The following is a 56942-nucleotide window of genomic DNA, read 5'->3' as shown; positions in this document are numbered from 1 at the left end:
CGCAAAGCCGACCGTAACGGGAAGCCCGAACAACAAGCTGTCAGGAATCACCATCGACGGATATTCCCTGACACCAACCTTCAATAAAGATACGGAGAAGTATGATCTCGTTGTGGACTCTTCTGTTTCCTCTGTAAATATCCGTGCAACGGCAATCGACTCCAAGGCAGCAGTCAGTGGAGCAGGATCGATCAGTCTCGGAAGCGGAACGACGATCGTGAAGATTCAGGTGAAGGCGGAGAACGGTGATGTCCGCACATACCAGGTTTCCATTGCGAAAGGAAACGGAAACGGCAGCACCACCGTAGTTTCCCCGTCGACAGGAAGCTCCACAGGTTCTTCGACCTCGGGCTCTACGACGACCGGATCTACAGTAGGACCTGGCGGATCGACCGGAACATCGAACAGCGGAAGCAGTTCCGGAACCACCGGCCCTGGAAGCACAAATTCCGGATCACAGAGCTCTTATCCGGAAGGCGCATCCGGGTCTGGAAAGCTAGTGACGTCATCGACGGGAACGAGTGGTTCTTATCCGGAGGGCGCGACCGGCAGCGGAAAACTTGTGATCGGCAACTGATATGGGAATATCTGGTCATAAGAAGATCCATTTCTGGAAAGACTATGCTTAGAAGTACAGGCGGAAATTATGGAAACAAGATAATGCCCATCCTGGAAAAAGCTGGAATAGGAGATAAAGAAATATGAATAAATACATGAAAAAACTGGCGGCGGGGCTGTTGGCGTTCGCGCTGATGGTCATGCTGCTGCCGGCTGGTGTGGTGGTTTCATTTGCGGCCAGCGGAAAACTTTCATTTTCCGACCCGACCGCTTCGGTGGGAGACCAGATATCCGTCACGATGAAGATTGCCGCGGATGCAGCACTCGGTTCCTCCGATGTGATGCTTCAGTATGATGCGGATGCCCTTGAATTTGTCAGCGGCACGAACTCCAATGGCGGAGCAGGATCTGTCCGCGTCATCGGTTCTGCGGAGGCTGCGGACCAGAAGACGTTCAGCTTTACATTAAAATTTAATGCCTTAAAGGCTGGAACTTCCTCTATCACGGTGAAATCCCAGGAAGTTTACGATGCCGACTCCAAAGCAGTGACTCTCGACCATATTGGAAGTTCTTCCGTAAAGATCAATGCGGCGGATACTTCTTCCAAGGACGCGTCCTTAGCGTCCCTCACGATCTCACCGGGTACTTTAAAACCTGCGTTCGCCGCGGATGTGACCGAGTATACCGCTGCAGTTCCCAGTGATGTGACATCCATCACGGTCAGTGCGCCGGCAAAGGACGGCGGCGCGAAGGTGGCTGTCAGCGGAAATGATGATCTCCAGGACGGAGAGAACACTATCACCTGTACCGTAACAGCGGAGGATGGGGAGACAACAAAGACCTACACCATCATGGTCACAAAGTCTGACGATGCAGCGGCTTCCAACGGTGAGACAGATGCGGGTTCCGCAGAGACAAACGCAGGGGTCATCGGTGAGGACGGCAGCTGGACTGTTGCGGATACCTTTGATGATTCTGAACTTCCGTCAGGATTTACAGCGACGGAGATCGAGTATGAGGGCAGAAGCGTAAAGGCAGCTACAGATGACTCTGGAATGACCTTACTTTATATGACAGATGATTCCGGCAACGGGGACTTCTTTGTATACAACAGCGAGACCGGTGCTTTATCCGCTTATGTAGTCGTGAAGATGGCAGAGAAGACAGTCGTAGTGCTTCCGCCTGAGTGCATCCCGGAGGGAACAGCGCTCCCGGACGGTTTTGCTGAGTGCACCATCGATATTGGAGATCACACAGTCCACGGCTGGATCTGGAAAGACAGCGGAGATTCTGCACCAGAGTACTGTGTCGTTTACGGACGCAACGAGAATGGTGAGGAAGGTTTCTACCGATACGATCAGAAAGAGATGACACTTCAGCGTTATTTCCAGGATCCGGACGCAGCGGATGCCCGAAGCAAGTACTTAAAGGTTGCTGAGGATTACAACAGTCTGCTTAAGGATTACGAGATCCGCGGAATGTTCGTGATCGGACTTTTTGCACTCAGTATTCTCTTAGTGATCATCATTATCGTTCTCTTACTCAGAAAGCCGAAGGCACCGAAGAATCCGGACCGTGACGGATATGATGACGATTACGGTGACTACGAGGGTGGACGGAAAAACAGAAAGTCTGAGCCGAAAAAGGCTCAGAAGACTGGAAAGTCCGCGAAAGCGCCGGAGAGAAGAACTGCGTCCAGACCGGCTGCCCGCCGGGAAGAACTTTTCGATGAGGAAGAGGAAGAAATCCAGATCCCGCGAAGAAGACCGGAGGCAGCCGAGACACGCCGTCCGGCAGCGAAGAGACGGGAAGCTGTGAGGACAGAGAATGTTCCAGAGAGAACAGACACTCCGGAGAGACCGGTGAGAAAGAATGTGGCGGATATGGAAAAAGATCTGTCAAAGAACCTCGCGAAGGAGGCCGCGAAGGCAGCGCCGAAAGCGGCACCGGCTGAGAAGAGGAACGAGGATGATGATGATTTCGAGTTTATCGATCTGGATCTGTAAAAGAGTATAATAAAAATGCCGTGAGAGGTAAAAGCAACCTTCTCACGGCATTTTTCGGTTGTCGCGTACTCGAAACAAACTATTGGCAACAATTTTTCGGCGGCATCAGAACGGTATATCAGATCGATTTAAAAAGAAAAATTTGGAAGAAAAAGGTCTGATTTCTGCTGAAACTCAGACCTTTTCTCTCATACGGAGCAAATTTGTAATTACCGGTTCATCTCACTGACAGGTCCTGTGGAATGATGCTCATGGATGATCCGGTCGATTTCCTTGAAGTCAGAGGACGGGAGGTCGCCCGGAACGGTGTTCTTGACGCTGGATGTGGCGTTTCCGAACTGCATGGCCTTTTCCGGATCTCCATATTTTAAGAGACCGAAGAGAACACCAGCGACATAGGCATCACCGGAACCGATGCGGTCGATCACGTCGATATCGTTGTACGGCGCTTCCGTGTAAAATTTATCGGAGCGGGCATCGTAGACGATGGAGGTGAAGTTGTGTTTTCTCGGGCTGATGACCGTGCGCTGGGTGGTGGCAACGATCTTTACGCCGTAATCAGTGGCATAGCTCTTCATGATATCCTTCAGGTCACCGGTCTTCTTGAACATGCGGCGGCTTGTCTCCTCAGATACGAAGAGGACATCGACTAACGGAAGGATCTCCTCGATGGTTTTTCTCGCTTCCTCCTCACCCCATAAGTTCGCACGGTAGTTTACGTCGAAGGAGATCGTAGCCCCGGCAGATTTGAATCTGCGGATCAGCTCCACAGCGACATTCTGCATGTTCTGGCAGAGCGCTAGGGAGATTCCGCTTGTGTGGAACATTCTCGCGGAGTGGTAGATGTCCTCCGGGATCTCGCTCATCTTGATCCTTGTGACGGAAGCCTGGTGGCGGTCATACACGATCGTAGGCTTTCTCGGAGCGGCGCCCATCTCGTAGTAGTAGAGACCGAGTCTTGCGTCCGGCGAATCATCGTAGACCAGATAGTCATCGGATACTCCGACAAAACGGATCCTGTTCTTGATAAAAGTTCCGAGCTCATTCTGCGGAAGCTTGGAAACGATACCGGTACGAAGTCCCAAAAGGGCAACGCCGGAAGCAACGTTGAGTTCTGCTCCGCCGGCACGTTTTTCAAAAATATCGCCATCGACGATGCGGGCATGGCGCGGCGGGGAGAGACGCAGCATAATCTCGCCAAATGTGATCAGATCGAAAGAATTCTTATCCATATCATTTCCTCCGGGTTCTATATGTTTTGTGAAATTTTTAGCATACTATATTCACAGTATAATCCCAGAAACGGAATTCGTCAAAGGATTTTCAGTGTTTTTTGCCTATAATTTTCAAGAAAACTGAAAGAACCGACCGGAATGCAGATGCAGGAATCAATTTGATGGAAACATGAGAAAAACATGTGAAATTCCCCCTTTAATTCTTCGGAAAAATGTGATAGTATTAAATATTATATATAACAGTTCGATATCTGGTCCTGCTGGAAAATGGCGGGAGTTAAAATAATAGAAGAAAGATGTACGGGCATGTTATTGAAAAAACGAAATGGAGGAATTGATATGGCTGAGAATATGACACCGGCTGAGGAAACAAAAGAAGTAGTTTCCAAAAACTTTATCGAGCAGGAAATCGATAAAGATCTTGCGGAAGGAGTATATGACCATGTCCAGACCCGGTTCCCACCGGAGCCAAACGGCTACCTTCATATCGGACATGCAAAATCGATCATCTTAAACTCCGGTCTCGCAAAAGAGTACGGCGGAAAGTTCAATCTTCGTTTTGATGATACGAACCCGACGAAGGAGAAGACGGAGTTCGTGCACTCCATCACGGAGGATGTAAAGTGGCTCGGGGCTGACTTTGAGGACAGACTGTTCTTTGCTTCCGACTACTTCGATACGATGTACGAGTGCGCTGTAAAGTTAATTAAAAAGGGAAAAGCTTTCGTCTGTGATCTCTCTGCTGATCAGATCAAGGAATACCGTGGTGACTTCACAACACCTGGTAAGAACAGCCCGTACCGTGACCGTTCTGTCGAGGAAAACCTCCAGTTATTTGAGAACATGAAGAACGGCATGTACAAGGACGGAGAGAAGGTTCTCCGCGCAAAGATCGATATGGCATCGCCGAATATCAACATGCGTGATCCGGTCATCTACCGTGTCGCTCACATGACACACCACAACACCGGTGACAAGTGGTGCATCTACCCGATGTACGACTTCGCTCATCCGATCGAGGACGCGGTTGAGCACATCACACACTCTATCTGTACTCTTGAGTTCGAGGATCACAGACCGCTCTACGACTGGGTCGTAAGAGAGTGCGAGTTCGAGAACCCGCCGCGCCAGATCGAGTTTGCGAAGATGTACCTGACAAACGTGGTAACGGGTAAGCGTTATATTAAGAAGCTCGTTGAGGATGGAATCGTAGACGGCTGGGATGACCCGCGTCTTGTAACGATCGCAGCCCTCAGAAGAAGAGGATACACACCGGAAGCTCTGAGAATGTTCGTAGAACTCGTGGGCGTTTCCAAGGCAAACAGCTCCGTAGACTACGCGATGCTGGAGTATTGTATCCGTGAGGATCTGAAGTTAAAACGTCCGAGAATGATGGCTGTCCTTGATCCGGTAAAGCTGATCATTGACAACTATCCGGAAGGACAGACAGAGATGTTGAGCATCCCGAATAACCTTGAGAATCCGGAGATGGGCGAGCGTGAGGTTCCGTTCTCCAGAGAACTCTATATCGAGCGTGAGGACTTCATGGAGAATCCGCCGAAGAAGTATTTCCGCCTCTTCCCGGGCAACGAAGTACGTCTCATGGGCGCATACTTCGTGACATGTACAGGCTTCGAGAAGGACGAGAACGGAAATGTGACAGAGATCCACTGCACATACGATCCGGAGACAAAGAGCGGTTCCGGCTTTACCGGCAGAAAGGTAAAAGGAACGATCCACTGGGTATCCGCTCCGACAGCCGGAAAAGTAGAGTGCCGTCTCTACGAGAATATCGTTGATGAGGAAAAAGGCAAGCTGAACGCTGACGGAACCTTGAACTTAAATCCGAACTCCAAGACAATCACAACTGCCTATGTAGAGCCAAAACTCATGGCAGCTAAGCCATACGACAGCTTCCAGTTCATGAGAAACGGTTACTACTGCGTAGACTGCAAGGACAGCAAGGAAGGACAGCCGGTATACAACCGTATCGTTTCCTTAAAGAGCTCCTTCAAGCTTCCGAAATAAAGATTTATGGAATTGATCGTACCGTTAAACGTACAGGGGGGGAGACCCTTGTACGAACAGATCTATCAGTATATCAAAGATGAGATCCGAAAGGGCAATATCAGGCCGGAAAAGCAGCTCCCTTCATCCAGGGAGCTTGCGAAGAGCCTGAAGGTCAGCCGGAGCACAACGCAGCTCGCCTACGAGCAGCTGGTGTCCGAGGGCTACCTTGAGGCGGTTCCGAGAAAAGGCTATTTTGCGGCGTCACTGGACGGAATCTTTCCGCCGGTGGCGCAGTCTGTTGCTGCCCGGCCGGATCAGAAAAAAGAGCTGTCTTTGGGCATGGAAAAGGAAAGTGTCCGGGGGCAGCTTTTTCGTGAAAAATTTGAAGTCGATTTTTCTCCCAGAGGCATCGATCTGGAAGGATTTCCCTATGCGACCTGGAGAAAGATCAGCCGCTCGGTCTTAAAAGAAGAGGACCGGGAGCTGTTTTTGAAGGGAGAGCCCCAGGGAGATCTGATCCTCAGGGAGGCGATCCGGGAGTATCTCCATGCAGCCCGCGGCGTAAACTGCGATGTTTCCCAGATCATCATTGGCGCGGGAAACGAATATCTTCTGATGCTGCTTTCCCAGATCATCGGAAGGGACGCGGTGATCGCCATGGAGAATCCCACCTACCGCCAGGCATACCGGGTGCTATCCGGTGTGGGACATAAGGTACTGCCGGTGGGGATCGATAAGAATGGATTCTGCGTGAAGGAACTTGAGGGGCAGGATGTACAGGCAGCCTATGTGATGCCGTCCCACCAGTTCCCGACAGGAACCGTAATGCCGGTGAGAAGAAGACAGGAGCTCCTTTTCTGGGCGGGAGAGCAGCCCGGAAGATACCTGATCGAGGATGACTATGACAGTGAATTCCGTTACAAGGGAAAACCGATCCCGGCACTTCAGGGGATGGACCAGAACGGATGTGTCATTTACATGGGAACATTCTCGAAGGCCATTGCTCCGGCAATCCGTGTGGGATATATGGTGCTGCCGGAGGCGCTGCTGTCGGTATACCTGGCGAAAGGAAGATTTTATTCCTCCACCGTGTCCAGGGTCGACCAGAGGATCCTGGCGAAATTTATTTCCGGCGGATATTTTGAGCGCCATCTGAACAGGATGCGCGAGATCTATAAGGGAAAACATGACGTGCTTTTAGGGGAATTAAAGCCGCTGGAAAAGCGGTTTGAGATCACAGGAGAATTCGCGGGACTTCATGTGCTCTTAAAAGACAGGAAGAAGGAGCCGGAACAGCAGCTTTTAGAAAAAGCAGCAGAAAAAAAGGTCCGCGTCTACGGACTTTCCGGGTTCTATATGGAGAGAGCGCAGGCGAAGGAGATGAGTACGATCGTTCTCGGATATGCAGGACTCACGGAGGAGGAAATCCGAAAAGGAGTAGACCTTTTACGGAAAGCTCTTGAGTAAAGAATAAGCGGATTGGATAGAAGAAAGCTGGTATGCAAAGACGCGCGCCAGCTTTTTTCGGACTTAAGTCAAGATTAGGTTTTACAGACAGCTGCACTGGGGAGAGATTGGGACAGGGCATATGCTTGTGACCAGGCGTGCATGGGAACAAAGCGCAAAAAAACGGGATACGCATCCGAAAATGCGTATCCCAAGGATTGATTCCGTTTACTGGAACACATCATGCTTCTCATATCCGAGATCAGCGGAGAGGGATGATGCGTAGAACTGTACGAGATCTTTCTGGGTGTCAAGAAACTCCGGAGTATCGACCCGGATCTCCGGGGCGATGATTCCAATGGAACCGGCGAGTTCACCGTCGGAGTTGAAGACCGGTGCCCCGATTCCAAGGGCGTCGGTGACATACTCTCCGTGAGTGATGGCGTAGCCATCCTGGCGGATCTTTTTTAATTCCTCGCGCAGGTCATCCGGGCGGACATGAGGGAAAGCCTGATCGTGGAGAATAATGTTTTTGAAGTATTCGTCGATGAAGGCCGGTGTCTGCCATGCGAGGAGGACCTTGCGGATCGCGCCGCAGTGCATATACATCTCATATCCGAACTCTTCAACAACTTTTAAGTGGCTCGGACCATCTACCTTTTCAATCACAAGTCCCTTATTTCCCACTGGAATTACGAGGTATGCGTCTTCTTTTGTCTGTTTTGCCAGCTGTGCCAGGATACCGTGGGCGGCATCCTGGAGACGGATCCCTCTTGCAGCGGCTTTTCCCAGAGGAATCAGCGCCGGGCCAAGACGGTAGGTGTGGGATCTGTCGTCGCGGATCACATATTTCTTCTCACAGAATGTCTGCAGAATCCGGTGAACCGTGCTCGGGGGCAGATCCATCGCCTCCGCCAGTTCCGCGATTGAGAAATTGCGGTTTTTTTCTTTCAGGACTTCCAATAGCTCCATGGAGCGGAGAAGACTTTGTATCATTCGGTTTTTCCTTCCTCCGTATCGTCCTCAACTACAACGGAGGATGTTTTTTCTTCCGGTACGTTTTCCTCTTTTGCAGAGTCTTTTTCGTCTGTGGGTTCCGGACATGCCGTCTCTTCGGAATCTTTAGTCTCTTCTTTTTTTACGGAATCATCCGCAGCGTTTGTGTCTTTTCCGGAATTGATTGTAATATAAGTTCTCTCTGGAGCAGGTTCCGTCTTTTCTTCTGTTTCCTCAGAAGGGGTCTCCTCTTCCTCGTATTCATGAAAATCCTGGTCCAGCTCATCGTTGAAGGATTTTAATTTCAGATAGTAGGAGATACCGGCCGCAACTGCGCCGCCGAGCATCGCGCCAAATGCGATAAGAAGGCCTGATTTCTTTTTTGACATGGTTTATTCTCCTTTCCGCTGCATTACGCGGTTCCGAAAATCTGAGGATTCCGCCTGCAGCCGCCAGTCTGCTATTTATAATCATAATCGAATTCCAGGGAAAATGAAAGACATAATTATGAAAAAAGTTAAAAAAATGTATAAATTATTCAAGTAAATTGCCGGATTTCACCAGAAAACGGGAACTAGACAGCACAGCGGCATGCAGACCCGCAGAGAGGTTCACAAATTTTTTATAAAATAATTAGCACTCGTGACTTGACAGTGCTAACAACATGTGCTATAACATGACTTGTGACGAGGGGTCAGGGAAAAGACCTGAGTCAGACTGAAGAAGATAAAAATGAAAAAGAATTGTGACTGAAATTACAGGATAGTCGCAAGAGCTTGTAAAATGACAAGGAGGAGTCAGTAATGAAATTAGTACCATTATTTGACAGAGTTGTTTTAAAACAGTTAGTTGCAGAAGAGACCACAAAATCCGGTATCGTTCTTCCGGGTCAGGCAAAGGAAAAACCGCAGCAGGCAGAAGTGATCGCTGTTGGTCCTGGTGGAGTTGTTGACGGCAAAGAGATCAAGATGCAGGTAAAACCGGGCGATAAGGTAATCTACTCCAAGTACTCCGGAACAGAAGTAAAGGTAGAGGAAGAGGATTATATCATCGTTAAGCAGAATGATATCCTTGCAGTGATCGAATAATCGGAGAAATTATATCCGGGACCGCGTGTGCGAAGCGCTCAGGGCGGTCTGAAATTCAGAATTCAGAACGAAGTAACCGGAAAATGGTTACAGGAAATCTTGATTGGAGGAATTTTAACATGGCTAAGGAAATTAAATATGGCGTTGAAGCCAGAAAAGCTCTTGAAGCTGGTGTAAATAAACTTGCTGATACTGTCCGCGTAACGATCGGACCGAAAGGAAGAAACGTTGTTCTCGATAAATCCTTCGGCGCTCCGCTGATCACAAACGATGGTGTTACCATCGCGAAAGAGATCGAGTTAGAAGACCCGTTTGAGAACATGGGCGCACAGCTCTTAAAAGAGGTTGCCACAAAGACAAACGATGTTGCCGGTGATGGTACAACAACAGCTACCGTTCTCGCACAGGCGATGGTAAACGAAGGTATGAAGAACCTGGCTGCAGGCGCTAACCCGATCGTATTAAGAAAGGGTATGAAGAAAGCCACAGACGAGGCTGTCAAAGCAATCGCAGAGATGAGCGAGCCGATCAGCAGCAAAGACCAGATCGCAAGAGTTGCAGCAATCTCTGCAGCAAGCGATGAGGTCGGTGAGATGGTTGCAGACGCAATGGAGAAGGTTACAAACGACGGCGTTATCACCATCGAAGAGTCCAAGACAATGAAGACAGAGCTTGACCTTGTAGAAGGTATGCAGTTCGACCGTGGATACATTTCCGCATATATGTGCACAGATATGGAGAAGATGGAGGCAACTCTTGACGATCCGTATATCCTGATCACAGACAAGAAGATCGCTAACATCAACGATATCCTTCCGCTCCTTGAGCAGATCGTAAAGACAGGCGCAAAGCTTCTTATCATCGCTGAAGATATCGAGGGTGAGGCTCTCACAACTCTTATCGTCAACAAGTTAAGAGGTACATTCAGCGTTGTAGGTGTTAAGGCACCGGGCTACGGCGACAGAAGAAAAGAGATGTTAAAGGATATCGCGATCTTAACAGGCGGTACTGTGATCTCCGATGAGCTTGGTCTTGACCTCAAGGATGCTACAATGGAGCAGCTTGGCCGTGCAAAATCCGTTAAGGTTCAGAAAGAGAACACCATCATCGTTGACGGTCTCGGCGACAAGAAAGAGATCGCTGACAGAGTTGCCCAGATCAAGGGCCAGATCGAAGAGACAAAGTCCGATTTCGACAGAGAGAAACTTCAGGAGAGACTTGCGAAACTCGCTGGCGGCGTTGCAGTTATCCGCGTAGGTGCTGCTACTGAAACAGAGATGAAGGAAGCAAAGCTCCGTATGGAAGATGCTCTTGCAGCTACGAAGGCAGCTGTCGAGGAAGGTATCATCGCAGGCGGCGGTTCTGCTTATGTTCACGCAGCAGAGAAGGTTGCAGCCGTTGTAAATGAGATGGAAGGCGACGAGAAGACAGGCGGAAAGATCATCTTAAAGGCTCTTGAAGCTCCGTTATTCCATATCGTATCCAACGCAGGCCTTGAGGGCGCTGTGATCGTTAACAAAGTTAAAGAGCTCTCGGTTGGCCAGGGCTTCGATGCTTACAATGAGATTTTTGTTGATATGATCAAAGCGGGTATCCTTGATCCGGCTAAGGTTACAAGAAGTGCATTACAGAACGCAACAAGCGTTGCTTCCACACTTCTTACAACAGAGTCTGTTGTTGCAAACATCAAAGAAGAGACTCCGGCAATGCCGGCAGGTGCAGGCGGAATGGGCGGAATGATGTAATCCATCTCCGAAACTGCAAAATTTTAGGAAAATTAATAAAGCCATCGGCGGTTCTGTGAGCCGTCGGTGGCCTTTTTCATGTAACAGGAAATTCCCTGTCATATAAAAATACGAACAGTTCAGGGCATTTTTGAGAGCCTGCTGTTCTGGTATTCCCCGGACCAGGTTACATCCCGGTCGAACCAGGAGAGAGGCGGGAATTCTCTGGCATCCTCCTCGCAGGTAAACTCGATCTCCGCAAGCATGAGACCGGCGAATTTTCCCTCGAAGACATCGAATTCCACAGTGAGATCCTCACGACCCGGAACCGGGATCAGGTAGCGCTTTTTTGTGAGAATATTTCCGTCAGCTTTTGTGAGAAGATGGGTGTAGGCTTCTTTTGTCAGTGGGAGATTATATTCCTCTCTGGCGAGAAGTCCTTTGGATTTGTAGGTGAGGTAGCAGGTATCATCCTCCTTACGTACCCGGATTACCGGCTCTGTGCAGAGGTAGGCCTGTTCGATTTCATGACAGGGGAAAGACTCATAGTTTTCAGGCGGGGTCATGACAAGAAATTTGCGTTCGATTTCCATAATTATGTCCTTTCTGGATTTTCGGCTGCTGCCTGCGCAAGGCGGGAACAGTAACATATTGTAATAAATCATACCATATTGCAAGGAAAAAGTAAGGTCTTTTATTTGCAAATATGGTACAATCATTGTAAGAAAAGTTGCTGTTTATGAATGAAAAATCCCCGAACAGCAACAGGAAAAAGAAAAATATCTGGCAACTGGTCATACTTTGATGATGAAAACAGAAGGAGGAACAGCGTATGTGGACAAGGGCAGAATTAAAAGACAGAGCGAAAATGTGTCTGAGCCGTTATTACTGGGCGGCGTTTCTTGTGAGCCTGATCTTTGCGATCCTCAGTGGATTTGGCGGATCGAACGCGAATACCCAGAGGATTACAAGTTATCTGGAGCAGAATGAATCAGGAAACAGTCAGACCGATCAGAGTAGTCTCATCCCTGGCGAACTGGGAGGAGATGGAAGTCTTAGCGGAAATACTGGGAGTGGTCTTGCCAGCGGGATCGAGCTTGTCCCGGGACTTGGTGATGCCTACGGACCGGGAGCCGGAAATGCCGGATCTATGGTTGCGAGCAACCTGTTTTACCGGCTTTTTGCGGGGGCTGTGATCGTTATTGTGATCATTTCCGTCGTGATCGGAATTTTTGTACAGCCATTGTTTGAGATCGGACGAAACAGATTTTATATGGAGAGCCGCGTGACGGGACAGTCGGCGGGCATTGGAAAACTTTTCTGGGGATTTTCCAACGGATATTTAAAGCTTGTGGGGACCCAGTTCCTTCGGGGACTGATCACAGAGAGTGTTGTGATCCTGGCCAGTCTGTTGGGATTTCTTGTGATCTTGTTTAATGGTGTTGAATGGATCGGTAGTGTATTTTGGGCAGTAATGATATGCGCTACGATAGGAGCTTTTGTTTCTGTTTATTTCCAGTACTGCTATCTGATGGTTCCATATATTCTTGCTGAAAACCCGGATATGAAGACGATGGAAGTTTTAAGACTCTCGAAAGAGATGATGGATGGACAGAAATGGAACGCCTTTGTACTCGGCCTTTCCTTCCTGGGATGGCAGCTTTTAGGAACCCTGCTCTGCGGTATCGGAACCTTCTTCGTTCAGCCATATGTGGATGCAACCTTTGCGGAGCTTTACGCAGTGCTTCGCGGACCATATTCGGGACGCCTGAATGGATTCGGAGGGGAACCGTTTGTACAGAATAACGCGCGTTACGGTGGTCAGTATGTGGAGCCGGACAGTGTGAGAGATGTCGGTGAAAGTGGAAATTACGGTGGTTATGGTTTCTATGGAAATGGAAATGGACAGAACCAGAACAGCGCTCCGGACAGCTGGAGTGATGTGCCGAAGGAGACATATAAGTACAACGGACCGGAGCAGACCATCAATCCGTCTGTTTCAGGGCAGGCCGCTGCAAATGACCGCGGAACGGATGTGAAAAAATCGGAAGGTGGACCGGGACGCGGATATTATCTGAATGGAAAATTTTATTCGTATACGGATGATGAGAAAAGCGAGCAGTAACCTCTGGAAAACTTCCGGAGGCAGATTGGCAAAGAAAGGTGAGAAGTTTTAAATGGCAAAAGTATACGCGTTTGTGGCAGACGGCATGGAAGAGGTAGAGTGCCTGGCTGTGTGTGATTGCTTGAGAAGAGCAAAGGTGGATGTGAAGCTTGTATCCATCATGGGAAGAAAGATGGTGACAGGTTCCCATGGATTTAAGATCGAGGCGGACAGCCTGTTCGAGGAAATCACGGACGATGCTGACGTATTGTTCCTTCCGGGCGGACTTGCCGGAACGAACAATCTGAAGGCGCATGAGGGACTTGCAGAGATGTTAAAAGCCCATGCGACAGCAGGAAAACGCCTGGCTGCGATCTGCGCGGCACCGAGTATCTTAGGGGAGCTTGGCCTCGTGAAAGGCCACCGCGCCACATGCTATCCGGGCTTTGAGACGAAGATGGAGGGCGCGGACTGCAGAGGTGACGGCATCATCACAGACCGCCTGATCAGCACCGGGCGCGGTATGGGCTGGGCAATCGACCTTGGTTTAGAGCTTATCAAACTCCTGGTCAGCGAAGAAGAGGCTGAAAGGATCAAGGCAGCGATCCAATACATAAAATAGCCGTATGTTTGTGTAAATACAGGTATTCATCAGAAAGTTTTGGAATGCCCGGTGCACCAGGGCATTCCTTTTTGGCGCGGCAGGCCGCTGAAAGAATGTCAGGAACAGCAGATACGGCAGTCTGCGCCTGGAAAAAATTAAGGAAAACCGTAAAACCCCTGTGTTTTTCTGGAATTTTTACAATTTAGGTCTGGTCTTTTCAAACGTCTTATGTTATAATTCCAAGCGGTGCTATGTGCGCGTGACGGAGAAGTGATGCCTGCGGGCGGATTTTTCGCTGAGCGGCGGTCATAATGCCGGAAAACGTGTAACGCCAAAAAGCGGCAGTTACGAGATTATACGGGCGGGAAATTTCTATTCCCCGCTATCGATATATTTAAGGAGGAACTCATAAAATGAGCGTACAGGTGGAGAATTTAGAGAAGAATACGGCAAAACTTACAATTGAAGTGCCGGCAGAAAAGTTTGAGGAGGCTGTACAGCACTCCTATAATAAGAATAAGGGTAAATTCAATATCCCGGGCTTCAGAAAAGGAAAAGCTCCGTTCAACATGATCAAAAAAATGTACGGCGTTGGCGTATTCTACGAGGATGCTGTTGATGAAGTGATCGACGCAAGCTATCCGGACGCTGCAAAAGAGAGCGGTCTTGAGATCGTTTCCCGTCCGTCTATTTCCATTGAGGAGATCGAGGAAGGCAAAGCTTTCGTTTACACAGCAGTTGTAGCTGTTAAGCCGGAAGTTACTCTTGGCGAGTACAAGGGCGTAGAAGTCCAGAAGACAAAATCTGAGGTTACAGAGGAAGATATCGAGACAGAGATCAAGCGCGCAAGAGAGAAAAACTCCCGCCTTATCACTGTTGAGGACAGAGGTATCGAGGATGGAGATCAGGTAACGATCGATTTCGACGGTTCCGTAGACGGAAAGAGATTTGAGGGTGGCAAGGCTGAGGACTATCCGCTTACGATCGGTTCCCACACATTTATCGATAACTTCGAGGAGCAGTTAATTGGTAAGACAACTGGCGAAGAGTGCGAAGTAAACGTAACATTCCCAGCTGAGTACCATGTAGAAGAGTTAAAGAACAAACCGGCTGTATTCAAAGTAAAAGTAAAAGAGATCCAGAGAAAAGAGCTTCCGGAAGCTAACGATGATTTCGCAAGCGAGGTATCTGATTTCGATACAATGGAAGAGTACAAGAAGGACCTTACAGAGAAGTTACAGGCTGAGAAGATTGAAGCAGCTAAGACAGCGGACGAGGACAAGGTCGTTGCTAAGGTGATTGAGAACGCAACAATGGAGATTCCGGATCAGATGGTTGAGGAGCAGGTAAACGGCATGGTGAACGACTATGCGCGCAGACTTGAGAGCCAGGGAATTTCCTTCAAGCAGTACGTTGAGATCACAGGCATGACAGCTGAGAAGATCGGCGAGCAGATGAAGCCGCAGGCGATCAAGAGAATCCAGACAAGACTCGTTCTTGAGGCAGTTGTAAAGGCTGAGAACATCCAGGCTGACGACGCAGCGGTTGAAGAGCAGTTCGACAAGATGGCTGAGGACTTCAAGATGGATAAAGAACAGATCAAGGGTATGTTCGGCGAAGAGCAGATGGCACAGTTAAAGGAAGACCTTGCAGTTCAGAAAGCAATCGACTTCCTTGTAGCTGAGGCTAAGTTCGTTGACTAAGTAAAGCAACATACTTTACGACTAATCTGCACGGAAAACATGGTGGGGAATGGTCCGACAGAGGGCCAAAAACCACATACAGAGGGGGTTGCTGCGGAGAGTTTTTCTGCGGCAATCCCTCATCGGTTATACAGGGATAGTTCCAAAATATGTGAAAAAAGGTGGATTTCTGCCGGGCCGGTCCCAGACACAGGCGACAGATTCACCGGAAAAGTTACTGTTCACGCCTTGCGCAAACAGTAACTGATTTTGCCGATGCTTCGCATTCCGAATCGGCAAAATCCACTACCGCCACTGTATTGTACGGAATTTTCAGTTCAGAAAATTCCTACCCGTGTACAGTAACCCGGAAAATGCATAAAAAGGAATACTTTGGTAACAGATATAAAAGAAAAGATGGAGGAAAAAATATGAGCTTAGTACCTTACGTGCTTGAATCTACAAGCAGAGGAGAGCGTTCCTACGATATCTATTCCAGATTATTAAAAGACCGTATCATTTTCCTCGGGGAGGAAGTAAACGACGTGACAGCAAGCCTTGTTGTTGCACAGCTTCTTTTCCTGGAGTCCGAGGATCCGAATAAGGACATCAACCTTTACATCAACAGCCCGGGTGGTTCTGTAACGGCCGGTATGGCGATCTATGATACGATGAATTACATTAAATGTGACGTGTGCACCACCTGTATCGGTATGGCTGCAAGTATGGGCGCGTTCCTTCTCTCCAGCGGCGCGAAGGGCAAACGCTTCGCACTTCCGAATGCTGAGGTCATGATCCATCAGCCGTCCGGTGGAGCCCAGGGACAGGCGACCGAGATCAAGATCGTTGCAGAGCAGATCTTAAAGACAAAAGAGAAGCTCAACAAGATCCTGGCTGCAAACACCGGACAGCCGCTCGACGTGATTGCCCGCGACACAGAGAGAGACAACTACATGACAGCCGAGGAAGCTGCCGCATACGGTCTGATCGACCGCGTGATCTCCGGCCACTAGGACCGGACGGCGCGAAGGCGGAAAACAGTGCCGGAGCGCAGCGAGACATAAAGAATTTAGAATTGAGGTGCGAACATGCCAGTAAGACCAGAGGAAAAGATCAGATGTTCCTTCTGCGGAAAGAATCAGGATCAGGTCAGAAAAATGATCGCCGGTACCAACGGCGTCTATATCTGTGATGAGTGTATCGAACTCTGCAGTGAGATCCTTGAGGAAGAACTCGGAAACGAGGAGGAGGAGAGACCGGATTTCTCCGGAATCAACCTCTTAAAACCGAAGGAGATCAAAGAATTTCTGGACGACTATGTGATCGGACAGGATGAGGCGAAGAAAGTTCTTTCCGTGGCTGTTTACAATCATTATAAGAGAATCACATCGAAGATGGAAAGTGATGTTGATCTTCAGAAGAGCAACATCCTGATGCTCGGTCCGACCGGCTCCGGCAAGACTTATCTTGCGCAGACACTTGCGAAGCTTTTAGGTGTTCCGTTTGCGATCGCAGATGCAACGACGCTGACTGAGGCCGGTTATGTCGGCGAGGACGTGGAGAACATCCTCTTAAAATTGATCCAGGCAGCAGATAATGATGTGAGCCGTGCGGAGTACGGTATTATTTACATCGATGAGATCGATAAGATCACAAAAAAATCCGAGAATGTGTCCATTACCCGTGATGTTTCCGGCGAGGGCGTCCAGCAGGCGCTGTTAAAGATTCTGGAAGGTACTGTTGCAAGCGTTCCGCCTCAGGGCGGCAGAAAGCATCCGCAGCAGGAGCTGATCCAGATCGATACGACAAACATCCTGTTCATCTGCGGAGGTGCTTTCGACGGTCTGGAGCGGATCATCGAATCCAGACTGGAGACAAGTTCCATCGGTTTCGGCGCGAAGATCGTGGATAAGAAAAATACGGATATCAGCAAGCTGTTAAAGCAGGCGATGCCGCAGGATCTCACGAAATTCGGCCTGATCCCGGAGTTTGTGGGAAGAGTTCCGGTTATGGTATCCTTAGACCTTCTGGATGAGGATGCCCTTGTGCGGATCCTCACAGAGCCGAAGAATGCCCTCGTAAAGCAGTACCAGAAGTTATTCGAGCTGGATGATGTGAAGCTGGAGTTCACTCCGGATGCCGTCCACGAGATTGCCCATATGGCAGTAGAGAGAAAGACAGGCGCCAGAGGACTCCGCGCGATCATGGAATCCGTCATGATGGATACGATGTACGAGGTTCCGTCTGATTCCAATGTGGGAATCTGCACCGTGACGAAGGACGCGGTGGACGGAAAGGAAAAGCCGGAAGTCGTTTACCGCGACGTGACGGTGCCGAAAAAAGCATTGGCCGGAAGATCCAGAAAAGAGAGTAACGGGGAGATCGCGTAACGGACGGCGTTCCCGTATGAGAAAAATTGTACCTGCAGGACCCGTATCCCGCAGATAAGAGGGGCTGCTGCGCACAGAAATGTCACGGCAGCCTTTTTACACAACAGAAATTTGCCCGTAACTGCTGACAGGCATCGGAAAGAAGCCGGGCAGTTGCGTTCATAGGAGAAATAATGGAAGATAAGAAAATTACGATGCCGGCGGTGGCACTCCGCGGACTCACGATCCTTCCGGGAATGGTACAGCATTTCGACATCAGCCGGGAAAAATCGATCCGCGCCATTGAGACAGCCATGATGGGAAACCAGAAGGTATATCTCGTGACCCAGCGTCATCCGGAGCAGGAAACACCTGCGGTCGCGGATCTGTACCAGATGGGAACGATCTCCCAGATCAAACAGCTCGTGAAAATGCCGGGCGGTATCATCCGTGTGATGGTGGAAGGCGAAAAGAGAGCGGCGCTTCTCACTCTGTTTGAGGAGGGACCGTATCTGGAAGCTGAGGTCGAGGAAGCGCCGATGCAGGAAGAACAGCTTACCGACACTGTGAAGGAAGCCATGAGCCGGATCGTTAAGGAAAAATTAGAGGAATTCGGAAACGCGAATCCGAAGGCTGTGAAAGATTTTATCGGAAGTCTTCTTGTGATCACGGATCTGGAGCAGCTTCTGACCCAGACAGCAAATGAATTTCCGTGGGATTTTGCTGTGAAGCAGGAGATGCTGGAGTGTGATTACTGGAGCCATCTGTATGACCGGATCGTGTACTACCTGATGCGGGAACTCGAGATCCTTATGATCAAGCGGGATTATCAGGGAAAAGTGAAGGAGCACATCGATAAGAACCAGAGGGATTATATTTTAAGGGAAGAATTAAAAGTGATCCGTGAGGAACTGGGAGATGACAGCGGGACGGAAGATGCCGACGGATATATGGAACAGCTGGAAAAGCTGAACGCGGACAAGGAAACGAAGGAAAAGATCAAAAAAGAGATCCAGCGTTTCAAGGGTATGCCGGGAGGAAGTCAGGAGGCGAATGTTCTCCGTACCTATATCGAGACGGTGCTTGAGATGCCGTGGAAGAAGGTCTCAAGGGATAATCAGGATATCATTCACGCGAAAGAGATTCTGGAGGAGGATCATTATGGTCTGGAGAAGGTTAAGGACCGTGTACTGGAATTCCTTGCGGTCCGTGCCCTCACAAAGAAAGGCACAAGCCCGATCCTCTGCCTTGTGGGACCGCCCGGAACAGGTAAGACCTCCATCGCGAGATCGGTTGCCCGCGCCCTCGGAAAGAAGTATGTCCGGATCAGCCTTGGCGGCATTCACGACGAGGCGGAGATACGCGGACACAGAAAGACATACGTGGGAGCGATGCCGGGCCGTATCGCCGATGCAATGCGTCAGGCAGGCGTGTCAAACCCGTTAATGCTTTTAGATGAGATCGATAAGGTCTCTGCCGACTATCGGGGAGATGTCTCCTCAGCACTTTTGGAGGTCCTTGATGGGGAGCAGAACGTGAAGTTCCGCGACCACTATCTGGAGATCCCGCTGGATCTCTCAGGCGTTCTCTTTATCGCGACGGCAAATGATGCGTCGACAATCCCGAGACCGCTCCTTGATCGTATGGAGGTTATCGAGGTATCCAGCTATACAGAGAACGAGAAGTTCCATATCGCAAAGAAGTATCTCATTCCGAAACAGTTAGAGAGAAACGGCCTTACGGAGGAGATGCTTTCCTTCAGCGATAAGGCATTGGAGAAGATCATCCACAACTATACGAGAGAGGCCGGTGTGAGAAATCTGGAGCGCCGGATCGGTGAGATCTGCAGAAAAGCGGCGAGGGAGTTTCTGGAAAAGAAGAAAAAAACTGTGCATATCACAGAGGGAAATCTTCAGAAGTATCTCGGAAAAGAGAAGATCACCTTCGAAAATGCCAATGAGGAGGACGAGGTCGGAATCGTAAGAGGTCTTGCGTGGACAAGCGTCGGCGGCGACACACTTCAGATCGAAGTGAATGTAATGCCGGGTGATGGAAAGCTTCAGATGACAGGACAGATGGGTGATGTCATGAAGGAATCCGCGCAGATCGCGCTGACTTACGTTCGTTCCGTGGCAGACCGGTACGGTGTGGAGAGCAGGTATTTTAAGGAACATGACCTGCATTTACATATCCCGGAGGGTGCCGTGCCGAAAGATGGTCCGTCTGCGGGCATTACGATGGCAACAGCCATGCTCTCCGCGGTGACCGGAAAGAAGGTTTGCGCAAGCGTTGCCATGACCGGTGAGATCACATTGAGAGGCCGGGTACTGCCGATCGGCGGTTTAAAGGAAAAGACATTGGCAGCAAGAATGGCACATATGAAGAAGGTTCTCGTACCGGATAAGAACCGTCCGGATATGGCAGAGATCTCGAAGGAGATCACGAAAGGCATGGAGATCGTATTTGTGAAGACTATGGATGACGTAGTACGCGAGGCGTTCGTGTAATGCGAGGCTACAAAGGTTGGCGGCTTTCTGACAGGCCTTGCCTGTTAGAGGGCTGTTGACTCTGGTATGTAAAAACAATGGTAACGGTTCTGAGGGTCTGCGCATGTGCTGCGCCGACTGTAAGAAAGCATAGTTTGACAGGCAGAAATCCCAGCGACAAAGTCATTCTGAAATGGATTTTTGCGTGTGACAAGGAAAGTGCTGAAGTGTTACATACAAGGAGAAATATATGGTAATCAGAAATGTGGAACTTGAGACCGTCTGCGGTGTGACGAGCACACTGCCGGAGAACACGCTGCCGGAGTTCGCCTTCGCGGGAAAATCAAACGTGGGAAAATCTTCCCTGATCAACGCGCTCATGAACCGGAAAGCGTTGGCGAGAACGTCCTCCCAGCCGGGAAAGACCCAGACGATCAACTTTTATAATATCAACGGAGCTCTCTACTACGTGGATCTCCCCGGCTACGGTTACGCGAAGGTCCCGCAGTCTGAGAAGGTAAAATGGGGCAGGATGATCGAGAATTATCTCCACAAATCCCAGATGTTAAAGTGCGTTTTCCTTCTTGTGGACATCCGCCACGAGCCGTCCGCCAACGACAAGACCATGTACGACTGGGTCGTTTACAACGGATTCCGTCCGGTCATCATTGCCACAAAGCTTGACAAGATCAAGCGCAGCCAGATCCAGAAGCAGGTAAAACTCATCCGCACCGGTCTCGGCATGGAAAAACAGGATATCCTGATCCCGTTCTCCGCCGAGACAAAACAGGGAAGAGAGGACGTCTGGAACCTCATCGACAAGATGGCAGCAGGAGAAGATCTTCTGACTGCCGAGGAGGAGATCCAGGCGGAGAAAGCTGCGGAATGGGCGGCGAAGAAGGCGGCGAAAGAGGCGCAGCAGAACCTTTAAATTTTGGAAGTACTGAAAAACGGCATCTGCCGCAGAATTTTACTGCAGCAGGTGCCGTTTTGACGTACGTTCAGAAATTTGCCGACGGCAGACTTCAAAACGCATATTTTAACCTTTCATCAAGGTCTTCATCACATAAGCGTAGATATCCTGACTCCGCTCCTTCCAGTGGCTGGCCATAGTCTCAGCCTGATCCTTGTCGGGGACGGAGAGGTCGAAGCCGATGAGGACAGATTTGCCTTCCCGGACTTCACAGTGGACGATATAGTCCTGATTTGTGGATTTATAGAAATCGGAGATGACGCCGACCTCGTTTCTTAAGCGGAATTTGTTCTTCTTTAAGTAGCTGTCGATATCCTCGATGATTGCCGGGGAGATGTTGTTTCCGAAGAAGGAGAGAGTGTCATCGCCCTCTTTGGTGATCTCATAGCGGGAGGAGTTGTGGGTGGATTCCATCCGGATCAGCCCCGCTTCTTTCAGTTCGTTTAACGCCTGCTGGAGCGTAAAGTATGTCGTATATTCGTGATCCAGAAAGAAATCCGTGAGCTGGGAGTTTGTCAGCGGAAAATTGACGTGGTCCAGCATGTAGAGGATCATTAATTTGTAGAGCGTGATCGGATCAGATAACATACACGTAGGCTCCTTTGGCAAAAAATCGTTGGTAACGGTGAAAAACACAGTTACACGGAATGCGGTGATCAGGCGGAACCGGTCTTACAGGCAGAACACGGGAAGTTCCTTATAATCACTGCGAATACATCTATTTTACAGGTTTCCACAGCGGTATTCAAGCCCTTTTTCTTCCATCATATGAAAAAGGTCGAAATTTGTAGTGAATTTGATCAGGAAATGTGCTATGATGATACCACGTAATAAATCAGCAGGTCTGAGCATGTGTCTGCGATGACCATAAGAAAGTACAGGCCGGCAGCTGGTTCTGACGATGCGGAATCGGAAGTGTTGGCGGAACCTGCAGCCTTCGTACGTAATCGGATTATAAATATAAGGTGAAAACATATGAGAGAACGGATCATGCGCCTTTCCAGAGGAATCGTGGACGCGGAGATGCCGAAGCTGTTTCTGGATCCTGTGAAGATCGAGGAGACTCTGGGGAGCGATACGGTTTATAAAAGAGAGCTATACTTAGCAAGTGAGAACAATTTATATATCAAAGGCCTTGCCTACTCAAGCCACAGCCGCGTGAAGATCTTAAAGAACGCATTCGGGGGCTTAAGAAACCATATTGTCTACGAAGTCGACACCTCCTGGTGCGAGAACGGAGACCTGATCAAGGGAAACTTCACGCTTGTCACAAACAGCGGAGAACTGGAGGTTCCTTTTCTTTTTCGCGTGGAAATGATCGAGTCTGTCCGTGTCCTGTCCACATTAAAATCTATGGATGATTTTGTGGAGCTGGCGAAAAAGGATATGGAACTGGCGCTGCGCCTCATGGAGTACCGGGATTTTACGGAAGCGCCGCTGTTTAAGGATCTGCGGATCCGCACGATCTATGAAGGCTTAAGGGGACACGGAAACCGCCAGAATGCCCTGGAGGAATTCTTTCTGGCGACGGGAGTGAAGGAACCCATCGAGCTGACCTTATCTACGGCAAAGAAGGTCTATGACAAGCCGAAGGATATCGTGAATGACAAGGTCGTCCTGCGGAAAAATACCTGGGGCTATCTCTATATGGAAGTCCGTGCTGACGGCGATTTCATTGAGATCCCGAAGAAGGTCATCACTCAGGCGGATTTTGAAGAGGACCGTCTGGATCTGCGATTCAGGATCCACCCGGAGAGAATGCACAAGGGAAAGAACCTCGGCGCGATCCGCCTTCTTACCGTCCACGGTGACACCGTGATCCGGATCGAGGCTATGGGAGAGGAGCCGGATAGAAAGCGCGCTGAGGGCGAGATCAGCAAAGCCGGTGTCTGCCGGTACATGAAACTCCGTGAGGCCTACGAGAGCGGTCTCTACGAGAAAAAAGCTGTCCTCGGAAAGATCCAGAACGAGCTGGATGCCATCCGCGGCGCAAACGGCGGTTCTGTGATCCTGTCCCTCCTGCAGGCGGAGACTTATCTGGACGCGGAGAGACCGGATCAGGCGGCTTTATGTCTGGACGATGCGTGGGATACCGTTTCTGCCCTCAGAGACCGGATCGGAACACTCTACTGTTATTACCAGTACCTGCAGTACCGCCTGGAACCGGACGAGGAGAAGAAGGACGCTGTGGTCCGCCTGTTCAGGAAAAAGCTGGAGGACGTCAACGGCCGGTTCTACCTGCAGCTTTTGCAGTTAAAGATGCTGCCGGAGATGTACGAGGAGGAGGAAGCCCTCGCGGAGAGCTTTAAGATGCAGTATAAGAATGGCTGCCGCAGCCCGTTCCTCTATATTGAGACGGTGCGTCTCTTCGGGAAGAATCCGGAACTCTTAAAGACGATGGATGCCTTTGAGATCCATGCCCTCTACTACGGAGTCATGAATGGCCTCGTGGGGCAGGAGATGGCGGAGCGGATCTGCGCGCTGGCGCCGGGAGCGAAGTTCTTCCACCGCCTGTATTACCGCCTGCTTGCAAAGCTCTACGAGAAATACCCGACGAAGGACATGCTGACGGCGGTGTGCTGTCTGTTAATTAAGGGAAATGCCCGCGGAAAAGAGAGCTTTTCCTGGTATGAGAAGGGAATCAATGAGGAGATCAGCCTCACGAGGATCTACGAATATTTCCTCTACGCTCTGCCGGATGATTATGAGAAGATGATGCCGCGTCAGGTACTGCTGTATTTCTCCTATGAGTGCGCCCATCTGGACCAGAAGAGCCGTGCAGCCCTCTATGCCAATGTGGCGGCCTATATTCCGCAGGACGATCCGCTCTATAAAAAGTACGAGCGGGAGATGGAAAAGTTTGCCATGGAGCAGCTTTTCGAGTCCCGGATCAACAGGAGACTTGCGGTGATCTACAAACATATCATTTACCGCGATATGATCGATAATCAGGTGGCCCGGGTGCTGCCCGGTATCTTAAAGGCAAACCGGATCCAGGTGAAGGATGCGGCGATGAAGTATGTGATCGTTTCCAACGAGATCCTGACCGGTGAGGATGCCTACCCGCTGCAGAATCAGACTGCCTATGTGCCGTTGTTCTTTGAAGACAGCGTGATCATGTTCCAGGATACCTTCGGAAACAGGTACATGGACGTGGAATATACGAAGGAACCGGTTCTCGATGAGAAGGAACTGGAAGAAAAATGCTTTGAGATGTACCCGGACCACCCGATGTTAAAGATGAAGGCGTGTCTGGAGATCATGGAGAAAAAGGACCTTGAGAAGGAAGATGTGACCGGGATCGAGACTGTTCTGGATACACTCCCGGTGAAGCCGGCCTACCAGCAGAAAATGCTGACGAGGATCATTTCCTACTACCGTGCGGCGCTTTTCGGCGACGATGAGGCCATGGATGCGGAGGGTGGAGCGTACCTCTTAAAACTTGACAAGAGGACACTCTCCAGACCGGAACGTGTGGATGTCTGCGAGACACTGATCGTCCAGAATTACATGGTTCAGGCATACGAGATGATAAAGGAGTTCGGCGAGGAGCAGATCCGTGTGAAACGTCTCGCGGCTCTGGTATCCCAGCTGATCTTAGACCGGATGTTCGAGGAGGATGACCTGCTCCTCCACCTTGCGGGGCGTGTATTTTCGGACGGACACGGGGACAGCGTGATCCTGGATTATCTCTGCGAGCATTATAACGGCAGCGGGGAATCTATGTTCAGGATCCTTGCGGAAGCAGTGAAGACCCATGTGGAGACATATGACCTTGAGGAGCGCCTGCTGGCCCAGTGCCTTTTCTCCGGCTGTGAGAAGCATATGGACACGGTATTTGACCTTTACGCGTCGAGAAAAGAGACCAGTGATGTGATCGTGAAGGCGTACTTTACAGTGAAGTGTACGGAATACTTCCTGCGTGACACAGTCCCGGGGGATAAGGTATTCGCGTATCTGGAAGGCGCGATCCACGGTATGGAGCTTCGGAAGGTGCCGGAGATCTATCTTCTGGCGCTGGCGAAATTTTATTCGACTCTGGCACAGATTACTGAGGAGCAGAAGGCCCTGCTATCCCGGATGATGGATATCCTTTCCGCCAGAGGTATGGTATTTGCGTGGTACAAGGATCTTGCAAAATATGTGGATATGCCGGGCGAGGTCATGGATAAGGAGATCATCGAGTACCATGGACGGCCGGACGGAAGACCGATCTTAAAGATCCGGATCCTGCCGGACGAAGAAGAGTTCCATGAGGAAGAGATGAACATGGTCTATAAAGGGATCTATGTGCGCCAGAAACTCCTGTTTGACGGTGAGATCATGGAGTACGAGATCTGGGAGAATGAGGACGGAAGACTGGTGAAAAAGGCGGAGGGCGAAGTGACCTGCAGCGAACCGGCAACGGGGGATAAAGGAAACCGCTTCACGGCTTTAAATGCCATGAACCTCTATCTCGGAATGAAGGATGACCGGAAATTAAAAGAAAGCATGACAGAATACGTGATGGACAGTCAGATCGCGAAAAAGCTGTTCCGTCTGGCATAATGAGGGCAAATAAATGGAGAAACTGATCGTTGGCATCGACCTCTGTGATACCTACACTCAGGCGGCTGTTCTGGGCCGTGAGGAGGCGTGGATGCTCCCGACCGTCATCTGCAGAAAAAAATCCGCGGAAGAGTGGTATGTGGGGGAAGATGCATATAAATATACGCTGGTGGGCGAGGGCGTCATCGTTGATAAGCTCCTAAGCCTGGCAGCAAAAGAAGGAACATCCACCATTGGAGGCGTAAAGTACGGTGGAATGGAACTGCTGCAGAGATTTTTAGGCAGCATCCTCGCCATGGTGCGTGCGGAGTATGCCGGACAGAGGATCGATGAGCTGGTCATCAGCCTCAAAAATTTGGAGATGAAGCTTTTGGAGGGACTTACGGCCAGCGTAGAAGCTCTTGGGATCCCGAGAGGAAATGTCCATATCGCAAGCCACACGGAATGCTTCGTCTACTATGTGCTGAACCAGAGAAGAGATGTCTGGGGCGGTCAGGTTGGCATGTTTTCCTTATCCGATGAGGACCTGCGTTACTATGAACTGAAGGTCACGAGAGGACCGCGCCGGATGACAGCCATCGCGGAGCATGAGGAGCTGGAAGAGGGTTTCAGCCTCAGCGTTCTCGATACAGGCTCCGGGGCAAAGATGGCAGACAAGATCCTGTGTGCCTGTGGAGAACGGTTTTTACAGAAAAAGATCTTTTCCTCGATCTTCCTGACGGGAAAAGGTTTCGCGAGAACCGACTGGGCGCCGGAATTTATGAGGCAGATCTGCAACCGGAGAAGAGTCTTCGTGGAGACAGCCATCTTCGCAAAAGGTGCGGCCATGAAGGCTGAGGATTACTTAAACGAGAGCGGTTCCGGATCCTTTGTATGTCTCTGCGAGGGAAAATTAAAGTCCACAGTCTCTCTGGAGGTTATGAAGCGGGATACAAAGACGGAGATCAGTCTGGCATCCGCCGGTGAGAGCTGGTACGAGGCGAGAAGTGTGGTGGAAGTGATCCCGGACGGGGAGAAAGAGATCTGCTTTACGATCACACCGCAGCAGGAGCCAAAGAAAAAAAGGACCGTGAAGATCCCTCTTGAGGGATTTCCGGAGCGCCCGAATAAGACGACGAAGATCCGGGTGGCTGTGGGATTCTTAGATGAGAAGACCATGGTGGTCAAGCTCACGGACCAGGGATTTGGGGAACTGTTCCCGAAAACGGACGCGGTGGTCCGTCAGGAGGTGACATTATGAGCCTGATTCTCTGCAGACAGGAACCGGTAACGGTTCCGCTTTATATCGAGGATCTTGGGATCCATCTCTACTCCTCCCAGGAGCTCTGCTATGTGATCTACAACAATCCGCTGCTGGTGCTGGAGGGATTTATTGATAAACGCCTGACTGAGTTTTTAAGAAGTGAGCTTCGGATGCCGTTTCTCGCGGAACGGGTGGAAAAATGGTTGGACAGCCACGGGGCGACGGAGGAGATTCTGTACCTGATCCTCAAGGAATGTAATTACTATACCCCAAAGGAGCAGGCGGCTTACCGACAGACCGTGAACGGACTGAAAAAACTCTCAGAGGAAGAGTACGAGAAGCGCCGCGCAGATTATTTCTATGGTCTGGATCTTTTCGGAAAAGCGGTCACGATCTACGAGCAGACCTTAGATGGGGCCGGACGCCATCTCTCCGGGGATTTCCGGGGAAAAGTCTGGAACAATATCGCGGCCTGCTACGCGAAACTCTTCTGTTACCAGAAAGCTATGCATGCCTACGAGAATGCCTGGAATGCGAAGCCGGAGGCGGAGTATGTGAAACGCATGTACTTCCTCACGATACTGAATCCGGAGCTTTCGCTTAAGGATAAATTCCGGGAGATGATCGGGGAGGACGATAAGGAAGTCTGGAATAAAGAAGTGGAAGAGGCGAGAGAAGAGTCAGAGAAGGCGCCGGAGACGCTGAAGCTTGCCGCCGTATTCGAGAAAGACCCGGCTGGCCGGATCGCAGCGGCGGGGGATATCCTGAATCAGTGGAAGATGGAATACAGGAGAATGCTGTAGTTTCCCTTGACATTTTATCAGGATTCTACTATATTATGTAAGAGCGGCCGGAAAAATCAGATGACCGTGATATGGAACAGGCGGCTGATAAAGAGACCTGCTCCATGGAATATAAGAAAGGCTGGGAAGAAGAGGAGTACATTTTCTGCACCTTCAGAGAGGACTGATCACAGGCTGGAAGTCGGTCCGGGAATGCAAAAATGGAAGGTAGCTTCGGAGCCGGAATGGTGAAATAAAAAGTAGCTGTTCCCGGGGAGAGACCTCGTTAAGAACGAAGAGATGCTGTTTGGAGGATCGTTCTGGATCCGGACAGTAAATAAAGGTGGTAACGCGGTGATTCGCCCTTTGCATGAGAGTGCAGAGGGCTTTTCTTATATGAGTAAGCAGGGCGATAGCCCGGATTACGAATGTTGGCAGCAGCTGAGGGAGTGCCCGGCAGGCGCACAGCAGCAGCCTTTCGAGAGGAGTACATGATGGTAAAAAAAGATGCAAAACAGAAAAAAGTACGGATCACGAACTGCGAGACCTGCGCCTTTTACACATATGATGACGAGTATGGATATTATGTCTGTGAGGCAGATCTCGACGAGGACGAGATGTCCGCGTTCCTCCGCGGAAGTGACTTTTCCTGCGGTTTTTACCAGGCAGATGATGAGTACGCTGTTGTAAGAAAACAGATGTAAACGAGATGATTTTGTGAGTCTGCGCATTTTGCGCTGATAATAAAAAAGTAAATTGAAAAGCAGTAACTGCTCCACATTTTTGCAGTTACAAAAAAGAAACATGTTGATAAAGTTTTAAGGAGAAGACCATGAAAGAACTGGAAAAGACCTACAATCCGGCGGACATTGAGGACCGTCTGTACCAGAAATGGCTGGACAACAAATATTTCCACGCTGACGCGGAGAGAGGAAGACGCGAGGGCAAAAAGCCGTTTACGATCGTAATGCCGCCGCCGAATATTACAGGACAGCTCCATATGGGACATGCCCTCGACAATACGATGCAGGATATCCTGATCCGTTACAAGAGAATGCAGGGTTATGAGGCACTCTGGCAGCCGGGAACAGACCATGCGGCGATCGCTACCGAGGTCAAGGTCATCGACAAGTTAAAAAAAGAGGGCATCAACAAGAATGACCTTGGACGTGAGGGATTTTTAAAAGAGGCCTGGAAATGGAAAGATGAGTACGGCACAAGGATCATCAAACAGCTCCACAAGCTCGGCTCCTCCGCTGACTGGGACAGAGAGCGTTTCACCATGGACGCAGGCTGTTCTGAGGCTGTTTTAGAAGTATTTACACGCCTTTATGAAAAAGGATATATCTACAAGGGATCCAGGATCATCAACTGGTGTCCGGTCTGCAAGACATCCATCTCCGATGCTGAGGTAGAGCACAAGGAGCAGGACGGCTTCTTCTGGCACATCAACTACCCGATCGTGGGCGAAGAGGGAAGATTTGTCGAGATCGCCACAACGAGACCGGAGACACTGCTCGGCGATACAGCCGTTGCTGTAAACCCGGAGGACGAGCGTTACAAAGACATCATCGGAAAGATGTTAAAGCTTCCACTCACAGACCGCGAGATCCCGGTGATCGCCGACGAGTATGTTGACAAGGAATTCGGAACCGGCTGCGTAAAGATCACACCGGCCCACGACCCGAACGACTTCGAGGTCGGAAAACGCCACAATCTGGAAGAGATCTGCATCATGAACGATGACGCGACCATCAATGTTCCGGGCAAGTACTTCGGCATGGACCGCTACGAGGCGAGAAAAGCCATGGTCGAGGACTTAAAGGAAATGGGCCTTCTCGTGAAAATCGTTCCGCACAGCCACAACGTTGGTACCCATGACCGCTGCGGCACAACCGTAGAGCCGATGGTAAAACCGCAGTGGTTCGTAAAGATGGATGAGATGGCAAAACCGGCCATCGAGGCATTAAAGAGCGGCAAATTAAGATTCGTTCCGGAGAGCTTCGGTAAGACATATCTCCACTGGCTTGAGGGGATCCGCGACTGGTGTATCTCCAGACAGCTCTGGTGGGGACACAGGATCCCGGCTTACTACTGTGAAGAGTGCGGTGAGATGACGGTTGCGAAGATGATGCCGGAGAAGTGCCCGAAGTGCGGCTGCACACATTTAAAGCAGGATGAGGACACCCTTGATACCTGGTTCTCCTCCGCGTTATGGCCGTTCTCTACACTGGGCTGGCCGAAGGAAACCGATGAGATGAAGTACTTCTATCCGACCGACGTTCTCGTTACCGGATACGATATCATCTTCTTCTGGGTTATCCGTATGGTATTCTCGGGACTTGAGCAGACAGGCGAGTGCCCGTTCAACACTGTCCTGATCCATGGTCTTGTCCGCGATTCTCAGGGACGCAAGATGAGTAAGTCCTTAGGAAACGGTATTGATCCGTTAGAGGTGATCGACAAGTACGGCGCGGATGCTCTCCGTATGACACTTATGACAGGAAATGCACCGGGCAACGATATGCGTTTCTACTGGGAGAGAGTCGAGGCCAGCAGAAACTTCGCAAACAAGGTATGGAACGCGAGCCGTTTCATCATGATGAATATCGAGAAAGCGCCGGCAGGCGAGGCAAAGCTTACAGACCTCACGGCAGCAGATAAATGGATCCTCTCCAAGGTCAATGACCTCGCGAAGGAAGTAACGGAAAACATGGACAAGTACGAGCTTGGAATCGCTCTCCAGAAGGTCTACGACTTCGTATGGGAGGAATTCTGTGACTGGTATATCGAGATGGTAAAACCGCGTCTCTGGAACGATGAGGACCGGACGAAGGCGGCTGCGATCTGGACCTTAAAGACGGTTCTGATCAATTCCTTAAAGCTCTTACATCCGTTCATGCCGTTTATCACAGAAGAGATCTTCTGCAATTTACAGGATGAGGAGCCGTCCATCATGATCTCCTCCTGGCCGGTATATAAGGAAGAGTGGAACTTCGCGGCAGACGAGCACGCGGTAGAGGTCATCAAAGAGGCTGTCCGCGCGATCCGTAATGTGCGCACATCCATGAACGTTCCGCCGAGCAGAAAGGCAAAAGTATTTGTTGTGACTGAGGATGCCGATCTCACGGATATCTTCGAGAACAGCCGTGTATTCTTCAGTACCCTTGCTTCCGCCAGTGAGGTAGTGATCCAGAAGGATAAGACAGGAATCGGTGAGGACGCTGTATCCGCAGTGATCCCGAAGGCAGCGATCTATATGCCGTTCGCTGAGCTTGTCGACATCGAGAAGGAGACCGAGCGCTTAAAGAAGGAAGAAGAGCGCCTCACAAAAGAGCTTGCCCGCGTAAACGGAATGCTTGCAAACGAAAAGTTCGTAAGCAAGGCACCGCAGGCGAAGATCGATGAGGAGAAGGCAAAACTCCAGAAGTACACCGAGATGATGGAGCAGGTAAAGACTCGTCTGGCTCAGCTTGGTAAGTAATCGATGAAAATATGACCATGGCATGAAAGTGCTGAATGGTTTCAGCAGGAAAGGACAGCGGGTGGAACATGACCTGCTGTCAGGGCAGCCGCAGGTTTTATGGCCTGTGGCTGTTCATTTTATGGGAGGAGCAGACTGCTGCCGCCACTGTATCATACAGCATTTTTTCGTTCACAAAATACCGTAGGATACAGCAATCCTGTCGAATCTTTCCGACATGTTCTGGTTGCAAAAAATACCATAAACAGGTATCATAAGTGAAAGAAACGCTGCCGTTTACGGCATATATTTTCTGTACCGAGAATAACGCCAGACAGCGTTCCGATTGCAGGTCACAACAGGAGGCGATTTCTTGGAGTACATAACGATGCAGGAAGTCTGGGATCAGATCGAGGCGATCCCGGGATATGCGAGAAAAAAGAGCAGTCTTTTAAAAGTACGGGAATTTCTTGGTATTCTTGGAGAACCGGACCGGAAATTTCAAGTGATCCATGTGGCGGGAACCAACGGAAAAGGTTCCGTCTGCGCATTCCTTACTTCCATGATCCGGGAAGCAAAAATTCCCTGTGGGTCATTCTTGTCCCCCCATCTTGTGGATATCCGGGAGCGGTTCCTTATAAATGGGGAGATGGTCCCGGAGCCGGAATTTATCAGGGCATTCCTGGAGGTACAGCATGCCTGCAGGATATGGGAAAGGAGAGGAGAGCCCCATCCCACCTATTTTGAATTTTTATTTTACATGGGACTCTGCATATTCCGGAACGCGGGTGTGAGGGTGCTCGTGTTAGAGACAGGAATGGGCGGAACTTACGATGTGACGAATGTTGTGGAAAATCCGCTTGTCTCCGTCATCACGTCCATCAGCATCGATCATACAGCGTTTTTAGGATCCACGATCCCGGAGATCGCGGCACATAAAGCGGGGATCATAAAGTCCCGGCGTCCTGTGGTGTATGATGACAGTTCATCGGAAGCAGCGGCGGTGATCTTTGCGAAAGCAAAGGAGATGAAATCTGAAGGATTTCCAGTGACGCCGGATGAAGTCTGTCGCGGGATCCGGCCTTGTCTCGTAAAATCTCCGGATCCGGGCGTGGCAGGACATCAGGAAATGAGCTTTTCCTATCGTGGTGAAGAGATTTTGTTTGAGATCCCATTTGCAGCTCCCTACCAGCTCATGAACGCAGCTCTGGCGATCCGGGCATTGGAGGTTTCCGGACTTCCGGTGGCGCCTGGACAGGCGGCAGAGGGAGTAAAAAAGGCAAAATGGCCTGCAAGAATGGAGGAGATCAGCACTGGTGTCTACCTCGACGGGGCCCACAATGCGGATGGGATCCGGGCATTTCTCGACGCGGCCTGCAGATTAAAGGAACTTCGGAAGCCGGATCATGTGCGGATCCTGTTTGCGGTCTCCGCGGACAAGGATCATCAACGGATGCTGCGTGAGATTGCAGAGCGGCTGAAACCGGATCTGTGGATCTTATCGAAAATGGAGTCACACCGGACCCTCTCCGTGGAGGATTTGGAAGCGGCGGCAGAAAAGTTGCGGGCGGAATATGGAGAAGAGACGGAGTACCGGGTGAGCCGGGATGTGAAACATGCCGTGAAGGAATTGCTTGGCCTGCATGGGGAACGGGATCTTTCGCTTATCGCGGGGTCACTGTATCTTGCGGGGGAAGTAAAGGAACAGATCAGCAAAAGCACAAGTTAACCGGACCGTTCCGGTATGCGGCAAATAAAGCAGAACAGGGAACCGCAGAACTGATCAACAGAGCATTTTCAGGTGCAGATTGACATGCGGTGAGTTCCGGTGACAGTATGCTGCTGCCGGGACACCAAAGGAGGAAGAAAAATGATCAACTTTGAGGAAGAGATCGAGCGCTTCAAGCCGAGTCTTGAGGTGGAGGCGGTCAGCGACGCCATCGTAAAAAGCGATCTCACAGATATGGCAGATATTATGATGGACATCATGAAGGATATCAAAAAGGAAAAGTAATATATGGATGAGATGCAGAAGATCCAGTACGCGGCCAACAGCTACTACAACCGCGGTCTGGAAATGGCAAAGGAGAGAAACCTTTCCGGGGCGGCGAGATTCTTAAAACGCGCCCTGCAGTTTAATAAATACCACACAGATGCCAGAAACCTTCTTGGACTGATCTTTTACGAGATGGGTGAGACGTCAGATGCGCTGATCCAGTGGGTCATCAGCATCAATCTCCAGCCGGACGGAAACCGGGCAGACTATTACCTCGATGAGGTCCAGAGAAAGCCGGGACAGCTTGAGATCGCAAGCCAGATGGTAAAGAAGTTCAATCAGGCATTATTCTATGCCCAGAATGACAGTGATGATCTGGCGGTCCTGCAGCTTAAGAGGATTGTCGACGAGAAGCCGAATTTCGTGAAAGCGCATCTGCTTCTGGCGCTTCTCTACATGGAGCACGGGGACTACACGAAAGCCGGAAAATCCCTGTTCAAGGTACTTCAGATCGATAACAATAACGAGAAAGCCACCCGGTACATGGAATACGTAAAGAGCCGGACCGGCAAGGCGGAGGTCGAGAAACGGAAGATGAAGAACGCGTTTTCCCACAGGGAGATGCAGGACGATGACGTTATTCTGCCTCCGACCTACAAGGAGAACACGGGCTGGCAGTCCATCATCAACATCGGTATTGGTCTTGTCCTGGGTGCGGTCATGGTCGTGTTCCTCATCATGCCGGCGAGGGAGCGAACGTTAAACTATGAACATAATCAGGAGATGCAGTCCTACACGGATAAGTTAAATATCGCGAACCAGGAGACGGACAAGTTGAAGCTCCAGGTTGAGGATTACCAGAAGCAGAAGGAGGACGCGGAAGGCCAGTTAAATGACTTAAAGGGCGATTCCGGAAGCACGGTGAACCAGTACGCGGCGCTCGCAAAGATCCTGGACGCGTACCGCAAAGGGGATACGAACACGGCGGTTCTGACTTATGTGGATATGGATCAGTCGAAGATCACGGATGACAGCTCTGTGGCGATCTTAAATGAAATCAAGGCGGACATGGATGCCAACGCCCCGACAGTCCTTATGGCGGCAGCAGCCCAGTCAAACTCTGTCGGGGACTACGACTCAGCGCTCCGCTATTATGAGAGATATATGGAATTCAACGATAAGAACCCGGAAGTCATCTACAACATGGGAATGGTATACAAGGCAAAGGGCGATACCGACAACGCGAACCAGATGTTCGGACAGGTCATCATGAACTTTGCGGATTCGGAGTTTGCGGAGAAGGCGAAGGAAGAGAGAGGATACTAAGGAGCAATTCTGGTTTCTGTTTCACAGAGAGTGTATAGAGGTTCGTTGATAAAACTTACTTCAAAAAAACTTAAAAGAGACTTTACAGAAGAAAATACTGTGAGGTCTCTTTTTTGTTGTTTCAGACTAGAAAACTACAGGAGAATGGATTTAGAAAGCTGTTTTGAGGTAAGAAAAATTTGTGAAAATCAGCCTCGCATTGGGATACAGGCTGTGGGCTGAATTTGGCTGCAAAATTTTGAAATGGGAGGAAAAATTTATGGAAGATTCATTCGTATACGAGGCAAAAGGCCCCACACTCATCATTCACCTGCCGAAGGAGTTCGACCATCACAACTGCCGGAATCTGAGATATGAGACGGACCTTCTGATGGCGGAAAATTATGTCTCCAGAATCATTTTCGATTTTACGCGTACCCGGTTCATGGACAGCTCCGGCATCGGCGTCCTCTTAAACCGCTACAAGCAGATGAAAGCAGGCCATACCGGTTTTTACGGTGCCTGCCCGCAGGTGATGCGGGTTTTAAAGGTTGCGGGAATTCTGGGGCTGATGCATCAGTATGAGTCAAAAGAAGAAGCAATCTACAGCAGGGAGGTATAGGGATGGAAGAGACAGGACAGACCGTACAGGAAACGCAGAAAGTACAGGCAGAGCAGACTGGAGAGAACGGGAAAAATGTAGGAATGCCGGAGTGTGAGACTATGGAACTTATTATGGAGAGCCGGTCAGAGAACGAGGAGTTCGCGAGAGTCGTGGCAGCCGTTTTCGCGAGCCGTCTGGACCCGACGCTGGAGGAACTGGACGATATCAAGACCGCCGTGTCGGAGGCAGTGACGAACGCGGTGATCCACGGATACCGGGGACAGGAAGGAAAGATCTATCTTTCGGCGACGGCATGGGAAAAGGAACAGCTGCTTTCTGTGACGGTGCGGGATGAGGGCGTCGGGATCCGCGACGTGGAGCAGGCCATGGAACCCATGTTCACCACATGTCCGGAGGACGGGAGGTCCGGCATGGGATTCTCCTTCATGGAGGCCTTCATGGACCGGGTGGAGGTGGTCTCCGCACCGGGAAAGGGAACCTCCGTCACCATGAAAAAGAAGATCGGCAGGTGACGGGATGGCGGACACTGCGGAACTCTTAAAACGTTCACACGCAGGGGATAAAGAGGCGAGGGACCGCCTCGTCATGGAGAACGCGGGCCTTGTCTGGAGTATCGTCCGGAGATTTATCGGGAGAGGACCGGAACCGGATGACCTGTTCCAGATCGGGAACATCGGTCTTATAAAGGCCATCGACCATTTCGACACAGAATTGGGCGTCCGGTTTTCCACCTATGCCGTTCCCATGATCACCGGGGAGATCAGGAGATTTCTCCGGGATGACGGGATGATCAAGGTCAGCAGGCCACTAAAGGAACTGGCGGGAAAAGTCGGGGCGGCGAGAGAAAAGCTGGAAGCGGACCTCGGGCGGGAGCCGACAGTGGAGGAGCTTGCAAGGTCGGTGGGAGCCAGCCGTGAGGAGGTTGCGGCATCCATGGAAGCTGGGGCGAGAGTCGGATCCATCTACGAGCCCTTCGATGCCGGGGATGAATCCGGAGGCTGCCTGGCGGATAAGATCGCGGAAAAGACATCGGAGAATGACAGGGTCCTGGACCGGATCGTGCTGGCGGAGCTTTTATCCGGTCTCGGGGAGAAGGAACAGCAGATCATAAAAATGCGGTATTTTGAAAATATGACCCAGACCGTGATCGCAGGGCGGCTTGGAATCTCCCAGGTGCAGGTGTCGCGGCTGGAGAAGAAGATCTTGAGGGAGATGAGGGAGAGACTGACTTCATAAAAGATGAAAATGATTCTGCCCATGGTTATGTATAATGTCCGTTGATTCGGAACATCCTATTTGCGTAAAGCAATGCGATAAACAGGATGAGAAGGTGGAATATTATGAAACCGTTAAAGGACTATGTGGAGATCATTTTTGCGGTGCTGGCGCTGACGGTACTGGTGTTTGTGTTCTGGTATTTTCTCGTGGCGGTCCCGGCAAAGAAAGCGGAGCAGTCGGGGACATTCGTGATGGTGCCGGGGACGGAAATGGAAGTCTGCCGAGGCACTGTCACAGGGGTTTTAAAGACCATTGGGGATATGGACAGAAAGCCGTGGAGCGCATGAGCAGCACGACGATCTACTTAAAGCTTCCCCAGGTGAAGGAAGTTTATGAGCCGGAGGTGTACCTCGGAATGATCGCCGATGTCCACAGCAGCGACAGGGCTGCGGAGGCGAAGGCGAAAGCCGTGAAAATTACCTCATTTTCCGGGAAGGGAAAAGAGGCAGCGTTTGTTGGAAATGTCATGGAACTCGTGGAAAAGATCGAGAAGACCGGTCAGAATATCCAGGTGGACAATCTCGGGGAATCGGATTTCGTGGTCACATACCGGGCAGGGAAGAAGAAAAGTCTGGTATGGGAGTGGATGAAGACGGCCATGGTGTCCGCAGTGGCGTTTTTCGGGGCGGCGTTTGCCATCATGACATTCAACAACGACGCCAACGTGACGGATGTGTTCGCGAAGCTCTATGAGATGATCATCGGGACCCGGGCGGACGGACCGACGATCCTGGAGGCGTCCTACTCCGTGGGACTGGCCCTGGGGATTTTATTGTTCTTCAATCATTTCGCCTCCTGGAAGATCACGGTGGACCCTACGCCCATAGAGGTGGAGATGCGGCTCTACGAGGAGAACTTAAATAAGACGTTGATCAAAAATGGCGGGAGAAAGGAGTCAGGGGTCGATGTATCTTAAGCTTGGGATTCTGGCCTTTGCAGGCCTCAGTGCCGGGGCAGTGATCGCTGCCGGAATCTTTGCCTTCCTCGCCATCATCGGCGTGTTTCCGAGACTCATCGGCGTGACCCACACGGCGGAGCATGTGATCCTCTATGAGACGCTTCTGATCCTCGGGGGAACATGGGGGAATCTGGCGGACTTCTACAGCGTGGCGTTTCCGTTCCCTGGAAAGTTTGTGCTCGCAGTGTGTGGGACGGCTGTCGGAATTTTCGTGGGATGCCTTGTGATGTCTTTGGCGGAAACGCTAAAGGCACTGCCGATCCTGAACCGCCGGATCGGGCTGGCGGTGGGGCTGCAGTATGTGATCCTGGCGGTGGCTGCGGGAAAGGCATTTGGATCGGCAGTGTATTTTCTGCGGGGATTCGGATGATTTATCTCAGTGGGAGTCTGATCTCCGACTGAGATAAACGCTCCGCGAGGATGCGCAGTGATTCTGATAGGAATCTGTCAGCTTCGCTGACCAGAATCACGCGCCAAGTCTCACGAACGTTCAATTTGAAAGTATACATGGAGGAATTTATGGAGATCGATAAGAAAGAGTACGGAAAATATGTGAAGCAGGTGACACCGGTCCACAACACCTGGAAGAACCTCTGGCGGGCGTTTCTCGTTGGCGGACTGATCTGCATGCTGGGACAGGTATTCACATCCGTCTACATGTCCTTCGGGATCGAGAAGGAGAGCGCGGCGGCGTGGACGACATTGAGTCTCATCGGCCTCAGCGTGATCCTGACGGGGTTTCATGTGTACCAGAAGATCGTAAAATTCGGTGGAGCCGGAGCCCTGGTTCCCATCACAGGATTTGCGAATTCCGTGGTGTCCCCGGCAATCGAGTACAAGGCGGAGGGCCATGTCTTCGGGATCGGCTGCAAGATCTTTACGATCGCGGGACCGGTGATCCTCTACGGGATCCTTGCGAGCTGGGTGCTGGGGATGGTGAAGTATTTCTGGAGATACTTGTAAACGAACCGGCAGGAACGTATAATGGAGAGAGAAGATGCGGCGGCTGTGTAGCATATGAACAGCGTCAGCATGGAATAAACGGAGGAAAACGTGAAATCAGTATCGATCTATACGCTCACAAGAAATCAGAATATTTCCTGCGTCCAGAAGCTGGAGAGACAGATGTCGGGGCGCGGGTACTTTTTGAAGATGCGGGAGTGGGAGCTTGACAGCATGAAGGCCTTTGTGAGGGAATTGGAGACGCATATGGACGAGGTGTATGCGCTTTGGTTCTTTTACTCGTTTCAGATTCCGAGACTGGGAAAGGAGTTTGACCTTCTGCAGATCAGGGAGGACCAGATCGTGAATGTGGAGCTGAAGAGCGGAGCAGTCTCCGATGAGGCACTGCGGAAACAGTTGATACAGAACCGATATTATCTCGCGGTGCAGGGAAAGACGATCCGGTCCTATACATATATCAGCAGCCAGAACCGGCTTGTCCGCCTTACGAACCACGACCGGATCGTGGACGCGGACTGGGAACAGCTCTGCGCGGATCTGAGGGATGGCGGAAAGGACTATGAGGGCGATGTGGAGGAGCTGTTTCAGGCGGAACTGTATCTGATCTCGCCTCTCACAGAGCCGGAGCGATTCCTGAACAAGGAATATTTCCTGACTGCCCAGCAGCGGGATATCGAACGCCAGATCTTAAAGAAAATCCGGGCGGAGCGGACCGGGGCGTACTGGTTTACGGGACTTCCGGGGACGGGAAAGACGCTGCTGCTCTACGATATCGCTATGAAGCTTTCCGGGAAGCAGAGGGTCTGCATGATCCACTGCGGGGAGAGCAAGAAGGACTGGAAGCGGCTTCATGAGAGACTTCGGCGGGTGGAGTATCTGCCAGATTCCGAAATTGGGGCGGAGTGCGGTCTGGAAGAGTGTTCCGCGGTTCTGGTGGATGAGGCACATCTTCTTGAGCCTGGGGCGAGGGAGCTGCTGGCTGGGATCAGTACCCGGCGGCCGGTGATCTTTTCCGGGGACTGCGAGGATGTGATCTCGCCGGATGAGCTGGGGGAGAGCGCTGAGATGGTGTGGAAATCTGTGCCGGGTGTGCAGACATTCCGGATGACGAACCGGATCCGGACGAACGCAGAGCTGTCTGTTTTTATCCAGAATATGATGCGCCTGACCAGAGGAAAGGGGAGACGGATGTATCCCCATGTCTCGGCTGGGTACGGGAATGATGAGGAGGAAGCAGAGAAGCTTTTAAAAGGGTATCTGGCGCTGGGATATCGGTATTTTGAGGAGAATGCCGGGAGCAGCGAGGATGTGGAGCGGCTTGTCGTTTTGCTGGATGAGAGATATTTTTATGATGAGACGGGATATCTGCGGTCTGGGAACCGGAGTGTAAGGCGGCTGTTTCACCGGCTGAACCAGGCAAAGGAGGAGCTGGCATTTGTGGTGAAAAAGAATGAGGCGGTGTACTCGGTGATTTTGGGGCTGCTTCAGGCGATGTGAGTGAAAAATTTATAGAATGTGTGTCGTGGGAAAAGATGCGGAAATTCGAGGTGGACTTCGGATTCCTGCATCTTTTTGTTTGTTTTGGGGATGCTATGCTGATTATTTGACACAAAATCTTACATTTGTGAAGTAATCAATTTCGTCATCAAAGTTTTCAATTACATCATTTTGGGTAGAAATGATTAAATTGCCGATACTCTGCGGGGTGTCGGCATTTTGTTTGGCGAAAAAAATCTGTAAAAATGCGGAAAACACTTGCAATGGCGGTAGGCCATGTTATCGTAAAGTCAAGATAAAACAAAACATAAACACCTAACAGGAGGTAATTGATATGATGAACGATAAAATGGTAATGGCAATCGCAAAGGCAGTAGGTAAGGAAGTTGAAATCAAGACAGCAGAGCAGGATGGAAAGAACATCATCGTAACAGCAGTTGCAGGAGATGAAACCTACAAAGCGGTCCTCTCAGAGAGAAAGAACCAGTACGGAACATATTACAGAGTGATGAGTTCCGAGGTCGTTGAAGTGGCAGATGAAGAGCCGAAGGAAGATGTTGACGAGGTTGAGGCAATGGCAAATCTCGAAGCTGCAAAGAAATTCAGTGAGCAGAAGAACGCTCCGGTATATGTGATGAGCAATGGAAAAAGAACAGCAGTTATCAAGACGGACTCAAATAAGGCTCGTCACGAGAAATACGGATACTGGGTGGCAGCAATTTTTGAAAATGGAGTACAGGTATCAGCATAATGAACACAGAATGAAAGCCGGAGCAGTAATTGCCCCGGCTCATTTTATTTGAATATGAAAGTGTGTGACAGACCGTTTTTGAATATGATTTGTTTTACCTGCCCGGCATCCATGATGATGCTGTCGATGATACCCTGCACGAATGTCTTGATGACGGCGGTATCAACAGAAGTGGCAAGCCGCTTGTAAGACACATAGTTTCTATCCGTGAGTTTCTGAGCGATGATGAACTCGGATGCCCTGCGGACAAATTCTTCGTCAGATACAGATTGGTTCCATTCGTCCGTATTTGAAAATCCTATCTGCTCGTTGACCTCATCCAAAGCCTCAGTCAGTTTTGATTTTTGAATAATAAATTCCGACTCCGGCATTGCATCCTCGGCATATAGATACAGTTTTGTGAGTCGGTCTAAGGCTCGCTCGATTTTCTGCTTTTCATTTCGCAGCTTCGATAGTTCGGAGACAACCTTTTTCTTTTTTAGCTTGGCAGACTTGCCGAAAACAGTTCCTTTTATTTTCCCGGAAGAAAGCATATTGAAAAGGTCGTTCAGACCGTCCTCATCTATATGGTCGATATAGGAGAATGTATTTCCAATCAGCAATGCAGCCTGCAACTCCTCGGGAGAATGGATGTCTGCAAAATTCTTTTGAACATTCAGCATATTCAGAACATAGTTGAATACGAACTCCCCAACGATAGGGTCTGATGTGAATTTGCCATTGCAGGCAGAGGCAAGTTTTCTGCGGGTAGGGCAGGTGTATTTGGAATACTGCCAGTCTTTTTTCGCTGCCGCAGGCGTGGCTCCCATCGGCTTTCCGCAGTTTCCGCAGTATAGGAGTCCTGCGAATACATGGACATACTTTTCTGACTGATAAGTGTTACGCTTACGGTCAAGTCGCTTGTTTGTATCCAACATTGCTATGACACGCTCTTTTTGCTCCCGGGAGATAATTGGCTCGTGATGGTCCTCAACGGTTATCCACTCAGACTCGTCCTTGACCTTTTGCCTATCGCCCTCTTTCAAGACATTGTATCGGTAATCTCCGCAGTAGAATATGTTATGCAGTATGATGTGCAGCGACACAGGGTTCCACAGGTTCCCGGCACGAGTCCTCAATCCCTTTTCGTTCAGATAGCGTGACTCACGGACCAAAGAACGCATCTCCTCATATTTGTCATGTATGAGACGAACAATCTCAGCCTCGATAGGATTGATTGAAAAATCCTTTGTCTCGTAGTCGTAGTTGTATCCGTACGGAACCCTGCCGCCGTTCCATTGACCGTTTGACGCTCGAGAAATCATAGTTGCAGTAACACGCTCGGAAGTCATGTTTCGCTCCAACTCAGCAAAGACAAGGATGATTTTAAGCATAGCCTCGCCCATAGCCGTAGAAGTATCGAACTGTTCGTTTTTGGATACGAACACCACGCCGAGGTCCTTGAGTTCCTTGTACATCGTTGCAAAGTCGAGGAGGTTTCGGGAGATACGGTCTATCTTCCATACAAGCAGGTGGGAAAACGCACCTTGCCGTATCTGAGACATCATTTCTTGAAATTTTGGTCTGTCAGTATTCTTACCGGAATATCCTGCATCCTCGAATATGACATAATCGTCTGTATTAAGCATCAGTTTTGCGTACGCAATCAAATCCTGTCGCTGCATAGGGAGCGAGTCTTTATCAATCTGATGAGTCGTAGAGACTCTGATATAGATGGCAACCCTGTTGGTAGAGGCAGGAGCAGTTCTATCCTGCATCATGTAATATCATCTCCAATCTAAAAAGGATGTCCGAGGTATCAGACATCCAATGCTTTTAATATTGCTTCGGATATGCCGAAGTAATCGCTCTGCCAAACGCCGAGTTCCTGCAATCTTGGCAGCGTGATAGTTTTTCTTGATGAGTTATCCTTGGTTAGAGCCTTGCGGGAGATTACGAAAAAATCCCACAGGTCAAGATTTAGAGGATTTTGGGATGGGGAAGTAGCTTTGTAAAGGCTGAACACATAAGCGTCCGGCATCCCACTTATCGGATAGGATATGAAATCGGGATGTTCCTCATCCTGCGATTGCAAATAAGATGCAGCCTCGATTTGTAATCTATACCCATCGCCTGTAAGCATATCGTATGGAGTCCACTGAGCAGAGCCGTCCGGCAGAAAATGTCCGGACTGTCCTATGGACGAAGCCACGATAAATTTTGAAAGAGTGTTCCGGCGGCTGTTATCAAGGAAATCCGGATAAGACCACTTCCAAAAATCACTCATCGTCACGGAGATTTCTTCTCCGTTTGCTATGAAATGTTCGCTTCCGTTGAATACCATGAGCATTCCTTCTTTCGATATAGTCTTTTATACTGACAATCTTTTTTCTCCGCACTCATCATCGGGCATGGCGGCAATCATGCCATCCGCATAGATGAGCAGGCGGTCTTGTAGGTCGGGAGTCAGTTTTCTGAACTTCTTTAAGCACTTTTGTTCACGAGCATTGGAAATTTCCAATGAGTTATCCACATTCGGGTCTTTGAAATCCACACCACGCACAATGTAATCGAGAGATACATTGAAGTAATCTGCAAATTTCACAACGACATCAAGGGAAGGACTGCCTTTACCCTTTTTCCAGTCAGTGAAAGATGACCCGGAGATACCGAGTTCTCTCGTGATTTGAGCGGGTTTTAAGTTACGCTCGTCCATAAGAGCAACGAGTCTGTCTACAATCGTCATTTAGGACACCTCCAAAAAATAATTTGAAAATTCCAATAAAATCTATTGACTTTTTGGAAAGTTCCAATTAAAATGTAGTCGTAAATTACAAAACACTAATACATTCAGTAAAGCAATTACATCACGCAATTCATTAAGAAATGGCAATATACAATTCGATTTTACCACACGACTATCGAAATGTAAATTACAAAGCGTGATAGGAAGGAGGGCAAATCGAATGGCAAGAGTGTTATCGCCGTGGTGCAAGCAGGCAAAAATCAGATTGATTGAACTGGATATGACCGTTGCTGAGTTGGCATCAAAAGTTGGACTCACAAGGGAGTACACATCGGCTATCGTGAACGGAAGAGCATTTTCCGAACCGGCGATAAAAGCAATCAGCGATGTACTCAATATCGCAGAAACAGCCTGCTCGCTAAATTAAGATTATTATAAGCCGAAAGGAGGCAGTACAACATGGGGAATGGCGGTACGAAAGAGAACCAAAATGTGTACTTTCGTGCAAGGAAACAGGCAGCAATGTATAACGAAAGGCTATCAAGCCGTGAGGGAGCAGCAGAGATGCTCGGAATATCCCCATCGACCTTAGCAGATTACGAATTGGGAATAACGAAGTTTGTTCCGGTCGATAAAGTTGTCTTGATGGCAGATTTGTATAACTGCCCGGAGTTAAGAACTGGATATTGCAAATATGAATGTCCTATCGGGAAGCATATTCCACTGGCAACATCAGTGAGCGGGATAGAGGGCATTGCATTAAGACTTATTCGAGAGTTCGACTCCAATGAGATTAAGAACATTGAGAAAGATTTGGTAGATATAGCAGCGGATGGTGTTATTTCAGAGGATGAAAAACCTACGCTCGAGAAAATTATCAGCAAACTTGATGAGATGTCGGTAGCAATCAGTGAGTTGAAACTCGCAGGAGAAAAGGTTCTGAAAGGATAGGTGGTTAAAGTGGGTGCTGCTGAATTGAGAACTTTCCTCAGAGAGGAATTTGGAATTATGAATGATGAAGAGTTTGAGGCGGCAGTGAACGCATCCACAGGAATAGACATTGGAATGTTTACTCAGCCGCTGAAAGGAGGAGCAGATGATGACAAGAAAGCAAATAAATTCCCTGCGGCGTAAAGCGAGAATGGGAGCCGTTATAGGAGCAGCAATATATCTCGCAGTGGGCGTCACAAGTTTCGGGAAAGACAATTCGAGCATTGAAGCGTCAGCAACCCAGACACAGCAGCCTGTATCAATACCGCAGGAGACATCGAAAGCGACCGTGCAGGAAGAAAGAATAATCACATACACATACGATACAGTCGATGCTTACGACAGTTATCTGCTCGCAAAAATAGCAATGGCTGAGGCAGGAAACCAAGATACGGAGGGAAAAGCACTTGTAATGCTCGTGGTTCTGAATAGAGCATGGGGCGACAATGAGTTTCCGGACACCGTAGAAGATGTGATTTACGATGATGGACAGTTTAGTCCGGTACTTGAGGGAAAATTTGAACAGACCATTCCGAACAATGATTGTTGGGAGGCTCTCGAGATGGTTATGCAGGGATGGGATGAAAGCAAAGGTGCATTGTACTTTGAAAGCAAGAGTTCCTCCACATGGCATGAGGATAATCTGAAATTCCTGTTCAAACATCAAGACCATTATTTTTACACAGAAAAGGAGTGAGACGATGAGAAAGATTAGAAGATATATCATCAGAAATTGGTTTTGGATAGTCTTAGGACTCGTCCTCACAAGAAAAGCAATGGAATATTGCTATCGACAGAGAGGCTCATTTCAAGTCGGAGGCGAGTTCTTTATTCTTCCGGTAATTCTGATGGCGGTATATCTCATACCAAATATCGTGAGAGATGTACTCGGAGTATTCAGAGAGGAGGGCGAAGATGTCAGACCAAGAAATCGCAGAGAAGATGGTAGAAATCGTAGACGAGTTCCAAAGGCAGACAGGTATGCCGGATGAGGTTGCTGACAATGTTGTTAGGCATTGTTTCAGAAAAATGGAACTGATAGACGCACCCGCTGAATATATCTTGCTTTTGCTACCGGATGAATTGAAAAACGCTTGTTTCAGAAGTTGGATAAACAAAAGGACGATGGAACTTGTAAAGAAAAAGGAGGCGGTTGCGAATGTGCAGCTTGTGTAGACAGTTTCCGTGCCACCCGAGATGCCCTAACGCTCCGGAACCTGTACCGCTTATGAGATGCAAGGAATGCGGAGAGGGAATTTACGAGGGCGATGAGTATTACGACACCGGGAACGGTGGGATATGCAAAGAGTGCATAGAAGATATGACAGCAAATGAATTATTCGACCTGTTCGGAGAAAGCTATTCCGTGGCAGCGTCATAAAGGAGGTAAGAAGATGGCAGAAAACACGCAGTTGGCAGAACAGCCAAAGAGACAGGTTGGTCCGGTTCAGCAGGTAAAGTTACTGTTGAATGAGGATACTGTCAAGAAAAGATTTACAGATGTTCTTGGAAAGAAAGCACCGCAGTTCATGGCATCCATTGTAAATGTGGTGTCAGCATCGCCACAGTTAAAACAGTGTGATGCAAACAGTATCATGGCAGCATCGTTTGTGGCAGCATCGTTTGACTTGCCAATCGACAGCAATCTCGGATTTGCAGCATTGGTTCCGTATAAGAAGAGTTTCAAGGATAAAGAAACAGGTCAGTGGGTTAAAAAGGACCTTGCACAGTTCCAAATGATGTACAAAGGCTTTGTCCAGTTGGCAATCAGAACTGGACAGTACGAGAAGATGAATTGCTCGGAGGTTTACGAGGACGAACTTCGCTCGTATAACCCGATTACAGGAGAGTGTGAGTTTGTGACTGATTTCTCACAGACGCATCAGCGAGAGAATGGAGAGACTGATAAGATTGTCGGTTATTACGCATGGTTCCGCCTTGTATCCGGTTTTACCAAAGAACTGTATATGAGCAAGAGTGAGGTAACGAATCACGCAAAGAAGTATTCACAGTCGTACAGATATGATTTGAATGACAACAAGACAAGCAGTAAGTGGTCTACGGACTTCGATGCGATGGCAAAGAAAACTGTGATTAAGTTGCTTCTCAGCAAGTGGGGCATCCTGTCTGTTGAGATGCAGAGAGCGATTGCAGATGACCAAAAGACATTTGATGAGGATGGCAATGAGGAATATGGAGACAATCAGCCGGATGTTATCGAGGCTGAGGACCCATTCGCTCAGATTGAAGATAAGAGCGGCGAACAGGATGACGAGCCGGAAGAACTCGACATCACTCAGTAGCAGAAAGGAGACATTATGGAGTTGACAGCAGAGAATTATTACGGAATGGAAGCCAACAAGGCGTATATGTCCGTAAGCCAGTTCAAGGACTTCAACGGCACCTATGGGAAGATGGCGTGTGAGTTTGAAGCAATGGAAAAGTTAGAGGAGAGGTGGAAGCCGGAGCCATCGACAGCGTTGTTGGTCGGAAGTTATGTGGACTCATACATCGAGGGAACACTGGATTACTTCAAGAAAAGAAATCCGGAAATTTTCACTCAGAAAGGCGAACTGAAAGCACCGTATAAGAAAGCAGAGGAAATCATCGCCCGCATTGAGAGAGACGAGTATTTTATGAAGTATCTCTCGGGAGAGAAGCAGCGAATTATGACAGGTAATCTGTTTGGTTGCGACTGGAAAATCAAGATGGACTCATACATTCCGGGAGTTGCCATTGTGGATTTGAAAGTGATGGCATCCATTACGGATTTGAAATGGGTCAAGGATATCGGATACCTCGATTTTGTAAGGTATTGGGGATACGACATCCAAGGAGCAATCTATCAGAAGATTGTTGAACTCAATACTGGAAAGAAACTGCCGTTCTTTATCGCTGCGGTAACAAAGGAGAATGAACCGGACATCCGTATCATTCAGATTACTCAGAACTATCTCGATGAGGCTCTGAGCGTAGTATCTGCAAATATCAACAGAGTGTTGATGGTTAAGAATGGAGACAGGGAGCCGGACAAATGCGAATTGTGTGACTGTTGCAGGCACAACAGGGTTCTGAAAGCACCGATTTCCATTATCGACCTTACATCCGGAATTTAGGAGGTATCTATCAATGGCGTGGATAAGCGTTCACGAACAGGTGGTAGGTGGAAAACTGAGAACTCTCGCCAAAGAGTTGAATTGCAGTCAAAATGAGGCTCTTGGAATGTTGGTTACGCTGTGGCTGTGGGGCATTAACAATGCGGACAGTGAAGGCAAGATAATCGGAGCGACAAGAGCAGACATCGCAAAGGTTCTTTATGTTGGACTGAATGAGGAAATCGACCCGCTCAAGGCGGTTGATGCACTCATTACGACAGGTTGGATAGACCTTGACACAGACCTGTATCTCCACGATTGGGGAGAATGGCAGGAACAGTGGTATAAGGCTATGACAGCAAGAGAAAAGGATAAGGAGCGAAAACGCAGAGAGAGAGCCGCTAAGAAATTAGCACCTCAGCAGAAAGCACCGCCTGTAAAAAAGGAGGAGCCTGCTATCAGCACATCGGAACCTACAATTCCTCAACAGCCGGAAACTAAAAGCAAGGCTGAGGGATATACGAAAGATTTCGAGGAGTGGTGGAGCGTGTATCCTCGTAAAATTGGAAAAGGCGATGCCTACAAGAAATACAAGACAAGGATAAAAGATGGTTGGTCTCCTGCTGAAATGTTGGAAGCAGCACAGAATTATAGGACCAAAGTTCTGAATGAGAGAACGGAGCAGAAATTCATTAAGCATCCAAAGACCTTTTTATCAGACACCACACCGTTTGCTGATTTTATCAAAACAGGCACGCCGACCGTAACTACAACTGGAAACAATGACGACAATCCGTATGCAGACTGGGAGGAATAACATGGAAAGACAAGAGAATATAGGAAAAGACGGTCTCCTGCATTGTTCTGTATGCGGAGAGCCGACACAGAAGATTTTACCGTTCCCGCTTATGGACGGTTCGGAAGGAACTCGGGATATGAAAGTACATATCATGTGTTCCTGCGAGAAGAAAGAGCGGGATGCCTACGACAGGGAACAGAAGCGACAGGAAGAAATGAGGGTCGTAGAGGGATTGAGAAAACTCAGCCTTATGGATGACAAACTGTCACAGGCGAGATTGGAGTCGTTCACAGAGACAGACGATAACGCAAGACTCCTCAAAATAGTTCGGAATTACATCGTGAACTTTGAAAAGATGTATGAGGATAATCAAGGATTGCTGCTGTGGGGTCCGGTGGGAACCGGAAAGAGTTATGCTGCGGCAGTGATTGCAAATGAACTGCTCGACCGCAGGACATCAGTTGTAATGACATCGTTCATCAAGATACTCAAGGAGGTCGGAACATTCGATGATGACAACGGCAAGATTGAGAAAATGAACCAGTCCAAGTTGCTCATTATAGATGACCTCGGGGCAGAAAGAGGAACTGACTACTCCCTTGAAAGGGTGTACGACATCATAGACAGCCGATACCGAAGCAACAAGCCAATCATACTGACAACGAACCTCACGATGGAGCAGATGAAGAACTGTGAGGATATTCGATACAACAGAATTTATGACAGGATATTCGAGATGTGCTATCCGGTCAAGGTAAGCGGTCTCTCTTGGAGAAAAAGGGAGGCGGCATCTCGATATGCAGCAACCAAACAGATATTGGAGGGATGAAGATGCTGAAAATGATTGCAGAAATCAGTATTGCCAAACTCGAGGATAGAAAAACAGTAACAGCAATTCTCCACGAGAACGGCTATACAGTTGGTCCGGGCAAGAGAAAGAAAACCGAGACCGGAAAGACTATCGACTACTTCCTCAAGGTGTACAGAGAGGATGGAAGCGATGAATGAGATAAGATTTACCATTCCCGGCAAGCCATTCGGCAAGCAGCGACCGAGAGTGGTAAACCGAGGGAAGTTTAGCACAGCATATACGCCGAAAGAAACGGTCGAGTACGAAAATCTCGTGAAACTGTATTATTCTCAGACGGCACATGGCTATATGTTTCCCGATGATGCAATGCTCGATGTAAGGATATTTGCATTTTATGAAGTTCCGAAATCGGCAAGCAAGAAGAAAAAGGCTGCAATGTTGGCACAGGATATTCGCCCAACCAAGAAACCGGACTTCGACAATATTGGGAAGATAATTTGCGACAGCCTAAACTTGGTGGCATATCACGATGACTCAGCGGTGGTAGATGCTCAAGTGAGAAAGTTTTACTCAGAGCAGCCGAGAGTTGAGGTCGTCATAAAACAAATACAGAAAGGATGACATTTATGGAAGAATTATCACTGGTAATCAGTCAGCCGGATGAGGGAAAATTCCTTCAAAAAATCGGTTGGAACAAAGAGCAGATTATGAATGCTGTTGCGGAAATCACGAAGCAGTACACTGGCTTGACCTACACGGAGGAGCAGATGCAGGATGCCAAGAAAGACAGGGCAACCCTCAATGCCATGAGAAAGGATATTTCCGACAGAAGAATACAGGTCAAGAAAGCATTGATGGCTCCGTATGAAGCATTCGAGGCTGAGGTCAAGGAAGTTGTGGCTATGATAGATGAGCCGATAGCGATGATTGACGAGCAGTTGTTGGCATACGAGGAAAAGGTCAAAGAAGATAAGAAGCAGGAGTTGATTTCATATTTCAAGGAGAACATCGGAGAATTGGAGGATGCTCTGACCTTTGACATGATTTTCAATCCGAAGTGGCTCAATAAGACCGCATCACTCAAGTCTTGCAAGGAAGAGATTTTCAAGGAAATCAGCAGAACAGATACAGACCTCAGAGCAATCGAAACCATGATTGAAGAGAAGTACAGAGCGTACGCTAAGGACTATTACTTCCGCAAGGATAGAAATATGACATCGGTTCTCAGTGAGGTCGGCAGAATGAAAGAAATTGACCGCAAGGCAGAGGAAGAGAAAGCGGCTCGAGAAGAGGCTGAGGAACGCAGGAGAGAGCAGGAAGCAGCCAAAGCGGCAGAGGCTACCAATCCTCCAACCGAACTGGAAAATGTGCAGGAGCAGGCAGAAAGCGTACCAAAGGTCACAGAAAGCGTATCAATTCCTGCGGAAAATGTACCAAGACAGCCGGAAAGCGTACCGGAACAGTCAAAGGATGCACAGGTTGTAGACCCGTTTGCAGACAAGGATACTGACACCAAGATTTATAAGGCATCGTTCACGATTAGAGGAACAAAGGCTCAGATACTGTCTGTAAAGGAGTTTATGATAAAGAACAATATTCAATTTGGAAAGGTGGAAAAATAGTATGGGAAGTTTCATTGAGGAAACGACACTGCATTTCGAGGATGACACATTCAAGAAGTTAAGAACGGATGCAGACCAAGTATTACAGAAACTGCTTGCCAACATGGCGGAAAAGGGCAGTCTCGAGGGAAAAATGACAATCACGATTGATGTGTCATTCACAGAGGAGACAGTTCAGAACAGAGACCCGAACATCGAGGGAGATATGAGAATTGTACATACGCCGAAGTTTCAGCATAAGGTTGGCTCGGTTCTGCAAATCAAGAATGAGCAGAAAGGCGATATGAACTGCGATGGCATGGAGATGATTTGGGATAATGAAAAAGGCGAGTATGTACTCAGACCTATTACTGGAAGAGACCAAATGAGCATCTTTGACATGGAGGTTCAGAACGCACAGGAGCCTGCGACCGATGCGGAAGTTGTTGAGGGCGAAGTTCTCGAGGGAAGAAAAATCCCTGCACTCCCTATGAATGAGCCGGAAGATGATGAGTCCGATGGAAGTCCGGAGGACGGTCCACAGGACGAGGAAGATATGTCAGACGAATTTGGGGATGACTATGGATACTATGACCCGGAGGAGTATTGATGTTAAGGGTAACTGTAAAATTGATTAAGGCATGGCTGAATTATCAGCGAGCAAAGATAAGGAGACGACACGATGAGAAAGTTAGCAAGAGAAGTAGCAAGAAATCAGAGTTATAAGAGAAGCGGAACAACAGATATGTTTCATTACTTCTTTGACAAGATTTGGAGAGAGAAAGGACATCCTGCATCACGCAGGATGAACCCTACTAAGAAAAAGCGTTTCGGAGGGAGAAAGTAATGGAAGAGAATAAGATTTATCAGAATGACAATCCGAAGAATGGTCCACTTGATGGTGTTCAGTTAAGAACTGATTGCGTGAGAACCAAGTTCACACAGAAGAGACAGAAAACTGGCTATCCATTCAAGCAGTCACAGACAAAGGCAAATGTATCTGCAAGCGTAGAGACTGGCACATTCTCCATCAGAGATGTGCAGACGAATATTATGCTTGCAATCAGACTCGAAGATGCTATGGCGGTATGTGCAGCCGCAGCGGATGCGAGCAGAAAGGCGGAAGGATGTACGGAAACGAAGGAAGATGCAGGAGTTGCGGAGCCAAAATCCGATTTATAAAGATGAAGTCGGGAAAGTCCATGCCTGTGAATGAGAAGATTGTCAATTATAAGACTGACCCTCATGGCAAGGAAAGAATTGTGACACTGGGCGGCGATGTAGTCGCCTGCGTCACTGGCATCAATGCAGATGAAGCAACTGGATTTGGATATGTTTCTCACTTTGCTACTTGCCCGAATGCGAGAAACCATAGAAGATGACAAAGAAAAAGAGCCGCCTCACTTAGCGACTCAATACTGGTAAGAAAAATTATATGCTATAAGGCATAGAAAGTCAAGGAGGCGGCTGATGAAAGAGGCAAGATATTCATTAACACAGGAACAACTCAACGACTTAGCAGCCATTGCAGCCGATAGAGCGGTTGAGGCATATCGTTCCGAAGAACAGAAAACTCAGAAGCGTAAAGATAATGAGAATGTTCGCATCACAAAGAAGAAACTCCAATCCTACCGCAGGGTGAAAGCATCACTGGCAGAGACCGAAGAGTTCACAGAGGATGAGAAGATTGAACTGAGATGGGCGTTTGTGAGAGATTTGATGGGAAGCGGACTTGATGTTGTTGAGAAAGCAGACAACAGGATAAGGTCTGTTGAGAACAAAAGAAAAAGAGACTCATTCGAGATACAGTCTATCGACAAGGCTATGGCACTGTATAAGAAAGAGGCTGACAATTCCTCAAGTGAGGAGGCGAAGAGAAGATACAGAGAACTGCACGCAATGTATATTGATGACGAGGCACATGATGTAAAAGAAATTGCTGAGATGGAAAACATCAGTGAGAAAATCGTTTACAGAGACATAGGAATAGCCTGTAAGATATTGGCGGTATATTTGCTCGGAATGTAGGAAATAAACGCTCCCTGCGGCTATACGAAACGCACAATACATACTGAATTGGAATGTAAGAAAAATGTAAGGTTGAAATTGGAATATTCCAATGATAGTATGGTAGTAGCCAACAGACCCCATAATGTCATCCAAATGCAGAGCCATGTAGTTCTTCTTCCCAAAGACGACATGAGTATCCCGGCGAGAAATCGTTCGGGATATTTCTGTATTTGGCGTTAGCGAGCAAGACTGTCTCAATTCCCGGAGGCAGTCTATTTTTATGCAAAAAGCCGCCATCTCAAGAGAGAAAAGCGGCTCGAGCCTACACCTCAAAACTGAACGGATGTTCGGGGGGGGGGGGGAGAACCTATTTGACTATTTGCAGGAATGGAGTTGCACGACTCCACGATTGCATTGCACAGCATATCGAATGAAAGCGTAGGACATAGTTCCTTGACACGCTTTATGGAAATGGTTTTCTGCTTGCACAGACTCTCGTTTTCTTCAATCCGGTATGTAGGCAGAACGAAAAACTCCCACCAAGACAGGTCAAGAATGTTTCTTCGATTGTCTGTTGCGGTGTAGAGGCAGAAAACATAGAGGTCGTTGTTCCGCTGCTGAGGCGAGTCTTTTTTGTAATCGCCATCAACAGGAACTCTTGCAGGAGCGATGCTGAAAGATGCTCTCTCCGAATACTTGCAGGTCTCAGAGTTGAGATATGCAGATGATTTGACCTCGATACGAGATACTCTTCCGATGGACGGTATTACAGGTCCTTCAAGGTCGTAAGGTTCAAAACCTGTACCGATGTCGGGGCGTGTAATGATACCGCCACTGTCAAGCGAGCATCTCACAATGAAATCGGCAAATGTTCCTCTTGTCATTCCGAACTGGATATTCGAGAGAGACCATTGCCAAAAGTTGAGCATCGTGTACGGCAGATACACGCCGTCACTGATTAACTTTTCGTCTCCGTTATACATGATGACACCTCCTCTCAAGAACGGATGTCATCATTGTATCACGAAATTCAGCATTTTTACAGAAAGGATATGACATTATGGCAGAGAAAAGAATTGAAACCGTTGAAATGAGAGCGGGAGATGTTAAGACAGGCTTTGGAAATCCGAGGAAGATTACCAAAAAGAAGAAAGATGAACTCCGAAACAGCATCGAGACTTTCGGAGACTTCGGCTCATTCATCATAGATGAGAATAACAATATCATCGGTGGGAATATGAGACTGAGTGTCATCAAGGAGATGGACCCGGACACGATTATCCTGTGTAAGCGTCTTATTGGATATTCAGAGACAGAACTCCGAGCAATCAACATTAAGGACAATACTCATTCCGGAGATTGGGATATGGACTTACTGGCAGACTGGACAGCAGACCTTACCGTTGACCTTGGACTTGAGAAAGCAACTAAGAAAGAGATGGAGGAGCGAAGCATACCGGAGATGGAACTCATCCATTACGAGAAATACGATTATGTGATGATTGTCTGCAAGAATGAACTGGACTATAACGACCTCATCAGAAAACTCGGCATCGAGGGAGCAAAGGTTGCAATCTCGAAGAGAAAGATAAATGCGAGGGCGATATGGTATGACAAGATTAAAGACCAAATCCGCTCCGGAGAAGATTTGCAGGCTAAGGACGGTGCCAAAGAATGAAGAAAGTAATATTCGTTGGTGCCGGGGAATATGCGGAGTCGGTATATGACTCTATGGCAAAGGAAGAATACGACCTCATCGGTTTTGTGGATGAATATAAAAAGGGATACCACATGGGAAAACCTATTTTAGCAGCCACAATCGAGGAGGTTTTTAATTTTAGAGACTATGCCTATTTTATCTCAATAGGAGATACAGAACCAAGGAAGAGGCAGTTCGAGGCTGTCAAGAGATTAGGACTTGAGACTATCAACATCATCGACAAGACAGCACTTATTTCCGACTCGGTAAAGATAGGCACAGGCAATTTCATTGGGAAGATGGCGGTTATCAATATCGGAACCGTCATAGGAGACAACAACATGGTAAACTCCAAATCTTTGATTGAGCATCACTGCACGATTAAGAACCACACCCGGATAGCGACAGCGACCGTGATGAATGGGGATGTAGTCGTGGAAGATGGTGCCTACCTCGGCAGTATGGCTTGCTGCATAGGTCAGCAGAGACTTGGAGAATTTTCAGTTATCGGAGCAGGGGCGGTAGTCCTCGGAGACATCGAGCCGTACTGCACGGCAGTAGGTGTTCCGGCAAAGATAATCAAAAGGAGGACAGACAGATGACAGTATTGGTTATCGCACCACACCCGGATGATGAAATCCTTGGATGTGGAGGCGTAATTGCAAAAAGGGCAGAGGCAGGAGACGATGTATGGGTCTGCATCGTATCAGAGGGAAAGAGACCGATGTATTCCCGAAAGTTCATTGAGCAGGAATTTAAGGAAATGCAGATTGCTCACAGTAATGTGGGCGTAGGTCATTTCATCAGAATTGCACTGCCGACAGCAAGGCTCGACACCATTCCTCAATACAGGCTGAATGAAATCTTGGCAGATGTGGTCGATGTGGTACGACCGGATGAAGTTTTCATTCCACATCGAGGAGATATGCACCGAGACCATCAGATTGTAGCAGATGCTGCAATGGTGGCACTGAGACCGAATGGAAGTAACAATGTGAAAAGAATCCTTGCGTATGAAGTCCTGTCTGAGACAGACTGGAATATTCCGAATACGCAGAACGCATTTATCCCGAACGTCTATGAGGACATCACGAAGCAGATAAACTTCAAACTCATGGCAATGGAGGGATACAAGTCTCAGTTGAGAGAGTATCCTGCGGCAAGGTCCATTGAAGGAATCAAGGCACTTGCACAGCACAGGGGAGTCACGGTAGGAAAGAAGTATGCGGAGGCATTTATGCTGATAAGGGAGGTGGCTGAATGATACTTACATCACATCAGCCGAACTTTTTGCCGTATATGGGAGTTTTCTACAAGGCTTTCAAGAGCGATGTCTTGGTTCTGTCTGATGATGTGTGCTATTCCAAAAAAGGGATGCACAACTGGAACTGGATACAGACCAAAGCAGGGGAGCAGAAGATTACGGTTCCGGTCAACGCTCATCACGATTCGAGACTGTGCGACATTTCCATATCAGACCCGATGAGAAATCTGCCAAAGATATGCAGAACCATAAAGGAAGCGTACGCAAGGGCGAATCACTTCTCAGAGGGCATGGAGATAATCGACAGGATTGAGGCTCTGTCGAGAGAGGACCTGCGGCTCGTGGAACTGAATAGCAACCTCATATACTACATTCTGAGGAGATTTGGAATTAAGACCGAAGTCATCATGGCATCGGAACTTGGAATTACAGGCCATAAGGATGACAGGATATTACAGATGTGCAAGATTGCAAAGGCTGACACATATTACAGCGGAACAGGAGCGAAAGCGTACCATGACGAGGAAAGATACCGGAAGAACGGCATCAACCTCGTCTATTCTGATTATCAACCAGTTGTGTATCAGAGAAAATACAAACCGTTCCTGCCGAACATGAGCGTCATTGATTATATCTTCAATGCAGGATTTAGAATACCGGAGGTGTGGCTATGAACAAAAGGAAGTTTGGTATCTACATACCGAGTTACAAGAGAGCAGCCACGATTACCACTCATAAGTTACTGGAATACTACAAAGTGGTTGTCAGAAAGTCTGAGGAGGATGAATACCTCAAGGTCATCCCGAAAGAAAATCTGATTGCAGTACCGGATGAGGAGATAAACAACATCGTCAAGGTTGTGAACTGGATTGTAGATAATTCAGAGGAAGATGTAATCGCAATGATAGATGATGATATGAACGACCTCATATACAGGCTCGACTTCAATGAGAAGATTACGGACCCGGAGGTTATCACATCGGAACTGGAAAGGATTGCACAGTTGATGGTAGACCTCGACATAGGATACGGAGCAGTGGATGCGTCTATCGCACCGTGGAACTATGCACAGGAGTTTACCTTTGCAGGAACATCCGGAGGATTGAGATGGTTCAATAAGAAAGTCTACAAGGCAAGGTTCGATGAGAAGATTGGATACTGTTGCGATACGGATGCAGTATTACAGGAACTGCTCAAGAACAGAATCATCCTCAAGCCGAAGTGTTGTGGTCAAGCTTTTTTGTAACACTTGTGGCTA

Annotated in this window: 62 protein-coding genes and 1 other annotated feature (1 of these 63 running past the window's edge); of the genes, 53 read left to right on the top strand and 9 right to left on the bottom strand. The window is 48.9% G+C overall.

Translation table 11 applies throughout. From position 1 onward, the window contains the following. Both DW826_RS04685 and DW826_RS04680 read left to right on the top strand, forming a co-directional pair. Positions 1-577: the 3' portion of an SH3 domain-containing protein gene (locus DW826_RS04685; protein ID WP_181967993.1), read on the top strand. Its footprint begins 1625 nt before the window's first position; the window shows 577 of its 2202 coding nt (coding positions 1626-2202); its start codon lies beyond the left edge, outside the window; the stop codon is at positions 575-577. 124 nt (positions 578-701) lie between these two features. Further along, positions 702-2564, top strand: a complete 1863-nt coding sequence (locus tag DW826_RS04680; RefSeq protein WP_117552182.1) for a cadherin-like beta sandwich domain-containing protein — start codon at positions 702-704, stop codon at positions 2562-2564. 209 nt (positions 2565-2773) lie between these two features. Here DW826_RS04680 and DW826_RS04675 read toward each other — a convergent pair whose 3' ends face one another. Continuing rightward, the gene (locus DW826_RS04675) at positions 2774-3796 is read right to left on the bottom strand and encodes a sugar kinase (RefSeq protein ID WP_117552181.1); all 1023 of its coding nucleotides are present in this window, start codon (positions 3794-3796) and stop codon (positions 2774-2776) included. Positions 3797-4138: 342 nt separating this feature from the next. Between DW826_RS04675 and DW826_RS04670 the strand changes: the two genes are divergently transcribed. Next, positions 4139-5827 (top strand): glutamine--tRNA ligase/YqeY domain fusion protein, encoded by a 1689-nt coding sequence (locus DW826_RS04670; RefSeq protein WP_117552180.1) that lies wholly within the window; start codon positions 4139-4141, stop codon positions 5825-5827. Between the two features lie 48 nt (positions 5828-5875). Continuing rightward, on the top strand, positions 5876-7276 hold the full coding sequence (locus DW826_RS04665) for a PLP-dependent aminotransferase family protein (protein WP_343220980.1): 1401 nt from the start codon (positions 5876-5878) through the stop codon (positions 7274-7276). Between the two features lie 207 nt (positions 7277-7483). On the opposite strand, the gene DW826_RS04660 is transcribed toward DW826_RS04665, so the two are convergent. Continuing rightward, positions 7484-8251 carry an IclR family transcriptional regulator gene (locus DW826_RS04660; RefSeq protein WP_015554838.1) on the bottom strand — a complete coding sequence of 256 codons (768 nt, stop codon included), beginning with the start codon at positions 8249-8251 and terminating at the stop codon, positions 7484-7486. Continuing rightward, positions 8248-8640, bottom strand: a complete 393-nt coding sequence (locus DW826_RS04655; RefSeq protein WP_117471847.1) for a hypothetical protein — start codon at positions 8638-8640, stop codon at positions 8248-8250. The genes DW826_RS04660 and DW826_RS04655 overlap by 4 nt, the downstream gene beginning before the upstream one ends. Before the next feature lie 414 nt (positions 8641-9054). Between DW826_RS04655 and DW826_RS04650 the strand changes: the two genes are divergently transcribed. Then, positions 9055-9339, top strand: coding sequence for a co-chaperone GroES (locus DW826_RS04650; RefSeq protein WP_015554836.1), 285 nt, complete (start codon positions 9055-9057; stop codon positions 9337-9339). A gap of 119 nt (positions 9340-9458) precedes the next feature. Beyond that, positions 9459-11084 (top strand): chaperonin GroEL, encoded by a 1626-nt coding sequence (groL, locus tag DW826_RS04645; protein ID WP_117471848.1) that lies wholly within the window; start codon positions 9459-9461, stop codon positions 11082-11084. A gap of 119 nt (positions 11085-11203) precedes the next feature. On the opposite strand, the gene DW826_RS04640 is transcribed toward groL, so the two are convergent. Beyond that, positions 11204-11656, bottom strand: coding sequence for a CYTH domain-containing protein (locus DW826_RS04640; protein ID WP_117471849.1), 453 nt, complete (start codon positions 11654-11656; stop codon positions 11204-11206). A gap of 239 nt (positions 11657-11895) precedes the next feature. Here DW826_RS04640 and DW826_RS04635 point away from each other — a divergent pair, with 239 nt between their 5' ends. From DW826_RS04635 to yihA, 7 genes are all read left to right on the top strand, one after another. After that, positions 11896-13188: a DUF975 family protein gene (locus DW826_RS04635; protein WP_117471850.1), complete on the top strand. Its 1293-nt coding sequence runs from the start codon at positions 11896-11898 to the stop codon at positions 13186-13188. Positions 13189-13240: 52 nt separating this feature from the next. Next, entirely contained in the window at positions 13241-13789 is a 549-nt protein-coding gene (locus DW826_RS04630) for a DJ-1 family glyoxalase III (protein WP_015554832.1), read from the top strand. A gap of 395 nt (positions 13790-14184) precedes the next feature. Then, positions 14185-15474, top strand: a complete 1290-nt coding sequence (gene tig / locus DW826_RS04625; protein ID WP_117469832.1) for a trigger factor — start codon at positions 14185-14187, stop codon at positions 15472-15474. Positions 15475-15884: 410 nt separating this feature from the next. Continuing rightward, a complete protein-coding gene (gene clpP, locus DW826_RS04620) occupies positions 15885-16466 on the top strand; it encodes an ATP-dependent Clp endopeptidase proteolytic subunit ClpP (protein WP_015554830.1) in 582 nt (193 codons plus the stop codon). Between the two features lie 75 nt (positions 16467-16541). Continuing rightward, a complete protein-coding gene (gene clpX, locus DW826_RS04615; protein ID WP_117469831.1) occupies positions 16542-17843 on the top strand; it encodes an ATP-dependent Clp protease ATP-binding subunit ClpX in 1302 nt (433 codons plus the stop codon). A gap of 173 nt (positions 17844-18016) precedes the next feature. Continuing rightward, positions 18017-20329, top strand: a complete 2313-nt coding sequence (gene lon, locus DW826_RS04610; RefSeq protein WP_015554828.1) for an endopeptidase La — start codon at positions 18017-18019, stop codon at positions 20327-20329. A gap of 229 nt (positions 20330-20558) precedes the next feature. After that, positions 20559-21239 carry a ribosome biogenesis GTP-binding protein YihA/YsxC gene (gene yihA / locus DW826_RS04605; RefSeq protein WP_117471855.1) on the top strand — a complete coding sequence of 227 codons (681 nt, stop codon included), beginning with the start codon at positions 20559-20561 and terminating at the stop codon, positions 21237-21239. Positions 21240-21347: 108 nt separating this feature from the next. On the opposite strand, the gene DW826_RS04600 is transcribed toward yihA, so the two are convergent. Further along, positions 21348-21869 carry a DUF4364 family protein gene (locus DW826_RS04600; RefSeq protein ID WP_117471856.1) on the bottom strand — a complete coding sequence of 174 codons (522 nt, stop codon included), beginning with the start codon at positions 21867-21869 and terminating at the stop codon, positions 21348-21350. A 387-nt stretch (positions 21870-22256) separates the two neighbouring features. Between DW826_RS04600 and DW826_RS04595 the strand changes: the two genes are divergently transcribed. The 17 genes from DW826_RS04595 to DW826_RS04515 all read left to right on the top strand — a co-directional run bounded on the left by DW826_RS04595 (position 22257) and on the right by DW826_RS04515 (position 40690). Further along, positions 22257-25829, top strand: a complete 3573-nt coding sequence (locus tag DW826_RS04595; protein ID WP_117471857.1) for a DUF5717 family protein — start codon at positions 22257-22259, stop codon at positions 25827-25829. Positions 25830-25842: 13 nt separating this feature from the next. Continuing rightward, the gene (locus tag DW826_RS04590) at positions 25843-27069 is read left to right on the top strand and encodes a DUF5716 family protein (RefSeq protein WP_117471858.1); all 1227 of its coding nucleotides are present in this window, start codon (positions 25843-25845) and stop codon (positions 27067-27069) included. Continuing rightward, the gene (locus DW826_RS04585) at positions 27066-27875 is read left to right on the top strand and encodes a hypothetical protein (RefSeq protein ID WP_117471859.1); all 810 of its coding nucleotides are present in this window, start codon (positions 27066-27068) and stop codon (positions 27873-27875) included. Before DW826_RS04590 ends, DW826_RS04585 begins: the two co-directional genes overlap by 4 nt. A 114-nt stretch (positions 27876-27989) precedes the next feature. Beyond that, positions 27990-28224 (top strand) — a binding site (T-box leader). A 124-nt stretch (positions 28225-28348) separates the two neighbouring features. Beyond that, a complete protein-coding gene (locus DW826_RS04575) occupies positions 28349-28558 on the top strand; it encodes a DUF6472 family protein (protein WP_117471860.1) in 210 nt (69 codons plus the stop codon). A 128-nt stretch (positions 28559-28686) separates the two neighbouring features. Continuing rightward, positions 28687-31338: a valine--tRNA ligase gene (locus DW826_RS04570; RefSeq protein ID WP_015554817.1), complete on the top strand. Its 2652-nt coding sequence runs from the start codon at positions 28687-28689 to the stop codon at positions 31336-31338. A 352-nt stretch (positions 31339-31690) separates the two neighbouring features. Further along, a complete protein-coding gene (locus tag DW826_RS04565) occupies positions 31691-33046 on the top strand; it encodes a folylpolyglutamate synthase/dihydrofolate synthase family protein (RefSeq protein WP_117552179.1) in 1356 nt (451 codons plus the stop codon). A gap of 141 nt (positions 33047-33187) precedes the next feature. Next, positions 33188-33331 (top strand): hypothetical protein, encoded by a 144-nt coding sequence (locus DW826_RS18195; RefSeq protein WP_015554816.1) that lies wholly within the window; start codon positions 33188-33190, stop codon positions 33329-33331. Positions 33332-33334: 3 nt separating this feature from the next. Next, complete coding sequence (locus tag DW826_RS04560; RefSeq protein ID WP_117469824.1) at positions 33335-34639, top strand: tetratricopeptide repeat protein; 1305 nt, start codon at positions 33335-33337, stop codon at positions 34637-34639. Between the two features lie 259 nt (positions 34640-34898). After that, a complete protein-coding gene (locus tag DW826_RS04555; protein WP_117469823.1) occupies positions 34899-35240 on the top strand; it encodes an anti-sigma factor antagonist in 342 nt (113 codons plus the stop codon). Between the two features lie 2 nt (positions 35241-35242). Continuing rightward, positions 35243-35755, top strand: a complete 513-nt coding sequence (spoIIAB, locus tag DW826_RS04550; RefSeq protein WP_345941790.1) for an anti-sigma F factor — start codon at positions 35243-35245, stop codon at positions 35753-35755. Between the two features lie 4 nt (positions 35756-35759). After that, on the top strand, positions 35760-36479 hold the full coding sequence (locus DW826_RS04545) for a SigB/SigF/SigG family RNA polymerase sigma factor (protein WP_117469822.1): 720 nt from the start codon (positions 35760-35762) through the stop codon (positions 36477-36479). Between the two features lie 104 nt (positions 36480-36583). Beyond that, positions 36584-36808, top strand: a complete 225-nt coding sequence (locus DW826_RS04540; protein WP_117552178.1) for a hypothetical protein — start codon at positions 36584-36586, stop codon at positions 36806-36808. Further along, entirely contained in the window at positions 36805-37437 is a 633-nt protein-coding gene (locus tag DW826_RS04535) for a stage V sporulation protein AA (protein ID WP_117552177.1), read from the top strand. The genes DW826_RS04540 and DW826_RS04535 overlap by 4 nt, the downstream gene beginning before the upstream one ends. Continuing rightward, positions 37427-37849 (top strand): stage V sporulation protein AB, encoded by a 423-nt coding sequence (locus tag DW826_RS04530; protein WP_117552176.1) that lies wholly within the window; start codon positions 37427-37429, stop codon positions 37847-37849. The genes DW826_RS04535 and DW826_RS04530 overlap by 11 nt, the downstream gene beginning before the upstream one ends. Before the next feature lie 149 nt (positions 37850-37998). Beyond that, the gene (locus DW826_RS04525) at positions 37999-38442 is read left to right on the top strand and encodes a SpoVA/SpoVAEb family sporulation membrane protein (RefSeq protein WP_015554808.1); all 444 of its coding nucleotides are present in this window, start codon (positions 37999-38001) and stop codon (positions 38440-38442) included. Positions 38443-38532: 90 nt separating this feature from the next. After that, entirely contained in the window at positions 38533-39939 is a 1407-nt protein-coding gene (locus DW826_RS04520) for an ATP-binding protein (protein ID WP_117469820.1), read from the top strand. A gap of 334 nt (positions 39940-40273) precedes the next feature. Then, positions 40274-40690, top strand: coding sequence for a hypothetical protein (locus DW826_RS04515; protein WP_117552175.1), 417 nt, complete (start codon positions 40274-40276; stop codon positions 40688-40690). 44 nt (positions 40691-40734) lie between these two features. Here the strand turns inward: DW826_RS04515 and DW826_RS04510 are convergent, their stop codons facing one another. Genes DW826_RS04510 through DW826_RS04500 form a run of 3 tightly spaced genes read right to left on the bottom strand, consistent with a single transcriptional unit; the run spans position 40735 to position 43415 of the window. Further along, entirely contained in the window at positions 40735-42450 is a 1716-nt protein-coding gene (locus DW826_RS04510; protein WP_117552174.1) for a recombinase family protein, read from the bottom strand. A 38-nt stretch (positions 42451-42488) separates the two neighbouring features. Then, complete coding sequence (locus tag DW826_RS04505; RefSeq protein ID WP_117552173.1) at positions 42489-43013, bottom strand: hypothetical protein; 525 nt, start codon at positions 43011-43013, stop codon at positions 42489-42491. Positions 43014-43040: 27 nt separating this feature from the next. Then, a complete protein-coding gene (locus DW826_RS04500; protein ID WP_117552172.1) occupies positions 43041-43415 on the bottom strand; it encodes a helix-turn-helix transcriptional regulator in 375 nt (124 codons plus the stop codon). 220 nt (positions 43416-43635) lie between these two features. Between DW826_RS04500 and DW826_RS04495 the strand changes: the two genes are divergently transcribed. The 18 genes from DW826_RS04495 (at position 43636) to DW826_RS04420 (ending at position 52739) form a co-directional block, all read left to right on the top strand. Beyond that, positions 43636-43842 (top strand): helix-turn-helix transcriptional regulator, encoded by a 207-nt coding sequence (locus DW826_RS04495; protein ID WP_117552171.1) that lies wholly within the window; start codon positions 43636-43638, stop codon positions 43840-43842. A 32-nt stretch (positions 43843-43874) separates the two neighbouring features. Next, positions 43875-44366 (top strand): helix-turn-helix transcriptional regulator, encoded by a 492-nt coding sequence (locus tag DW826_RS04490; protein ID WP_117552170.1) that lies wholly within the window; start codon positions 43875-43877, stop codon positions 44364-44366. Beyond that, positions 44367-44549 (top strand): hypothetical protein, encoded by a 183-nt coding sequence (locus tag DW826_RS04485; protein WP_117552169.1) that lies wholly within the window; start codon positions 44367-44369, stop codon positions 44547-44549. After that, positions 44515-45102: a cell wall hydrolase gene (locus DW826_RS04480; protein WP_242994042.1), complete on the top strand. Its 588-nt coding sequence runs from the start codon at positions 44515-44517 to the stop codon at positions 45100-45102. Before DW826_RS04485 ends, DW826_RS04480 begins: the two co-directional genes overlap by 35 nt. Positions 45103-45320: 218 nt before the next feature. Beyond that, the gene (locus tag DW826_RS04475) at positions 45321-45581 is read left to right on the top strand and encodes a hypothetical protein (protein WP_117552167.1); all 261 of its coding nucleotides are present in this window, start codon (positions 45321-45323) and stop codon (positions 45579-45581) included. A gap of 52 nt (positions 45582-45633) precedes the next feature. Continuing rightward, a complete protein-coding gene (locus DW826_RS04470) occupies positions 45634-45786 on the top strand; it encodes a hypothetical protein (RefSeq protein WP_242994041.1) in 153 nt (50 codons plus the stop codon). Between the two features lie 13 nt (positions 45787-45799). After that, a complete protein-coding gene (locus tag DW826_RS04465) occupies positions 45800-46708 on the top strand; it encodes a recombinase RecT (protein WP_181967992.1) in 909 nt (302 codons plus the stop codon). A gap of 15 nt (positions 46709-46723) precedes the next feature. After that, on the top strand, positions 46724-47521 hold the full coding sequence (locus DW826_RS04460; protein ID WP_117552164.1) for a PD-(D/E)XK nuclease-like domain-containing protein: 798 nt from the start codon (positions 46724-46726) through the stop codon (positions 47519-47521). Between the two features lie 13 nt (positions 47522-47534). Then, a complete protein-coding gene (locus DW826_RS04455) occupies positions 47535-48317 on the top strand; it encodes a hypothetical protein (RefSeq protein ID WP_117552163.1) in 783 nt (260 codons plus the stop codon). A gap of 1 nt (position 48318) precedes the next feature. Then, positions 48319-49128, top strand: coding sequence for an ATP-binding protein (locus DW826_RS04450; protein WP_181967991.1), 810 nt, complete (start codon positions 48319-48321; stop codon positions 49126-49128). A 2-nt stretch (positions 49129-49130) separates the two neighbouring features. Next, the gene (locus DW826_RS18190; RefSeq protein ID WP_161171588.1) at positions 49131-49307 is read left to right on the top strand and encodes a hypothetical protein; all 177 of its coding nucleotides are present in this window, start codon (positions 49131-49133) and stop codon (positions 49305-49307) included. Further along, a complete protein-coding gene (locus DW826_RS04445) occupies positions 49300-49731 on the top strand; it encodes a RusA family crossover junction endodeoxyribonuclease (protein WP_117552161.1) in 432 nt (143 codons plus the stop codon). Before DW826_RS18190 ends, DW826_RS04445 begins: the two co-directional genes overlap by 8 nt. Positions 49732-49736: 5 nt before the next feature. Further along, complete coding sequence (locus tag DW826_RS04440; RefSeq protein WP_181967990.1) at positions 49737-50732, top strand: DUF1351 domain-containing protein; 996 nt, start codon at positions 49737-49739, stop codon at positions 50730-50732. Position 50733: 1 nt separating this feature from the next. After that, entirely contained in the window at positions 50734-51321 is a 588-nt protein-coding gene (locus DW826_RS04435; RefSeq protein ID WP_117552159.1) for a hypothetical protein, read from the top strand. A 72-nt stretch (positions 51322-51393) separates the two neighbouring features. Further along, a complete protein-coding gene (locus tag DW826_RS18185; RefSeq protein ID WP_173885566.1) occupies positions 51394-51558 on the top strand; it encodes a hypothetical protein in 165 nt (54 codons plus the stop codon). Then, positions 51558-51893: a hypothetical protein gene (locus DW826_RS04430; protein WP_117552158.1), complete on the top strand. Its 336-nt coding sequence runs from the start codon at positions 51558-51560 to the stop codon at positions 51891-51893. The genes DW826_RS18185 and DW826_RS04430 overlap by 1 nt, the downstream gene beginning before the upstream one ends. 20 nt (positions 51894-51913) lie before the next feature. Further along, complete coding sequence (locus DW826_RS04425; protein ID WP_242994040.1) at positions 51914-52093, top strand: hypothetical protein; 180 nt, start codon at positions 51914-51916, stop codon at positions 52091-52093. An 88-nt stretch (positions 52094-52181) separates the two neighbouring features. After that, positions 52182-52739, top strand: coding sequence for a MerR family transcriptional regulator (locus DW826_RS04420; RefSeq protein WP_117552156.1), 558 nt, complete (start codon positions 52182-52184; stop codon positions 52737-52739). A 311-nt stretch (positions 52740-53050) separates the two neighbouring features. On the opposite strand, the gene DW826_RS04415 is transcribed toward DW826_RS04420, so the two are convergent. Continuing rightward, positions 53051-53704, bottom strand: a complete 654-nt coding sequence (locus DW826_RS04415; protein ID WP_117552155.1) for a hypothetical protein — start codon at positions 53702-53704, stop codon at positions 53051-53053. Between the two features lie 77 nt (positions 53705-53781). Here DW826_RS04415 and DW826_RS04410 point away from each other — a divergent pair, with 77 nt between their 5' ends. The 5 genes from DW826_RS04410 to DW826_RS04390 are packed head-to-tail and all read left to right on the top strand — an operon-like array spanning position 53782 to position 56930. After that, positions 53782-54399: a hypothetical protein gene (locus DW826_RS04410; RefSeq protein ID WP_117552154.1), complete on the top strand. Its 618-nt coding sequence runs from the start codon at positions 53782-53784 to the stop codon at positions 54397-54399. Continuing rightward, the gene (locus DW826_RS04405; protein WP_117552153.1) at positions 54396-55022 is read left to right on the top strand and encodes a NeuD/PglB/VioB family sugar acetyltransferase; all 627 of its coding nucleotides are present in this window, start codon (positions 54396-54398) and stop codon (positions 55020-55022) included. Before DW826_RS04410 ends, DW826_RS04405 begins: the two co-directional genes overlap by 4 nt. Next, positions 55019-55684 (top strand): PIG-L deacetylase family protein, encoded by a 666-nt coding sequence (locus tag DW826_RS04400; protein WP_117552152.1) that lies wholly within the window; start codon positions 55019-55021, stop codon positions 55682-55684. Before DW826_RS04405 ends, DW826_RS04400 begins: the two co-directional genes overlap by 4 nt. Then, positions 55681-56358, top strand: coding sequence for a WbqC family protein (locus tag DW826_RS04395; RefSeq protein WP_117552151.1), 678 nt, complete (start codon positions 55681-55683; stop codon positions 56356-56358). The genes DW826_RS04400 and DW826_RS04395 overlap by 4 nt, the downstream gene beginning before the upstream one ends. Continuing rightward, positions 56355-56930, top strand: a complete 576-nt coding sequence (locus DW826_RS04390; RefSeq protein WP_117552150.1) for a hypothetical protein — start codon at positions 56355-56357, stop codon at positions 56928-56930. The genes DW826_RS04395 and DW826_RS04390 overlap by 4 nt, the downstream gene beginning before the upstream one ends. Positions 56931-56942: the final 12 nt, after the last annotated feature.

It is taken from the genome of Clostridium sp. AM34-11AC (genome assembly GCF_003435375.1).
In the GTDB taxonomy this organism is placed as follows: domain Bacteria; phylum Bacillota; class Clostridia; order Lachnospirales; family Lachnospiraceae; genus Pilosibacter; species Pilosibacter fragilis.
This window is presented reverse-complemented; position numbering and strand designations above follow the sequence as displayed.

Excerpts from the sequence above, each read along its gene's own strand:
- DW826_RS04680 (WP_117552182.1), top strand. The coding sequence starts at position 702 with ATGAATAAATACATGAAAAAACTGGCGGCGGGGCTGTTGGCGTTCGCG.
- DW826_RS04675 (WP_117552181.1), bottom strand. The coding sequence starts at position 3,796 with ATGGATAAGAATTCTTTCGATCTGATCACATTTGGCGAGATTATGCTG.
- DW826_RS04670 (WP_117552180.1), top strand. The coding sequence starts at position 4,139 with ATGGCTGAGAATATGACACCGGCTGAGGAAACAAAAGAAGTAGTTTCC.
- DW826_RS04660 (WP_015554838.1), bottom strand. The coding sequence starts at position 8,251 with ATGATACAAAGTCTTCTCCGCTCCATGGAGCTATTGGAAGTCCTGAAA.
- DW826_RS04655 (WP_117471847.1), bottom strand. The coding sequence starts at position 8,640 with ATGTCAAAAAAGAAATCAGGCCTTCTTATCGCATTTGGCGCGATGCTC.
- DW826_RS04650 (WP_015554836.1), top strand. The coding sequence starts at position 9,055 with ATGAAATTAGTACCATTATTTGACAGAGTTGTTTTAAAACAGTTAGTT.
- groL (WP_117471848.1), top strand. The coding sequence starts at position 9,459 with ATGGCTAAGGAAATTAAATATGGCGTTGAAGCCAGAAAAGCTCTTGAA.
- DW826_RS04640 (WP_117471849.1), bottom strand. The coding sequence starts at position 11,656 with ATGGAAATCGAACGCAAATTTCTTGTCATGACCCCGCCTGAAAACTAT.
- DW826_RS04635 (WP_117471850.1), top strand. The coding sequence starts at position 11,896 with ATGTGGACAAGGGCAGAATTAAAAGACAGAGCGAAAATGTGTCTGAGC.
- DW826_RS04630 (WP_015554832.1), top strand. The coding sequence starts at position 13,241 with ATGGCAAAAGTATACGCGTTTGTGGCAGACGGCATGGAAGAGGTAGAG.
- tig (WP_117469832.1), top strand. The coding sequence starts at position 14,185 with ATGAGCGTACAGGTGGAGAATTTAGAGAAGAATACGGCAAAACTTACA.
- clpP (WP_015554830.1), top strand. The coding sequence starts at position 15,885 with ATGAGCTTAGTACCTTACGTGCTTGAATCTACAAGCAGAGGAGAGCGT.
- clpX (WP_117469831.1), top strand. The coding sequence starts at position 16,542 with ATGCCAGTAAGACCAGAGGAAAAGATCAGATGTTCCTTCTGCGGAAAG.
- lon (WP_015554828.1), top strand. The coding sequence starts at position 18,017 with ATGGAAGATAAGAAAATTACGATGCCGGCGGTGGCACTCCGCGGACTC.
- yihA (WP_117471855.1), top strand. The coding sequence starts at position 20,559 with ATGGTAATCAGAAATGTGGAACTTGAGACCGTCTGCGGTGTGACGAGC.
- DW826_RS04600 (WP_117471856.1), bottom strand. The coding sequence starts at position 21,869 with ATGTTATCTGATCCGATCACGCTCTACAAATTAATGATCCTCTACATG.
- DW826_RS04595 (WP_117471857.1), top strand. The coding sequence starts at position 22,257 with ATGAGAGAACGGATCATGCGCCTTTCCAGAGGAATCGTGGACGCGGAG.
- DW826_RS04590 (WP_117471858.1), top strand. The coding sequence starts at position 25,843 with ATGGAGAAACTGATCGTTGGCATCGACCTCTGTGATACCTACACTCAG.
- DW826_RS04585 (WP_117471859.1), top strand. The coding sequence starts at position 27,066 with ATGAGCCTGATTCTCTGCAGACAGGAACCGGTAACGGTTCCGCTTTAT.
- DW826_RS04575 (WP_117471860.1), top strand. The coding sequence starts at position 28,349 with ATGGTAAAAAAAGATGCAAAACAGAAAAAAGTACGGATCACGAACTGC.
- DW826_RS04570 (WP_015554817.1), top strand. The coding sequence starts at position 28,687 with ATGAAAGAACTGGAAAAGACCTACAATCCGGCGGACATTGAGGACCGT.
- DW826_RS18195 (WP_015554816.1), top strand. The coding sequence starts at position 33,188 with ATGATCAACTTTGAGGAAGAGATCGAGCGCTTCAAGCCGAGTCTTGAG.
- DW826_RS04560 (WP_117469824.1), top strand. The coding sequence starts at position 33,335 with ATGGATGAGATGCAGAAGATCCAGTACGCGGCCAACAGCTACTACAAC.
- DW826_RS04555 (WP_117469823.1), top strand. The coding sequence starts at position 34,899 with ATGGAAGATTCATTCGTATACGAGGCAAAAGGCCCCACACTCATCATT.
- spoIIAB (WP_345941790.1), top strand. The coding sequence starts at position 35,243 with ATGGAAGAGACAGGACAGACCGTACAGGAAACGCAGAAAGTACAGGCA.
- DW826_RS04545 (WP_117469822.1), top strand. The coding sequence starts at position 35,760 with ATGGCGGACACTGCGGAACTCTTAAAACGTTCACACGCAGGGGATAAA.
- DW826_RS04540 (WP_117552178.1), top strand. The coding sequence starts at position 36,584 with ATGAAACCGTTAAAGGACTATGTGGAGATCATTTTTGCGGTGCTGGCG.
- DW826_RS04535 (WP_117552177.1), top strand. The coding sequence starts at position 36,805 with ATGAGCAGCACGACGATCTACTTAAAGCTTCCCCAGGTGAAGGAAGTT.
- DW826_RS04530 (WP_117552176.1), top strand. The coding sequence starts at position 37,427 with ATGTATCTTAAGCTTGGGATTCTGGCCTTTGCAGGCCTCAGTGCCGGG.
- DW826_RS04525 (WP_015554808.1), top strand. The coding sequence starts at position 37,999 with ATGGAGATCGATAAGAAAGAGTACGGAAAATATGTGAAGCAGGTGACA.
- DW826_RS04515 (WP_117552175.1), top strand. The coding sequence starts at position 40,274 with ATGATGAACGATAAAATGGTAATGGCAATCGCAAAGGCAGTAGGTAAG.
- DW826_RS04510 (WP_117552174.1), bottom strand. The coding sequence starts at position 42,450 with ATGATGCAGGATAGAACTGCTCCTGCCTCTACCAACAGGGTTGCCATC.
- DW826_RS04505 (WP_117552173.1), bottom strand. The coding sequence starts at position 43,013 with ATGGTATTCAACGGAAGCGAACATTTCATAGCAAACGGAGAAGAAATC.
- DW826_RS04500 (WP_117552172.1), bottom strand. The coding sequence starts at position 43,415 with ATGACGATTGTAGACAGACTCGTTGCTCTTATGGACGAGCGTAACTTA.
- DW826_RS04495 (WP_117552171.1), top strand. The coding sequence starts at position 43,636 with ATGGCAAGAGTGTTATCGCCGTGGTGCAAGCAGGCAAAAATCAGATTG.
- DW826_RS04490 (WP_117552170.1), top strand. The coding sequence starts at position 43,875 with ATGGGGAATGGCGGTACGAAAGAGAACCAAAATGTGTACTTTCGTGCA.
- DW826_RS04480 (WP_242994042.1), top strand. The coding sequence starts at position 44,515 with ATGACAAGAAAGCAAATAAATTCCCTGCGGCGTAAAGCGAGAATGGGA.
- DW826_RS04475 (WP_117552167.1), top strand. The coding sequence starts at position 45,321 with ATGTCAGACCAAGAAATCGCAGAGAAGATGGTAGAAATCGTAGACGAG.
- DW826_RS04470 (WP_242994041.1), top strand. The coding sequence starts at position 45,634 with ATGAGATGCAAGGAATGCGGAGAGGGAATTTACGAGGGCGATGAGTAT.
- DW826_RS04465 (WP_181967992.1), top strand. The coding sequence starts at position 45,800 with ATGGCAGAAAACACGCAGTTGGCAGAACAGCCAAAGAGACAGGTTGGT.
- DW826_RS04460 (WP_117552164.1), top strand. The coding sequence starts at position 46,724 with ATGGAGTTGACAGCAGAGAATTATTACGGAATGGAAGCCAACAAGGCG.
- DW826_RS04455 (WP_117552163.1), top strand. The coding sequence starts at position 47,535 with ATGGCGTGGATAAGCGTTCACGAACAGGTGGTAGGTGGAAAACTGAGA.
- DW826_RS04450 (WP_181967991.1), top strand. The coding sequence starts at position 48,319 with ATGGAAAGACAAGAGAATATAGGAAAAGACGGTCTCCTGCATTGTTCT.
- DW826_RS18190 (WP_161171588.1), top strand. The coding sequence starts at position 49,131 with ATGCTGAAAATGATTGCAGAAATCAGTATTGCCAAACTCGAGGATAGA.
- DW826_RS04445 (WP_117552161.1), top strand. The coding sequence starts at position 49,300 with ATGAATGAGATAAGATTTACCATTCCCGGCAAGCCATTCGGCAAGCAG.
- DW826_RS04440 (WP_181967990.1), top strand. The coding sequence starts at position 49,737 with ATGGAAGAATTATCACTGGTAATCAGTCAGCCGGATGAGGGAAAATTC.
- DW826_RS04435 (WP_117552159.1), top strand. The coding sequence starts at position 50,734 with ATGGGAAGTTTCATTGAGGAAACGACACTGCATTTCGAGGATGACACA.
- DW826_RS18185 (WP_173885566.1), top strand. The coding sequence starts at position 51,394 with ATGAGAAAGTTAGCAAGAGAAGTAGCAAGAAATCAGAGTTATAAGAGA.
- DW826_RS04430 (WP_117552158.1), top strand. The coding sequence starts at position 51,558 with ATGGAAGAGAATAAGATTTATCAGAATGACAATCCGAAGAATGGTCCA.
- DW826_RS04425 (WP_242994040.1), top strand. The coding sequence starts at position 51,914 with ATGCCTGTGAATGAGAAGATTGTCAATTATAAGACTGACCCTCATGGC.
- DW826_RS04420 (WP_117552156.1), top strand. The coding sequence starts at position 52,182 with ATGAAAGAGGCAAGATATTCATTAACACAGGAACAACTCAACGACTTA.
- DW826_RS04415 (WP_117552155.1), bottom strand. The coding sequence starts at position 53,704 with ATGTATAACGGAGACGAAAAGTTAATCAGTGACGGCGTGTATCTGCCG.
- DW826_RS04410 (WP_117552154.1), top strand. The coding sequence starts at position 53,782 with ATGGCAGAGAAAAGAATTGAAACCGTTGAAATGAGAGCGGGAGATGTT.
- DW826_RS04405 (WP_117552153.1), top strand. The coding sequence starts at position 54,396 with ATGAAGAAAGTAATATTCGTTGGTGCCGGGGAATATGCGGAGTCGGTA.
- DW826_RS04400 (WP_117552152.1), top strand. The coding sequence starts at position 55,019 with ATGACAGTATTGGTTATCGCACCACACCCGGATGATGAAATCCTTGGA.
- DW826_RS04395 (WP_117552151.1), top strand. The coding sequence starts at position 55,681 with ATGATACTTACATCACATCAGCCGAACTTTTTGCCGTATATGGGAGTT.
- DW826_RS04390 (WP_117552150.1), top strand. The coding sequence starts at position 56,355 with ATGAACAAAAGGAAGTTTGGTATCTACATACCGAGTTACAAGAGAGCA.